We start from the raw sequence: 56,957 nt of genomic DNA, 5'->3' as shown, positions 1-56,957 counted from the left end.
GCGGACAGGAGTACGCCACGCTGCCCGCAGCCGTGCGCCAGGGCCTGATCACCGAAGCGGAGATCGACGACGCGGTGACACGCCTGTTCGCCGCACGGATGCGCCTGGGCATGTTCGATCCACCGGAGCGGGTGCGTTGGGCGCGGATTCCCGCCTCGGTCAACCAGGCGCCCGCGCACGACACCCTGGCGCTGAGGGCCGCCCAGGAATCGCTGGTCCTGCTGAAGAACGAGGGGGTACTGCCGTTGTCGCGTGACCTCAAGCGCATTGCCGTGGTCGGTCCCACGGCTGACGACACCATGGCGCTGCTCGGCAACTACTTCGGCACACCGGCCGCGCCGGTCACGATACTGCAGGGTATCCGCGATGCGGCGAAGGGTATCGACGTGCGCTACGCCCGTGGCGTGGACCTGGTCGAGGGGCGTGATGATCCCAGCGCGACGCCGCTGATCGAGCCGACCTTCCTGCGGCCGTCGGCGGCGTCGACCGAGCGTGGCCTGCGTGGCGAGTACTTCCGCACGGCCGACCTGTCGGGCACGCCGGCACTGGTCCGCACCGACGCGCAGATCGGCTTCCGCTGGGACCGCGGCTCGCCAACCGACAATCTGCTTGCCCGTGGCGAGGCGGCGCCGGGGCAGGGCATTCCGAGCGATGGTTTCAGCATCCGCTGGACCGGACAGCTGCTGCCGCCGGTATCCGGGCGCTATCGGCTGGAGGTGGCCGGCGACGACGGCTTCCGCCTGTATCTGGACGGCAAGCGCGTGCTGGACCACTGGGTGAACACGGATCGTCTGCACGCCGAAGGTATCGACGTCGATCTGCAGGCGGGCCGCGCCTATGAGCTGAAACTGGAGTACTACGACGACGAGCGCGATGCGGGCGTGCGGCTGGGCTGGCGCATGCCGGGCGCCAAGGCACCCTTCGACGAAGCCCTTGATGCGGCCCGCGACGCCGATGTCGTGGTGTTTGTCGGCGGCCTGACCGGCGACGTCGAGGGCGAGGAGATGACCGTCAACTATCCGGGCTTCGCGGGTGGGGACCGGACCGATCTGCGGCTGCCGGCACCCCAGCGCACCCTGCTGGAGGCACTGCATGCCACCGGCAAGCCGGTGGTGATGGTGCTGACCGGCGGATCGGCAATGGCCGTTGACTGGGCCCAGGACCATCTGCCGGCGATCCTGATGAGCTGGTACCCGGGGCAGCGCGGCGGCACTGCCGTGGGCCAGGCGCTGTTCGGCGACGTCAACCCCGCGGGTCGCCTGCCGGTGACCTTCTACAAGGCCGGTGAAGCGCTGCCGGCGTTCGACGACTACAGCATGGAGGGCCGTACCTACCGGTACTTCCGCGGCACCCCCCTGTATCCGTTTGGCCACGGGCTCTCGTACACCCGCTTCGATTACGCAGCACTGCGCATTGATGCGGACAGGATCAATGCCGATGGCCGGCTGGGTGTGCACGTGGACGTGACCAACACCGGCACACGCAGCGGTGACGAGGTCGTGCAGCTCTATGTGCGACGCCAGCAGGCCGGCAGCGACGAGGCCGTGCAGGAACTGCGTGGCTTCCAGCGTGTCCATCTCGCCGCCGGCGAACGGCGCACCGTGACGTTCTCGCTTGAGGCACCGCGGGACCTGCGCCGTTATGACCAAGCGGGCGGTGCCTATGCGGTGCCACCCGGGGCCTACGAGGTGCGGGTCGGCGCCTCGAGTGCCGATATCCGCGCGCGGGCCGGGTTCTCGGTGGAGGCCGTGCATGGCAAGCACTGAACACACCCTCACGGTGCGCGAGAAGCTGGGCTACAGCCTGGGCGATCTCGCGGCGAACCTGATCTTCCAGACCCTGATCACCTATCTGGCGTTCTTCTACACCGATGTCTACCGGCTGCCGCCGGCAACGGCGGCTACGATCATCTTCGTGGTCGGCATGCTCGGTGCGTTCGTTTTCACCCCGCTGATCGGCATCGCCGCAGACCGCACCTCGACGCGGTGGGGGCGGTTCCGTCCGTGGATCCTGTGGACGGCGATCCCGTTCGGCGTGCTGTCGCTGCTGGCGTTCAGCACGCCAGAACTGGGCGAGCGCGGCAAGGTCATCTATGCGCTGGGCACCTACGCTCTGCTGGTCTTCGTCTATGCAGCGAACAATCTGCCGTACTCCGCACTGAGTGGTGTGCTGACCGGCAGCATGGCACAGCGCAACAGCCTGTCGGCCTACCGTTTCGTGGCCGTGATGATCGCGCAGTTCATCATCCAGGTCCTACTGATGCCGCTGGTGCTGATCCTGGGTGACGGTGACCGCGTGCGGGGCTTCGAACAGGTGATGACCGTGTTCGCCATCGTCGGGACGGTGTTCTTCCTGATCACCTTCGCCACCACGCGCGAGCGCATCGTTCCCACCCGCGAGCAGACCGGAGGCGTGCTGCAGGATCTGTCTGACCTGCTGCACAACCGGCCGTGGCAGGTGATGCTGGCCCTGACCGTCCTGGTGTTCATCAACCTGGCGCTGAAGGGTGGCACGTACATCTACTACTTCCAGTACTACATGAGCGACGCTGCGCTGACCGGCTTCCTGGAAAACTCAGGATTCAACGGCCTGATCAGCGCGCTGAACGCAGGTCTGGGTAGTGCCGGATTCGCCGGCTTCAGCTGGCCCAGGGACGCGGCAACCTCGGCCTTCAGCCTCTTCAATGCCTGCGGAATCATCTGCATGATCCTGGGCATCGGCGTGTCGCGACGGCTGGCAGACCGCTTCGGCAAGCGTGACGTCTTCGGCGGCGCACTGTTCATCTCAACCCTGTTCCTGCTGGCCTTCTACCTGTTTCCGCCGACGGCGGTCGGCGTGGCCTTTGCTGCCTTCATGCTGCATGGATTCTGCTACGGCATCACCATCCCGCTGCTGTGGGCGATGATCGCCGACGTTGCCGACTACTCGGAATGGAAGAACCATCGCCGGGCCACCGCGATCATCTTCTCGGCGATGCTGTGCGGCCTGAAGATCGGCCTCAGCGTGGGAGGCGCCCTGGTCGCCGGCATTCTTGCCCACTACGGCTACCAGGCGGGTATGGCGACACAGCCCGAGGGCGTGGTCGAGGGCATCCGCCTGACCGTAAGCGTCTACTGCTCCCTTCCTTTCCTGCTCGCCGTGGCGCTGCTGTTCGCGTACGAAATCGACAAGCGCGCGGAAGCCCGCATCGAACAGGACCTCCAACTGCGTCGCCACTCGGCCGACGCATCCGCGTAACCCAACGATGACGACCATGATCGACCTCTCTCCAGGCGACGACGGCCGGGCCGACGACGCCCGCCTCGCGCAGCTCACCCGGCACGCCATCTCGCAGCCGCTGGTGACCCATATCTACACCGCCGATCCGTCGGCCCATGTCTTCGAGGGACGGCTCTACATCTATCCCTCGCACGACATCGACGGCGGCCAGCCGTTCGACGACGAGGGTGGGCACTTCGGCATGCAGGACTACCACGTACTGCGGATGGATGCGCCCGACGGCGACGCCATCGATTGCGGCCAAGCGCTGCACCTTGACGACGTGCCGTGGGCGCACAAGCAGATGTGGGCGCCCGACGCCGCCTGCCGCGACGGGCGCTACTACTTCTATTTCCCGGCCAAGGATGCGCAGGGCCTCTTCCGCATCGGTGTGGCGGTCGGCGAACGGCCGGAGGGACCATTCATTCCCCGGCCCGAACCGATGCGGGGCGCGTACTCGATCGACCCGGCCGTATTCGAGGACGAGGACGGCAGCCACTATCTGTACTTCGGTGGGATCTGGGGCGGACAGCTGCAGCACTACCGGGACAATCGGTACGATGCCGCGCACGAGGAGCCGACAGGCAGTGCGCCGGCGCTCGGGCCGAGGGTGGGCCGGCTCGATGCCGGCATGACCGAACTGGCCGAACCCACGCGCGAGGTGCAGATCCTGGACGAGCACGGCCAGCCGCTGCGCGCGGACGATCATGCGCGCCGCTTCTTTGAAGGGCCGTGGGTGCACAAGTATCAGGGCCGGTACTACCTGTCCTATTCCACGGGCAACACGCACCTGCTGTGCTACGCGATCGGCGACAGCCCCTATGGCCCGTTCACCTATGCCGGCGTACTGCTGACGCCCGTGGTGGGCTGGACCACGCACCACTCCATCTGCAGCTTCAAGGGACAGTGGTATCTGTTCTACCACGATGCGCTGATGTCCGGCGGCGTCACGCATCTGCGCTCGGCCAAGTGCACGCCGCTGCACATGGAGGCCGATGGCCGCATCCGGACCATCGACCCCTATGGTGCATGAGCGCAGGCTGCCGGTGGACGACGCGCTCGCCCCGCTGCCGGCCGGTGAGCTGCACTGGCTGCAGGCAGGCGATCTCGAAGTGGCGCTGGCGGCCGGGGCAGGGGGGCGCCTGGCACAGATGCGTTACCGGGGCGTGGACTGGCTGGTGGACGCAGCGGAGGGTGGAGCGGCGACGATCGCCTGGGGCTGCTATCCGATGGTGCCGTGGGCTGGGCGCATCCGGCGTGGACAGTTCAGCTTCGACGGTGCACCCCATGCATTGCCGGTCAACTTCGGCGGGCACGCCATTCACGGGGTCGGCTTCTCCAGGCCCTGGCAGATCGACAGCCTCGACGCGACGAGCGCCACGCTGACGCTTGATCTGCCGCGCGACAGGTACTGGCCCTTCGGTGGCGTCGCGCGACAGGTCATACGCCTGCAGGCACAGTGCCTGCAGCTGCAGCTCTCGGTCGAGGCTGCGCAGCAGGCCATGCCGGCAGTACTGGGCTGGCACCCGTGGTTCCGCAAGCCGGACCGGCTGCTGTTCAAGCCTCGCGCGATGTACCCGCGTGACGAGGAGGGTATTGCCGTTCTGCCGTGCGTGCCGCCCACGCCAGGTCCATGGGATGACTGTTTCATCACCGACCGTGATCGTGACATCGCGCTGGTGCGCGGCGGGCAGCGCCTGCGGCTGCGATCGGACGGCGACCACTGGGTTGTCTACGACGGTGCCCCCCACGCCACCTGCGTCGAACCGCAGAGCGGGCCACCTGATGGCTTCACGCTTGCGCCGCGCCGGCTGCAGCCCGGTCAGCAGCTGGCGCAGACGTTCGAGCTGGTCTGGGAGCAGGACGCCCCCTGAACTGCGGCGCGGTTCAGCGCAGGGTGGGAACTGCGACGGAACGGGCCATCACAGGCTCCAATCGATGCGCAGGCCCGCAATCAGCGCATCCGGCAGGTCACGCTGGCGCGCAGGTTCGTTGAACTGGTCGGGATGGACGATGTAGTGCAGGTTCGGCGCAATCCGCAGCTGTGGGGTGAGCTGGATGCCGTAGCTCAGCTCCATCATCACCTGGCTCCCATGCGGGGTGCCGCTGCCACCGGCTGCGGCACGCGCCAGGCGCAGGTTCTCCAGGGCGATGCCGCTGTACTTCTGCTGGGTCACAACGAAGGCGATGCTGTCCTGTGGACGGCGGGCGAAGGTGCCTTTCTGCACCAGGCCGGCCTGCAGAAAGTGATCCTCGATCAACTGGCCGGAGGTGCCCTTGAGCACGGCGCCGAAGACCGTCAGGCCGCGACCGCTGCCATCACCGGTCAGCTGCTGCTCGAAACGAGCAAATGCACCGGAGCGACCGTGGCGGTTCGCGTAGTCCTGGCCACTGAGCACGGCGGGCATTCCGTTGATGTCGCGCAACGGATCACGATAGGTCGAGTTGTCCTGCCAGCCACCCAGTTCATACCGGGCCCGCAATCGCGCCGAAGCCGGGCTGCGCCAGCCGATCGTGTACGGCACGATCCAGCCGGTGGCCTGGTGCGTGCTCCATTTCAGGCCATGCTGGCCGTCTTCGGCCTGACTCGGATCGACCTGGTAGGCGCCGACGCGCAGATAGACATCCGGCGTCAACCAGGTGGTGGCATCGGCCATCCAGCTCGACACCGGCCACCAGGTGAAGTTGCTGGTGCGGAACACGTAGGTCGGGTTGCCGCAGGCCGAATTGCCCTGGAAGTACTGGCACAGTTCGGAGCCGAGGAAGTGGATGTTGGCGACGCTGCGTCCGGCTTCGAGCACCAGGCGGTCGTCGAACAGTTTCTGTTCGAGGGTCAGATTGGCCAGACGCGTCCCCTGGCCGCCGTAGATTTCCTGCACCGAGGTGCTGTTGCCGGTGCTGCTGGCAGCCAGATTGGTGCCATGGCGGTTGATGCCGTAGGCCTTGATCGTTGCCCCCTGCCACCCGAACGCGGCCTCCAGGTTCACGTCCGCGCCGAACATCAGCTGGCCGGCGTAGGCGGTGCCGCTGTTCTTGCCGCCGTCGAGCGTGGCCGCGGCTTCGCCGGTGTAGGAAAGCTTGGGTGAAACGACCTCGCCCCGGTCGGCGGCCGCGGCCAGCGAGGGCAGCGTCAGCAGGAGTGCGGCCAGCAGCAGGCGGCGGGAGGAGCGGGGCATGGGCGGAAGTCCTGTAGATGGGCAACGACGCCGCCCCGGAGAGCCGGGACAGCCGAGTGATCGAGGCAGGGAGAACGGTCAGGCCGCGGCGGTGACCGGCTTCTTGAGGAGACGCAGCGCGAGCGCCGTCACGGTGACGCCGGCCAGCAGCGCCAGCAGGTAGACGCCCAGATGGGTGACCGCGTTCGGGATCGGCAGCACGAACACGCCGCCATGGGGGACCTTCAGTTCGACGCCCGCGGCCATCGAGATCGCGCCGGCCACGGCCGAGCCAAGGATCAGCGCCGGAATGGTGCGCAGCGGATCGCGCGCGGCGTAGGGGATCGCACCTTCAGTGACGAAACTGAGACCGAGCACGCCGGCGGCTCCGGCAGTGCCGCGTTCCTCGGCCGTGAAGCGGTTGCTGAACAACCACGTCGCCAATGCGATGCCCAATGGCGGCGTCATGCCGCCGATCATCGTCGCTGCCATCGGCGTGTAGACCTGGCTGGAGATCAATGCAGTGGAGAATGCATAGGAAGCCTTGTTGACCGGGCCGCCCATGTCCACCGCCATCATTCCGCCCAGCAGCAGACCGAGCAGGATCGCGCTGCTGCCCTGCATGCCCCGCAGCCATTCGGTCAGCCAGGCCAGCAGCCCTGCGACCGGCGTGCCGATCACGTACATCATCAACAGGCCCACCAACAGGGTGCCCAGCACTGGCAGGATCAATACCGGCTTGAGGCCCTCCAGGCTGCGCGGCAGGCGCAGCGCTCGGTTGATCCAGTGCACGCCATAGCCGGCAATGAAGCCGGCCAGGATGCCGCCGATGAAGCCCGCGTCCATGTTGACCGCGACCAGCCCGCCGATCATGCCGGGCGCGATGCCGGGGCGGTCGGCGATGGAATAGGCGATGTAGCCGGCAAGTGCCGGCACCATCAAAGTGAAGCCGGCCTTGGCGCCGATCTGGAACAGGGACCAGGCCAGCGTGCCCTTGTGTGCATCGTCGAAGGCATAGATGCCGCCGAGGGCGAATGCCAACGCGATCAGCAGGCCACCTGCGGTCACGAACGGCAGCATGAACGATACGCCGGTCATCAGGTGCTTGTAGGGGCCGGTGCCCTTGCTCTTCTCGGGTGCGCGGCCCGGGGCAGACGCGCCGGCGTGGACATTGGCCTCGGCCAGCGCCTTGCGGAGCAGGTTCTGGCCATCGTTGATCGCGGGCTTGGTGCCACTCTTGAACAGGCGCTTGCCGGCGAAGCGTGACAGATCCACTTCACGGTCTGCGGCGATCAGCACCAGGTCGGCGGCAGCGATTTCCTCGTCGCTCAACGCATCCTGCGCACCGACCGAGCCCTGCGTTTCGACCCGGATTGCGTGGCCAAGCGCCTTGCCGGCCTGCTGCAGGCCTTCGGCCGCCATGAACGTGTGGGCGATGCCGGTCGGGCAGGAGGTGACAGCGACGATGCGCTTGCGAGGGTCCGCCACATCGGCCTTGGGCACAGCAGTTTCCAGTGATGCCAATGCAGCGAGTGGATCGTCCAGCACTTCGCCGAGGCCGGCGCGCACCACCGTCGCAGTGTCGAAGCGGGTCAGATCGGCCTCGCCGTCGCCCACCAGCAGGAGCGTCGTCGCGGTGGCGTGTGCGGCATCAAGTGCGCCGGTCACGCCCTGTTCGCTGCGGATCTCGATTACCAGTTCGAGGCCACGCTGGCGGGCGGCACGGCGCAGCGCTTCGGCAGCGAGAACGGCCTCGATGCTGCGCGCGCCAGCGGCGATGATGACGGGGAAAGGGTGCATGGGAACTCCTGGAATTCTTCGGGTTCTGTTCTGCGTGAGGCGCTGGGGCGGGCCGTGGGGCCTGCAGCGCCGCCTGCAGGGTTTCAATCCAATCGTTCGATCAGTACATCGTCCGTCCACCCGCGGACCTGCGCCGGATCCAGCCGTCGCGCGTCGCCGCTGTGCAGGCGACTCATCGAAAAGGCCGTTGCCAGGCGCGCGCAGCTGGCCAGGTCGAAGGCCGGCTCAAGCAGTGCGGCGGCGATACCGGCCACCATGGCGTCGCCCGCACCGACCGTGCTGCCCTGCGACAGACGCGGGGGACGCGCGATCAGGGCGCCGTTGCGATCCATGAACAGCGCGCCGTCGACGCCCATCGAAATCACCACCAGCGCAACCCCGCGTTCAAGCAGGCGCAGGCCGGCAGCGCGCAGGGCGCTCCGATCCGGCAGCGGCGTTCCGGCCCACGACTCCAGTTCGTGGCGGTTGGGCTTGACCGCATAGGGCACTGACGCGTGTGCGCTGCTCAGGGCGGCGGCGAGCGCATCGCCGCTGGTGTCGAGCAGTACCCGCGCGCCCGCGCCGCCCGCCTGCGCCTGCAGTCGCGTCCATGAATCGGCCGGCAGGCCGGAGGGCAGGCTGCCGGACAACACCACCGGCAGCTGTGGCTGGAGCACGGCGGCGAGTCGTCGGCACACCGCATCCAGATCGGCGCCGTTCAAGGGCAGGCCGGGCAGGTTGATATCAGTGGTCTCGCCGTGGGTCTCATCCACAAGCTTGATGTTGGTGCGGGTCCGGCCCGGCACGCGCAGGCAGCCGTCGGTGATGCCGCGCGCCGAGAACAGCGCACTGAACACGCCTGGGTTGTCCTCGCCGATCACACCCAGTGCGGCTGTCGGCACGCCCCAGTCGGCCAGGCAGGCGGCAACATTGATGCCCTTGCCCCCTGCGTCGTCGCGGCTGCTGAAGGCACGATGCACATGCCCCGGCTGCAGGCCCGCCAGGCGCACGGTCTGGTCGATCGCCGGGTTCAGGGTAACGGTGACGGCGCGGGGGTTCATGCGCGCGCTCCCTCAAGGGCACGCACCTGTTCGGTGGTTTCGCAGTCCAGTGCCTTGCCGGCCAGCGCCTGCAGATCGGCCAACCGGGTACTGCGCAGGCGGGCCTTCACCGCCGGAATATCGTTCGGGGTCATCGACAGCTCGTCCACGCCGAGACCGGCCAGCAGCATGGCGCCGAACGGGTCGCCAGCCAGGCCACCGCAGACGCCGACCCAGCGCCCATGCGTGCGTGCGCCGTCGACCGTGGCGCGGATCGCGCGCAGCACGGCGGGATGCAGGCTGTCGGCCTCGACGGCAAGTTCCGGATTCTGGCGATCGATCGCCAGCACGTACTGGGTCAGGTCATTGGTGCCGATCGAGAAGAAATCGGCATGGCGCGCCAGCACATCGCTCTGGGCTGCGGCTGCGGGCACTTCGATCATGATGCCGATCGGCACTTCGGGCGCCTCCAGCCCGATGCGCAACCGTTCGCAGATGGCACGCAGCGCGATCAGTTCCGGTACGGACGTGATCATCGGGAACATGATCGACAGGCGCGCACCGTCCCTCGCCGCGCGATACAGCGCCCGCAGCTGCGGCTCCAGAAGATCGGGACGGCGCAGCAGCAGGCGCGCGCCGCGCACGCCGAGGAACGGGTTGTCCTCATGCGGCAGCTCCAGGTGCGCAACCTGCTTGTCGCCGCCGATGTCGAGCGCGCGCACGATCAGCGGGCGGCCATCCAGGGCGCTGGCCATCGCCCGATACGTGGCGTACTGCTCATCCTCGCTGGGCGTGCTGCCGCGCTCGAGGAACAGGAACTCGGTCCGCATCAGGCCAACGCCTTCGGCGCCCTGTTCCAGTGCCAACGGCACCTGTTCGGGCAGGTTGACGTTGGCACCGATGTCGATGCGGTGGCCGTCGGTCGTCTGCGCCGGCTGCGCGCGTTGCGCGGCCTCGCGTTCGCGGATGTGCTGCTGCTCGGCGATCCAGGCGCGGGCCGAAGCGAGATCGGCATCGGACGGAGACAGATAGAGCCGCCCGCTGCTGCCGTCGATGATGGCCTCCACACCCGCTTCAATCGTCAGCAGATCCGCGCCACCGGCAACCAGCGCCGGCAACCCGAGCGTGCGCGAGAGGATCGCGGTATGTGAGGTTGGCCCGCCCTGTGCGGTGGCCAGACCGAGCACGCGACGGGTGTCGAGGTTGGCGGTGTCTGACGGTGACAGGTCGGCCGCGAGCAGGATGCAGGGGTAGGCGGGCAGGTCGGCGAGACCACCGCCGGCCGCAGACGGATCAAGCTGTGCCAGCACACGCCGACCCACATCACGCAGGTCGGCTGCGCGCCCGGCGAGCACCGGATTGCCCAGCGCCGCCAGCCCGGAGGCAATCTGTTCGATGGCCTGGTGCCATGACCACGCGACGCCATGACCTTCCACCATCAGCTGACAGGTACGGGTGATCAGGTCTGTGTCGTCGAGCAGCGCGGCCTGGGCCCCGAAGATCGCCGCGTCGGATGCGCCGAGCCTGCGCTGGGTGTCGTCCTGCAGCGCCGCCAGCTGCTGGCGGGTGCGGCCGAGCGCGTCCTGCAGGCGTGCACCGCCTTCCCCGAGCGGGGCGGGGTGGTCGGCGACGTTGGTCTGCCTGCTGGCGAGCACATGGATCCGGCCGATCGCCAACCCGGGGCTGGCACCAATGCCGACGATCGCTGCCTGTGCCTCCGGTGGATTCCAGCCCGCGACCGGCGCCGCCTTGCGCTGTGCTGCGCGTTCGGCATCGGCCTTTTCCTGAGCCACCAACCCCTCCATGACCCTGCGCAGTGCGGCCAGCAGTGCGGGCGCATCCGCGCCTTCGGCAGACACACTCACCGGGTCGCCATGACGCAGACCCAGCTGCAGCAGCGCGACCAGGCTCTTGGCATCGGCCGCCTGGTCGCCTGCGCGCACCTGGGCACGGGCGCTGAAACTGCGGGCCGTCTCGGCCCAGCGCGTGGCAGGGCGCGCATGCAGGCCATTGGGGTAGGCGATGGTCCAGCCGAAATGCTCGGCCAGATCCTGCGCTGGAACATCGTTGGCCAAGGTGGTGACGTCGCCGGCCAGCGCCGTCACGATCTCGCTCGCTTCGGCGGTCGTGAACAGACGCTGCAGCGTGGCGTCATCCTGGATGAGCCGGGTGAGCCGGCGCAGCAGGGTGATGTGGGTATCGGACTGGGCGGCGATGCCGACCACCAGCCGCGTCACCTGGCCCGGATTCCATTCGACACCGTCCGGCAACTGCAGCACGGCAATGCCATCGCGGCGCACCAGATGGCGGTCCTCGCCGAGCCCATGCGGGATCGCCACACCGTGGCCGAGGAAGGTGTTCGCCAGCTGCTCACGGCGGCCCATGCTGGTTTCGTAGCCCGGCGCAACGCAGCCGGCGGCCAGCAGCATCTGTGCGGCCTGGGCGATGGCGTCTGCCTTGTCACGGGCCCGTGCGCCGAGGCGGATCAGTTCGTGGCTGACGGGAGCAGGGGCGGGGAGGGAAGACAAGGCGGGCTCCGGGAAGGGTGTGCTGGCGTATTGGGAACGTTCCCAGTCCGCATTTCAATGTGCACTGCACAAAAATCCAATAGTACTTTGGCGTTAGCATTGTCCTGAACGGCCGTCGAGCTGCGGCCAGCACAGTTGACCGGGAACGTTTCCAATCCAATGAGCATCAGCATCAACGACGTGGCGCGCGTGGCGGGCGTCTCCAAATCCACGGTGTCGCGCGTGCTGGGTGGCGGCCCGGTCAGTGGAGAGGTGCGCAGCCGGGTCGAGGCCGCCATCCGCCAGACCGGCTATCGCCCGAACCTGCAGGCCAGGCGCCTGCGCTCCCGGCATACCGGCATCATCGGGCTGGTCGTGGCGGATATCCGCAACCCCTTCTTTACCGCGCTGATCCGCGCGGTGGAGGAGGTCGCCTATCGCGAGGGCCTGCGCGTCACCCTGTGCAACACCGACGAGGACCCCGAGCGCGAGGCACTGTACCTGCAGTTGATGCACGAGGAGCGCATCAGCGGGCTGATCTTCGCGCCGACCCGAACCACGGTGGGGCGGCTGGAACGGCTCGCGCTGGACTATCCGACGGTACTGGTGGACCGCGCCGCGCCGGGCGGGGCGATCGACAGCGTGGTGCTGGACAATCCGGCGGCCATGGCCGGCCTGGTCGAGCATCTGGTTGAACGCGGCTATCGGCGCATCGGCGGCCTGTTCGGCAGTACCAGTACCACTGCGGCCGAACGTCGTGATGGCTATCTTGCGGCCATGCGCAGGCATGGGCTGGAACCGGACTACCGGGAAGTCGAACCCACGGCCGAGGCCGCCATCAGCACCGCCGGACAGTGGCTGGCTGGGCCTTCGAGGCCCGAGGCGCTGGTTACCAGCAACAGCCTGCTGCTGATGGGAGCACTGAAAGCGGCACGCAGCGCAGGACTGGCGATTCCAGGCGCGCTGGCGCTGGCGGGGTTCGACAACGAGCGCTGGACCGAGCTGGTTGAACCGGGCATCACCGTCGTCGAGCAACCGGTGGAAGAGATGGGGCGGGCCGCGATGTCGCTGCTGCTGGAGCGCCTGCGCGCCCCGGACATGCCGGTGCGCCGGCTGGTGATGACCGGTCGCTGCGTGGTCCGGGGATCAACCGCTTTGCGATAGTTTCCGGACGCCCGGGGCCTGCGGAACTGCCTTGTAGTCCGCTCCGCATTATCGTGACGCGTCACGCACGATGTGTAATGGGATGCCTTGCTGACGGACATGGAGGGCGAAATGGACATTCGATCAGGCCTGGTTGTGGCGCTTTTGCTGCTGGCAACGGCGTCGCACGCGCAGGCTATTCGCTCCGCGACGGGTCCGCAGCCGCTGCCCAGGCATACGCCGTCGCCGGCAAAGCCGAACAATCTCGGCGCTGAACCACTCAGATGCCAGCAGCACATCGATCCGCGCGTGCGCCGCTACTGCACGGACATTGAGCGGGCGTTGATCCAAGGTGAGGCGCGTCGCCAAGGCATACCAACACCGTCGAGCGAGATTGTGCGCATGCCGGCTTACGGCAGCGCGGAGGCAAAGCAGTTGGGCGCTGCCTGCATGGGTGGAACCGCAATGCGGCGATTGAGCAACGGCTGGGAGCAGCTGCGCAACGCCAAGGGCGAGTGGCTGCGCTGTCGTGAGTAGCAGATGCTGAACCTGCACGGACACATGCCAAGTCCTCAGGGAGCAGTTGACGACCCTCAGGCGTGACCAGTCGGCCGCCCTTGAACGAGAAGCCGGCCCAAGCATCGGGGAGATTCCGATCACGCATCAATCTGGCTCGATGTAAGAGTAGAAGCCGGGACGCGGTAAGAGGTGTGCTGGGACACCCTTGCTGGAGCGGAGTGAACATAATATACATTATGCGAAATGCCATGTCTGGGCTGATCCGGTTTGTGGGCTCCGCTTGGCAATGGCTCAGGCTCTGGCTTGGCTCTTCCCTGCCTGCTGGCTCCCCCGACAAGGACGAGCTTGCAGCATGATCGAGATGGATCCGCACGACAGAATTGACCTGACCGGCCCTTGGGCCGGTTTCGGTTTCCAAGGTGGGTACATGTTCACCCCAGAAGGTCACCAGCTTGAACCTTGCGACATGACCTGGTGGTCCCTGACCTGCAACATAGCGCGGGAATGGCGGCAAATGATGGCTGAGGCCCGAGCCCAGATGGCTACTTTATCGGTGCCAAGCCCAAATGCGCCTTCCACGACGAAATCCAGCGTGATCTGCCTTGCCGAGGCGCTCAGAATTCGCCGGGAACGGCGGTTGGGCGTGCGTGCCCCCGGCTCCGACGCCGAGACGTCCAATGTGGTCTACCTGAGCCGTGGGCCGAGACCCAGCCAGCGCGTGTGAGGCGCTTCCGTAGGGGGCGCCGCCCTACACCCCGACTACTTGCACGACTCGTACACAAGGTCATCCATTTGACGGCTGAGCGCAAAGGTGCGCCTGTGGCCTGCTGCTTCAAACGCCGCGGCCCGTTGGGCTTTCGCCCAGGCGCAGCGATCGGGATTCTTATACTGGGAAAACTGGATCGCAGTACCGCGCGAAGTATGCGCGGATACCGCTCGCTGGCTCTTAGCTGCGGATTCCTGCCGAATCTGATCGAGCCGGCGCTCATTAGCGACTACCTGCGGGGATCTTGCGGCTATCTCTGCGGACCAAGTCCTAGCGGCAACACCGTCAACGCATGGCCCGGATCGATACTCAACGCCGGTCTTAGTGACGCATTTGCTGACTTGTTGAGCCTGTCCAGGCCCGCTGTATGCCAGCACCAGAATGCCTGCTGAAATCCAGCGCTTCATTCTTTGCTGGCCTCCCGTTCCATGAGTCGCTGCTCCTTGTCAATTACAAGCTTCACTAACTGCTGAAGGTAGTGAAAAAGACTACTCTCGTCTGAGTTTAGGCGACTCTTCCCGCGATGAACAATCTTTGAGCGGATACGGTATATGTCGCGAAAAGCACCAACTATGTTGGCTCGTCCCTCTGGCGAGGTCGCGATAAGGTAGGCGCATCGATTGGCGATAAGGGTGCCCAAGCCGACATTTGCATCCGCATCCTCATCTCCGAGCAGGATCTCCAAGGCCACCGTTGCCTGCACGTAGCTGAGCAGCTTGTCACGGCCGCAGTAGCTGTCAAAAAGCCAGCGCGCAGAAAGCTTGATGTTCTTGCCCTCTTTTGATCGAAGAATCAGGCTGATGCGATCCAATTTTTCTCGGATGGCACTGGGCTGCCGACCAAGGTCCCCCACTAGGTCCAGGCTTTGGATGCCCTTCTGTTGATGATCTTCCGGAGCAAAGAAGCCCGATCCTGCTACATCTTCGGGAGACTGTCGATACACGATCAACTGAGTAGATTTAGGGGCCTCACCGAGGGTGTGCGCGGCGCTAGCCGAGAGGAGCCCAAGGGCAATTCCTAGGCCAAGAAAGGCAAATATGTCATCGCGTGCAGAAAGAATGGGCTCAGTCGCGGACAGCCTGAAATAGCCATCGACCTTAACGACGAGGTATACGGCGTCTCTATCCCAGAGCGACCTCTTATGTGTCCCGGAGAACGCGTTCAGCAGCGTTGGACTTGCCAGTGCCGAGAGAGAAAGGAGGTTGGTTGGTTTGGGGTACGGATCCTCAAGATCTGCCCCAAGTACCAGTCGATGGCGATCGGAGAGCGTGATCCCCCCGGGATGGGCCACCAAAAGGTGGTAAAGGCCATCTGGCAGGCGAAGGCAAACCTCATAGCTCCAGGGCAGTGAGCAAAATTGCCTAACAAGCTCCGTCGCCACTTGCCTCGTGTCTTTGGTCTCATCAAAGGAAGAAAGCGGTATCTCGCCGACATTAATATCAAAGGTGTCCCCTCTGAAAAGCCGGTGGATTTCGCCAGAAATGAATGTGGAAAATGGCTGATCGCCGATGTATAGGCTCAACTCTTCAGCCAAAGCGCCCTTGCTTGGCAAGCTTCGATCAATGCTGCCGAGGCCTGGCATTGATGAAGTCATGACAAGGACGTTGCCAAAGACAGTTGCTTGGTCCAGCTCAGTGGCTAAACGCTCTACAAGTCGCGCCGCTAGGCGCGGATCAATGGCAATTGGCATGGCCCCCTGCACAATCCATCCAGATGGCCGGAGTTTACCCCTCTCGCTGAAACTTCCGCTATCTGCTCGCGTTAGAGCTAGAAGCTTGGCGGATAGGGTTTGGATTCTGGGAGCGTGCCCATGGGGTGCTCACCTACGCGGACGATAGTGCCTCCACTACTTACCGCCTGGACAGTGACCGCGCCGCCGCTTCCACTCGCTTCCCGCGCAACTTTCGGACTGGGCCCGCCCTGATCAGGCGAAGGCACAAGTTCGACTGTGGACAGCTCTACGCACAAGCGAAACATCGCGGCAGCCGCGTTTACGCAGTTGATCGCCAAGCAGGATGCCCCTTCCGAAAAGGCAGCTTCAATGGCGGGCGCCCGCCGTTCTGCCGTTGCGTGCGCTGCTTCAAGGGCAGTTGCAGCCCGTGGACTATCTGGACCAGGTTCTGGCGGGCGTGCCGAAGCCTGTTCTGATGGACCGGGTGCTGCAGCTGCTGGCTGGTGAGATACCTGATGGGGTGCGATGTGGCATGCCGTAGCCGAGCATGGCTCGGCTCTACTGTGGCGCTGGTTGCGGGGGCTCGGGCTCGTGGGTGGAGCCCTCGAGCAGGGCGACGTAAGTATCCAGGCGGGTGCGGAGGCTGATCAGCATCCAGCCCAGGAGGTACAGCAGCACCATGGCGAAGATCAACAATGCGCCGACCAGGCTGACGTCGAACGCGCTCGCCCAGTCACCCCATTTCCATTCGCGGAATTGCAGATAGAGCGCGATCAGAAGTGGAAACGGCCCGAGCCGCTGCAGGCCGCCATACATCATGCCCATGCGCTCGATCATGTTGGTGCGCAGCGTGCTGACATAGCGAAGGCGTCGCTCACGCTCGATGCGGGGGAAGCTGCGAAGCTCGGTAACCACCGTTTGCCAGTGCGCGAAGTCGCCGTCCATCTCCTTGGCGTGCGAGAGCCGTGGCTGGCTGAACTGGTGAATTCCTCTACAGGCGGCCAGGGCAACTCCAACGATGAAGCCGCCGATCTCGATGGCCAGGCACGCAACAACCACTTGCAGCACCACACTCACAGGTAGCCACCGATCAGGCAGCTGGCCACAGAGAATGCCAACGATTGCGGCGGCCAAGCCAATGCGAAACGCCCACGTTTCCACCCTGCCCGCCTTCGGATAGATGCTGTGCTCAGCCAGCCCCTGGACCCGCTGGTAGAGCCAGTGGAAGGTCAGTTCCTGCGAATCGGTCTTTGCCGGCGAATCGAGTTCGCCCCCTGCCTGCATATCCATTGCGTCCCCTGCCACCGGCTACGATGCCGACCGTAGCATCGTAGCCGACGCGTAGCACCTTTCAGAAATAGAACCCGATATTGAGGTTCAGCCGCGAATGCCAGCGCGACGGGCCGCCATTGTTGATGCCGATGCCATCACCGCCGGCAAACCACATGTTGCGGCCGGCAATCCAGGCGACATGGGTGAGCATCCCGCCCCTTCTGCAGGCTGCAGCCGGTGACGTTCTGCCAGGAGTCGCGCACCCCGCCGCTGTGCCCCACCGGGCGGGTCATGCTGAGGTTGTTGTAGCAGGTCAGGTCGTCCAGCCAGGCGCGCGGGCCAAAGGAATAGGCAACGTTGGCACTGGGCACATTGGCCTCGGCCGCGATTTCAAACGGGGCCGAACCCACGTGCGACTCACTCAGTATCGATCCAGCCCGCATCGCGCGCACGCGCAAGATCCTCTGGCGTGTCGATATCGAGGCCCAGTTCCGGTGCTTGTAGGACACGCACCATATCGGCAGGAAGTTGCCGCAGGCGCGCTCCGAAGCCGCGGTCACCGACTGCACCCACAGGGCTGAACCAGGCGCGCGGTACTACCGCGGGAACGCCAAGCGCACTCCCGTGACGCGTGCCCGCGCACGCTGATGACGCGGTGCGGGCACCCGAAAGCAGTGCCTGCAGATGGGCGTGCTCGATTGCGGGCTGGTCGCATGCCACGACCATCACCGCGCTCACCGTCGGCAGCAGGTGTGCGCCGGCGACCTGCAGACTGCTCGCCAGGCCGCGTTCCCAGTGGTGGTTGGTTACCGGGGTGGCATCCAGCCCGGCAATGCTGGATGTCACTGCCTGTGCATTCGCGCCAACTACGACCAGCACCTGCACTGGCGCGAGCTCCAGCGCCAATCGGACCACGCGATGTACCAGGGTCTCGCCCTGCCGGGTTAGAAGCTGCTTGGGCTGGCCAAGTCGGGTGCTCCCGCCGGCAGCAAGCACGACGACCGCATGCGGGTCGGTCACCTGCCGTGCGCGCTTCGCCATTGCTGCAGCTGCGCGGCGATGCTGAGCGAAATCGCCTCTGGCCCTCGGCCGCCGATTTTCAGGCCAACCGGTGATCGAAGTCTCGGGGACAGGCGGTGGCGCTGATCCGGTGTCAGCAGTTTGAATAGGTCCTCGCGCCTTCGCTGCGGACCCAGCAGTCCAATGAACGCGACTTTGGTATCCGCCAGGGCCACCAGCGCCTCCCGGTCAAGTTCGAAATCGTGATGCATCACCAGTACCGCGTCGCACGGGTCGCCATGGAGGGCCTCGGCCGGGCTGGTCTGCAACTGTGCATCCGCGCCCTGCCCCGCTGAGGCCCAGCGCGCTCGCCGTTCGGCCACGCTGATCCGCCACCCCAGGCCACGCAGCAACGGAACCAGGAAGGGCGTTTCAGGACCGCCCCCCAGGATCAGGGCCCGCGGAAGCCGGGGCAGCGTCAAACACCACGCACCCTCACCAAAGGGCTGCATACCGTCCATTGGATGCAGCTGCCACGTCCGCTCGCGATGGCCCGCGCGGAAAACGATCTGCCCCGATGCGCGAAGCTCGCGCTGTAGTGGCACACCCTCGCGCAGCCATGCCTCGATGACAACGTCGATGCCGGTCATGGCACGCAATGGCAGAAGCGCAATCCGAAGCCGGCCGCGGCAGCCGAGCGCGGACCCACTCAGCAGGTCGTCGTCACTGCGGGTGTCGATCTCGATCCAGTCGACCTGCCCTGCCGCGCTCACCTGCTCCGCGCGTCGCGCGAGCTCGGGCTCCAGGCATCCGCCGCTGAGCCAGCCGACCTGGCTGCCGTTGCAGAACAGCACCATGTCGCCGGCACCGGCGTAGGTGGAGCCATCGGTTTCCAGCACCAGCGCGAGCACGGCGTGCTCCCCCGCGCGCACACGCGTCAAGGCCGTCTCGAGTACGCCGCGCGGGCTGCCTTCGGTGAGGAAACCCGGCGCTGCGGACAGGTCCTCGGCAAGATCGCCGGGCTCCCCTCCACCTGCCGCTGAAGCTTCCGGCGCGGGTGAGGCTACGGATCGGTCCATGCGCAACGTCAGCCTACGTCGGGCAAGCCGGGCAACAGCTTGTCCAGGGTGATGGGATAGCTGCGTACGCGCACACCGGTTGCGTTGTAGACCGCATTGGCGATCGCGGCGCCGACCCCACAGATGCCCAGTTCACCCACGCCCTTGGCCTTCATCGGCGAGATCACCGGGTCCAGCGTATCGAGGAAGACCACTTCCTGGTACGGAATATCGGCGTGCACGGGAACCTCGTAGCCGGCCAGGTCGTGGTTGATGAACAAGCCAAGCCGCTTGTCGACCACCAGTTCCTCCATGAGGGTCGCACCCGCGCCCATCACCATCCCGCCGATGACCTGGCTGCGTGCGGACAGCGGATTGAGGATCCGGCCGCCATCGCATACGGCAAGCATGCGGCGAATGCGCGTCTCTCCAGTGTAGGCATGCACGGCGACCTCGCAGAAATGCCCTGCGTAGGTGCCGACGTCGTAGCCTTGTTTGAAGTCGCCGAAGGCAATGCCGTCCTCCGCCGACAGTGTCCCCGCCTCCGCCAGCTTGATGGTCCGCCCACCCGCCTGGATGCTGCCATTGGCGAAGTTTGCGGTGTCGCCGTCGAAGCCCAGTTTCTCGCCCACCTTGCGGCGCAGGCTGACGCACGCCGCGTACACGCCTGCGGTGGAGCTTGCCGCGCCCCACTGGCCGCCGGAACCGGCGGAGGCGGGATGACGAGAGTCGCCGAGGGTCACCTGTACCCGGTCCAGCGGCACGCCCATGGTCTCGGCTGCCGTCTGCGCGATGATCGTGTAGGAGCCCGTGCCGATGTCGGTCATGTCGGTTTCCACGATCACGCCGCCTTGGCCGTCGAGCCGCACCCGCGCCGCCGACTTCATCGTCGGTGCGCCGCGATAGCCCGCGGACACGCCCATGCCGACCAGCCAGTGCCCTTCCCTCACCTGCGCCGGCCTGGCATTGCGCTTGTTCCAGTTGAAGCGCTTGGCGCCTTCGCGCAGGCAGCGCACCAGGTTGCGGTCGGAGAACTTCTTGGACGGGTCGCCGGGTACGACCTCCGGCTCGTTGAGGATGCGGAACGCGATCGGGTCGAGTCCCAGCTTCTCGGCCATTTCGTCCATCGCCACTTCCAGCGCCATGTGGCCTGGCGCTTCGCCCGGCGCGCGCATTGCATTGCCTTCGGGCATGTCGAGCGTGGCGATGTAGTTGGCCACCAGACGGTTGGCGCCCGCGTAGAGCTTGGGCGTCTGCAGGGTGCCGTTCTCGCCGTCCTCGCCGTTGATGTTGCCCGACCAGTTCTCATGGGCGATGGCGGAGATCCTGCCGTCTTCCGCGCAACCGATCCGGACGCGTTGAATGGTTGCGTGCCGGTGGGTGGTGTTGTTGGCCATCAAAGGCCGTTGCAGCGCGATCTTCACCGGTCGCCCGACCTGCTTGGCCGCCAACGCGGCCAGCACCGCGTCGGCACGGATGAACAGCTTGCCGCCGAAGCCGCCGCCGATATAGGGCGAGTCCACGCGCACCTTGGCAGGATCGATGCCGAGGATCGCCGCCATGCCCTGCTTGGCCCAGTCGATCATCTGGTTCGCCGTCCAGAGCGTGAGCGTGTCGCCCTCCCAGGCGGCGATGGTGGCGTGCGGCTCCATCATCGAATGACTTTCGTCGGAGGTGTGGTAGGTCTCGTCGAGTTTGACCGCGGCGCTCGCGTAGGCGGTGTCGAAATCGCCCAGCGCCTGCCGGTCGGGCTTGCCATCGCGCCCCTTTGCCAGCGGCGCGGACGGCGCCAGTGCGGGAAAATCAAAACGGCCCTTGCCGCGCTCATAGCGGGTGCGGATCAATGCCGCGGCGGCGCGGGCCTGCTCGAAGGTCTCTGCTACCACGCAGGCGATGGCCTGGTGGTAGTGGGCCACGTCGGGGCCGCCGAACAGCGGTGCATTGTTCCAGTTCGATTTGCCGACCGGCTTGGTCTCCGGTGCGGTGATGACCGCCAGCACGCCCGGGGCGGCGCGTGCGCGGGAGGCATCCATCGAAATGATGCGCCCCTTGCCGATGCCCGCGCCGACGATATAGCCGTAGGCCTGGTTCGGTGCCACGTCATGGCGCTCATACGCATAGGGGGCGGTGCCGGTGGTCTTGCGTGGGCCGTCGATGCGCGGCGTCGACTTGCCGACGACCTTAGCCTTGTCGAACAGGTTGTCACCGGCGGGGGCGTTGAATTCAAGGGGCATCAGTGCTCTCCTTCCACCAGCACGGCTGCGAGGGTGCGCTCGGCGAGAGCGATCTTGAACGCGTTCTCCCGCGTCGGACGGGCGCCGGCGAACACCTGCCGGGCCGCGGCCTTTACGCCGTCGCGCAGCAGGGGTTCGGCTGCCTCGATGCGCCACGGCTTCGGCGCAACTCCACCGAAGGCGAACCGCGCCGAGCCGTCTTGCTGCACGACCGCGGCGACCGACACCAGTGCGAACGCATAGGACGCGCGGTCACGTACCTTGTGGTAAACGTGCCGACCGCCCAAGGGTTCCGGCAGCGTGACGTGGGTGATCAGCTCACCGCGCTGCAGCACGTTGTCCTGCTGCGGCCTGTCGTCGGGGGAACGATGGAAATCGGCGATCGGGATGCTGCGAGTACTACCGTCACCCCTGACGGTCTGGATCGAGGCGTCCAGCACCCGCAGGGCCACCGCCATGTCGCCCGGATAGGTCGCGATGCAGCTATCCGAGGTGCCGATCACGCCCATCTGGCGGGAGAACCCTTCGAGCGCGCCGCAGCCTGATCCGGGCAGGCGCTTGTTGCAGGGCAGATGGGGGTCGTAGAAATACGGGCAGCGCGTGCGCTGCAGCAGATTTCCGCCGGTGGTGGCTTTGTTGCGCAGCTGCCCGGAGGCGCCTGCCACGATCGCGCGGGTCAACACCGCGTAGTCGCGGCGCACGCGCTCATGCGAGGCCAGTGCGGTATTGGTGACCAGCGTGCCGATGCGCAGGCCGCCCTCGTCGGTGGGTTCGATCCTGTCCAGGCCGATGTCCTGCACGTCGACCAGGTGCGTTGGCGTCTCGACCTCCAGCTTCATCAGGTCGAGCAGGTTGGTCCCTCCGGCCAGGAACTTCGCGCCCTCGGTACCGGCCACGGCTTTGGCGGCCTCGGCCGGGGATTTCGCGCGTTCGTAACTGAAGGCCCTCATGAGCGCCTCCCTGCAGAGGTCACGCCAGCGACCTCTTGCATTGCCTCGGCAATGTTGGAATAGGCGCCGCATCGGCAGAGGTTGCCACTCATGCGTTCGCGCATTTCCATGCTGGTGGCCCGCGGCAGTGCGCTGACGTCCGCCTGTACATGGCTGGGGACACCCCGCTTGATCTCGTCCAGTACCGCCACCGCCGAACAGATCTGCCCCGGCGTGCAATACCCGCACTGGTAACCGTCATGCTTGATGAAGGCGGCCTGCATCGGATGCAGGTCATCGGGGGTTCCGAGGCCTTCGATGGTGGTGATGGCATCGCCCTGGTGCTGCACCGCCAGGCTGAGGCAGGCATTGATGCGCTCACCGTTGACCAGCACGGTACAGGCACCGCATTGACCGTGGTCGCAGCCCTTTTTGGTCCCGGTCAGCTCCAGATGTTCGCGCAGGGCATCGAGCAGCGTGGTCCGCGTGTCGAGCTCAAGCTCCCGGCGCGCGCCGTTGACGGTCAAGGCCACCGTGCTGATGACCGGCGGCCTGGGCGGCGGGGATGCCGCCAGTTCGGCGGCGAGCGATGACGCCCCTGGTGCGGCGGACATCGCCATGGTCGTGGCGCCGCCGGCGATCACCTGGCGACGCGTCAACTTCATTCCTTCATCCCAACTTGGCACAGTGACCTCCTGGCGTTCGGGGAAACCCCGTGGCTGGATGGACGCGCTCACACTACTCAGAGGGCACTATGCCCGTCTGCGGGGTATAGATTTGTGAAACCGGTCGGAGGCATGCCGGCATCAACGGCCGAGCGTACTGGCCGGTCATCTTCAACGCCGTCTCTGGCAAGCGTGCGCCACAGACACTGATCTGCGCCACTGATCTGCCCCATCAGCGGATGCCACGAGGCGATACTGAATCGCAATTGGAGGTTCGTTCATGCCCGTCAACACCCGCCGCAGCTGGGTTGAGCTCAAACAAGGATTAAAACGTGGAGTCGCCTCGACGCTCGGATCTGATGCATCCGAGTCTTAACGCGCCAACCTGCTGTGGATAGTCGAGATGCGGAATGGACTGCATCGGCCATGCGTAGGGCGGAAGTTTCAGCATTCGTCCTTGCAGTGGAGGAAATGTCTGCGGCTGCCGGCTTGAACCGGGAAGGCTCTAGTTTGGCCATGATCGTGGCGCTGCGGTAGAGCTACGGTTCGATGAATCAGTGCCTCAGCTTTCCGCCAGATCTCTGCAACGAACACGATCACTCGGAAACTCCACCGTCAGGCCCAGTTCGGCAGACAGCTGCTCTATCGCATGCGCGGAAACTGACCTGCAGCGGCACTTCGCAGATGCGAAGCAAAAACTGGGTGGCACCGCCAGGGGCCAGCACCACATTGCTGCCGTGGGCTGGCAACGGCTTTGCCCCCAGGGGATGTGCCCCGTTCGGGCATCCTTCCTGGCTATCCACCTCGACCGCCAGCCGGAGACGATTGACGTGAAGGGGATCTCACATCAAAGAGCGGACACTGCAATCTCGCGGCTCTTCTCCGGTGCACAATCCTTTGCTCCCGTGTCCAGCCCCCCAAATGGCACGACCATGCACCCTCCCAACGCCTTCAGGGTCCATTCGATCCTGCCCCAGCTTGCGCTCAATGGCGCAATCATCCGACTGGATCAGGTGCGTTCAACCTGTAGAAGCTGTGGGCTGAGGTCGTCAATGACCAGGGGCGCAGGCTTTGAAACAGATCAGAAGGGAACCACCCTCACCTGCCCTGCATGCGGGGCCACAGGTCTGATGGACGAAATGGAGATCTGGCACCACTGGCTCGAGCAGTGCCGTCGTCAACAACTCCTGGCGCGCTCCAAGCAGATGATCCATTCGATATCGAGGACTAGAAGCGAGTGATGGACATGCCCGAAGGGCTGGATTGCCTCCGCCGCCGCGAAGGCTCCACTGAGGTCTGTCGCGGCTGCCTGAAAGTGATCGCGTGTAGGGCGCAAGGCTGTTGCTGCCGATCGCGCGCGGGCAGCTACCCGAGGCGTGGATTCAGCTGCTGCCTGATTTCGCAGGATGTTCCGTCATTGCGCATGACCACGTTTGGGCCCGGAGGCATCGACACCGCGCCGCGTGCAGCGTACGCAAAGTCTTTCGGCCGGCTGGGCTGGCCCTACGCCATGATCTCAGAGCGGCGGCGAGCCCACCGGGAGAGTGATCCTCCAGTCCCGGAAACGGCGCGCTTCAGCCGTCGGCTGGATGTCTCCCGGCCAAACTTCCCATCGTAAAGGCGAATCCCGCCTCTTCCAGAAGCGCCCTCATGCGCAGTTCCACGCGACGAGGTGAGCGCAGCCCATTGGGCGCATAAAGGGCATACACGTAGCCAGCACCGTCAATGATCTCGCGGCGTACTGCGCACTCAGTCGATTCACTGGCTTCGCACCAGACAGACATCAGCCTGGCGGGGCTGATCGACTGTCCGTTCCGAAGACGGAAGAACAACCAGCGCACGCCTGGCGGTTGGGCTCGATCTACTCTAGCCATTGCGAGCCCCGGATCCGCCTCGACAGATCGCTGAGAACTTCAGGATCCAGGCGAGGGCGGTCATCTCTCGATGAGCGTGGCAGATCTATGCGCTCACCACCTCTCACCAGAGCGGGGAGATCGGACTGAAGGTCAATCCACCACCCGGCAGGAAGGCGGAGCCCTGTACCCGTTCGGTCGTAGATGCATATCGGGAAGTTCATAGCGTTGCTCCTGGATTTATCGAGCATACGCTTGCGCAATGTCAGGTCCGAATGCGACTACTCCAAGGCTGACGCATCGACTCTCTTTGCACAGATGAACACGCGTGCCTCGTCTCGCTGAACTTTCAGGAACGACTCAAGCCAGCAAAGAGCAGCGCCTCGATTGGCAATCACTCTTCCCAACTCTTCAGTCAAACACCGCGCACACTCCATTCCACCAGGACTCTCGCCATGGCAAGCCCGGCACTGAGCCATCGTCGTCGTGCTGACCGGGCGCGATTGGCACATGATCTGAGACATCAAGGCCACAGCCTGATTGTGAGACGACATTCCAGCCTTCCTGTCGATGCCGAAGCAGCCGCGCTGGGCGCGGCCACCTCTGGGGCATCAACGCTGGCTGTCGCGATCAACACCCGCCTTTGGGTTCTGGCCAGGGCTTGGCTGTCCAGTCTCTGTTTCGCTTGGCTGCTGCTGTTGCTGCCCTTGCTGTCCGGCCAGATCCTCACCGCCGAGATCCTTGCCGTCCGCGTGGCCCTGCTGGCCGGGCTTCTTCTCGACACTCGAGTTGCGGCCATCATTCTGGTTCTGGGAAGTGTTGTTCATGTCTTGCTCCGATGCAGCCATCTGCTGCGACCCCACAGTGGGCTTCAGCGCGTTACGCAGCCGTGCCCGATTGGATCGAGTATGAACAAGCGCCATGAACAGGCCGCTGTCCTGAAGGGTGTACAGTGCATGTCCAACAGGAGCAAACCATGGAACGCACGAGGAGCAAGGATTTCGTTGACGTCGAGCGTGAGCTCACCCATTGGGGGTTGGCATTCAACTCTGGCGCCCTGCCTGCTGTCAGCTTTCGCCATGAAGTTGACCCCGTCATCCGGCTCGCGTGTGACATCTACATCAGAGATCCGCACGGAATGCGCGAGGCATGGCTGGGCGCCCTCCAAGTCAGGCTTGCGGCTCGATCCAGTCTCCGCGGGCACCCCGGCGCAGCGGAGATCGCGACCCTATGCTGGTCACGACTCTCCTGCCCTTAGCAACGCCCCTCCTGCCCAGCTGCATCATTCCCTTCCCGCATCAGCTGATCATTCAGCACGTGGACGATGGACATGACAGCATCTGCAAGCGCCCGAGAGTCGCTGATCGAACCGTAGAAGTAGATCTTCGAGCCTTCAACCCGGACTTGCGCAAGCGAAAGCTGAGTCGCCAGCGCCTCACACTTCATCAGGAACAGTTCAATCCAGCGAGCACCGGGGGCAAGGTCCAGCAATGCAATGATGGCCTCGTCGGTAGATGAGTCGACATGCTCCTGTAGCCGTGGCACGTCGAAACCTATGATTCTTGGAAGCATGGAGGCGCTCAACGATCTGTCCTCTCGCTCAGGGGCAATCTCAGTATTGCCCACGGTACACAGATCTACAATCAAGCGTTCGAGAAGGAACTTTCCGACCAACCCCAGCAAGGAGGCACGATCCACGCTGGATGCGCGAGAGCTTCCGTTGGCAGAGCATTGTCCGGCCAACGGGTGCCTGACGGTCTGCATTCGCCCTCGCGCAGCGCACGAAGTGCTACGACGTGAGCTACCACGGCTTGCTTGAGCGAAAGTCCACCGCGGCCTACCTCCTGGATAGTGCATGCCGCGTCGTCAAGCAGGGCCAGCCCCGGCGCTCAGGCAACATCCGCGCGTGGCATCCGGAACGTGAACACTGTTCCGGCACTTTCACTTGACACCACATCGAGTATCCCGCCATGAGACTTGGCAATCTCCGATGCGATGTAGATGCCCAGACCAAGACCTGGCCTGGGAAGCTCGCCCTTCTCACGCGAGAACGGGTTGAAAATGGTGCTGAGCCTGTCGGGCGCAATGCAACCTGCGTTGTGCACATCCAGCGTGAGGCGATTGGATGCAGCGTGCACCCTCAGCGTGACAGGAAGCGACCGCTCGCCATGCTGCACTGCGTTCGTCAGCAGGTTGGCCAGCAGCTGCGACAGTCTGCCGGGATCGCAGACCACGCTGCCCTCGATCCGCATCTGCACATCGATGTCCTCGCGACCGGTGGCGATCGCCACTTCCGCTGCAACTCGCTCAAGGTCAGCTTGCAGCGTATCGCTTTCCCGGAGCGAGATCGGGATGCCTCCACCCAATCGGCCCCTGGCAAAATCAAGTACATCGTTTATGAGCCCATCCATCCGGGTCACGCCAGATGCGATGTGCGCAAGCATCTGCTGCTGACGCGCGGACGTCGCCTCATCCTCAAGTGCATCTGCTGCTACGCTGATTGCCTGGAGGGGGCTGCGAAGATCATGGCCCAGTACCGCGATGAACTGATCGCGCAAGTCGGAATCCCGCTGCGCGTCCGAAAGCGCCGTCTCCGCTTCCTGTAGGCGGTCCTCCTTGTCCAGATAGTTGCCGACGAGCTCGGCAAGCAGCTCCATGGACCGTCGGACATGGGCTTCATCGAAGTTGCCCGGCGAAGAATCAATGGCGCACAGGGTGCCGAAGAAACTGCCGTCCGGCCGATGAATCGGAACCGACGCGTAACTCTCAAGCCCGTAGATCCGAGGCGTGTGGTGCTTGGAGTACAGCGGGTGGGTGCTGGCGCGTGCGAAAACCACGGAGTTTGATGACTGCCTGATCTCGTCACAGATGGTGGTTTCCAGGACCAGCTGCCCGCCTGGAACAAGCCCGAACCCGAGCGTGTCCAGGGTGGCGCAGGCCGTCCAGGTCGTCTCTGTAACCCTGGCAATCGCCGTGAATCTCGAGCCCGTGATATGGGCTACGGTTTCGAGGATGCGCGGCACTGCCTCGATACGACCGATCTCAGCGACGTCATTGAGAAGGTGGGGATCAGTCAGCGTATGCATATGTTGGCAGGCGGGCACAGTGATGCATCATCCCATGAAACCGCCATCGCAAGCCGGCTCCGTTCAGAAGGGGGCGTCCAAAGCGGGCAAACGGGCGATGAGCGCGCAGCCGCGAGGACGCGCCTGCTTCATTGACAAGTGAATGGCCGCAATCCCTAATCGGGCGGCAGATCGCCGTCCGCCTATCGACCCCTTCATCATGTCCAGAGTATCCACCACTGATTTCGCAGCGCACGCGAGCGTCGACAGCCTTCACCAGGCAGTTGTAGCCGTTACTGCCGCTTCGGTGGCGCGGGACTGGGAAAATGAGCGCCACCAGCACCGCAAGGCACAGCTGATCTATTCGGTTCGCGGCGTCTTGACCTGCGAGGTGGAAGATGGCGTCTGGATCGTTCCTCCGCAGTGCGCAGTCTGGATACCGGGCGACCTTCCCCACTCGGCAAGGGGAGCGGGACACACAGAATGCTACTGCCTGTTTGTCGAGCCGGAGGCCGCACCGGACCTCCCAACGTTCTGCTGTACCGTTGCGGTTTCGCCATTGCTGCGCGAACTGCTGTTGAAGGCGGCTGATTTTCCTGAGCAGTATGCAGCTGGAGGCAAGGAGGAGCGCCTCATTGCCACATTGCTCGACCAGCTGGCAGAGGCCCCGGTTGAAGATCTGCATCTGCCGATGCCGCGCGATGCAAGACTCCGTCGCCTGGCCGAGTGCCTGCTGGTCGACCCGACCGACAAGACCCCGAAGGGCGTATGGGCGAGCCGCGTCGGCATGAGCGAGCGCAGCATGAGCCGCCTCCTGCAGGACGAGATCGGCATGGGCTTTGGGCGTTGGCGCCGGCAGCTGCACGTCATCCTTGCGCTCCAACGTCTGGCCCAAGGTGAAAGCGTTCAAACGATCGCACTGGATCTGGGGTACGGCAGTGCAAGCGGCTTTGTAACCATGTTTCGCAAGGCGATGGGAAAGCCACCTGGGCGCTACCTTTCAGAACGCTCCATGCTGGCGCCGCAGATCGCGCCGCCCACAATCACCTTGCCCGGCCATCTGCCGGGCTGAACGGGCTGGCCAGCTCCCGCCCCCCCCTGGCCTGCTCCACCTCCGGCCCGGTTCGACCCCGCTCCTTCGTTGCAGCCGACTCTCGCCTGCCGCCTGCCGCCTGCCGACCTGGCCTGACTGAACAATAGTCTGGCCTGGGTTCGCCAGTGTTCCACTGGATTTCGTTGTTAAATGTGGCGCCCAAACGCGAATGACTATTATTTATGACTGGCCAGCAGAGCGCCGATGCTCCCCATTACCCGATCAACGTGCTTGCAGGTGCGGATGGGAATTCTGCTCTGGAGTACAGGCGCGGGCGCCCGAGGGACGCCCGATACGCTGGCCTGGCCGTGGCAGTTGCATGGGCCCTGCTGGGCGCGCCGACCGTATTTGCAGGCGAATCCGTTCCGTCGGATCGCGCGGACGAAAGGACAGCGCCGGAAGAGACCGCGTTACCCACGGTTACAGTGCTGGCTCACAAGGACAAGGCGGCCACAGAGGGCACAGGATCCTATACGACGCGGGAGTCCTCTGCCGCCACGCGCATGCCGCTGTCGCTCAAGCAGACGCCGCAGGCACTGACTGTACTGACGCGTCAGCGCATGGATGACCAGCACCTGGACTCGGTGCAGGCAGTACTGGAGAGCACTTCCGGAATCGCCACGTACCAGTCGGACAGTGAGCGTACCAGCTTCTATGCGCGAGGCTTCCTGATCAATAACATCCAGTACAACGGCATACCCACGGTGGTCGGCAGCACCGTCAATGGAAGTGGCATCGGCGCTGTTGATACAGCCTTCTACGACCGCGTGGAAGTCGTGCGTGGTGCATCGGGCCTGCTGACAGGTACCGGCAACCCTTCAGCCGCGATCAATCTTGTCCGCAAACGACCGACACGTGATTTCTCGGCGAGCGCTTCGCTGGGGGCCGGCAGCTGGGAGACCTATCGGGGCGTCGGCGACATCTCCACACCGCTGACCGCGGACGGTCGGATCCGGTCGCGACTGGTGGGGACATACCAGGACGGACATAGCTACCTTGATGGTTACAGGCCGCAGAGGAAGTCACTGTACGGCGTCATCGAGGCCGATCTGACCGCCGACACGACCTTCCGCCTGGGGTACGAATACCAGGACATCACGCCGAAGGGATCGACCTGGGGAGGCCTGCCACTTTGGTTCAGCGATGGTACGCAAGCGGAGTATCCGCGCTCCAGGAACTACGCGCAGGACTGGAGCTATTGGGACAACACCCTCAAGACGGCCTTCGCCGAAATCGAGCATCTCTTCGGAAACGGCTGGAAGTTCCAGGCCACCGCGAATCAATATCGGACCGAGCATGCCGCCGAGCTCCTTGGCCTGATCGGCCGACCTGATCGTGCCACAGGCCTGGGCGTGTTCCCCAACGGGGCCTATCCGGTAGCGCTGGCGTCCGAGGGGCGCAGTCGCCAGAACACGTTCGACGTCATGGCCGGCGGCCCCTTCCAGCTGTTTGGCCGACAGCACGACCTGGTCGTCGGCGCCACCCGCTCGCGGCGCAACGCATATCAGGTGGATGTCGCCCCCTTCTATGCAGGCATCTGGCCGGTGAACGTGTATGAGTTGAGCCCCTCATTCCGCAGGCCTGACTTCGATGCGATGTCCACAACGCCGACGCGAACCCGAATCAAGCAAGGTGGCGTCTACAGCGCGGCACGACTCTCGCTGGCTGGACCACTGAAGCTGATCGTCGGGGGGCGCCTCAGTACCTATGAAATCGACGATGCGGCCGGTGGAGCACCGGTGCACTACAGAAAAAGTGGCGAGTTCACCCCGTACGCCGGCCTGATCTACGACATCAACGCGACGTACTCGGTCTACGCCAGCCACACAGGAGTGTTCAACCCACAGACCGAATATCGGGACAGCAACGGTAACGTGCTGACCCCTTCAAAAGGCAGAACAAGCGAAATCGGGCTGAAGGCAGGGCTTCTTGACGGGCGCTTGACTGCATCGATTGCCCTCTTCCACACCGAACTGGACAACGCCGCGCAATCGGTCGCCGGCACCTCCACACCCAGCGGAGCGCAGGCTTACCGCGGCGCCGACGGGACCAGGTCTCGCGGTATCGAGCTGGATCTTCAGGGAGAGCTGTCCCGTGGATGGAACGTCTACGCGGGTGTCGCGCACTTCACTGCGAAGGACGGTGCCCACGAGCGCTTGAACACGCAGTTGCCCCGCACCACAGCGCAGCTTTTCACGACCTATCGGTTGCCGGGCCAATGGGACCGCTTGACGCTGGGCGGCGGCTTCAAATGGCAAAGCCGCTTCTACAACGCGCCCAACACAGGAACCAGTTCCATGGGTGGAGAACAGGGATCCTATGCACTTCTCTCGGTAATGGGTCGCTACTCCATCACGGACAAATCCAGTGTGGCTATCAACGTCAACAACGTCCTGGACAGGAAGTACGCGCTTCAGAAGGGAGATTTCGACACCGTCGGCTATGGCGCGCCGCGCAATGTGATGGTGACGCTGGACTACAGATACTGATTCATCACTGTACCCGACAAGATCCATAGAGGCTCATCAGAGAACAATCCGCCATGCCCACTCAGCCCTCCTCGCCCACCACCCCACCCCGGCCCGGAAGTGTTCCAGACAGAGTTGCATTGCTGTGGCTGACAACTGCCGCTGGCGCCATTCTCTTTGTCACCTTCCAGCTGTTCTTCTACGTCAACGACTTCGCCAGGGCCAAAGGAGCGGCACCGGCGATCACGTTTGATAACGATGCGCTCTGGGCGTTTCCCGCCTATTACGGGTGCTGAATAGTGACAGTGCTTCTCGCACTGTCAAATACCCGAAGATCCTGTTGGATTGCGCTGATACTGGGGAGCGCACTTGTGCTGCTGAATACGCTCGGCGGCGTCTTCGACGGCTTCAGGGACGGTTGGCACGTCACCTTTTCCGCAATCTTCTTCATCACGCTGCCGGGCCTGTTCGCTGCAGCGACCACCTGGCGACACATCAAACTCAAGGAAGCCGCCCATGTCGATGAACAGCAGTGATTTTCCCCTGGTCTGGATGGACCTCGCGCAAGGCCCCGAACACGAACATCAGGATGACTTCGACGCGTTCGAGGAAAATCTGCGCCGGGGGGAGCCCTTCGTACTTCTCACTGATACGGCGCCATCGGAGGAGCATGACCACTCGCCAGCGGAAAAGAAGCGCATGGGGCTGTGGATGAAGCAGCACAAGGCCGAGCTTCGCAGGCTGGTTCTGGCGATGGTCCTGGTCGAGCCCAATCCGGCCAAGCGCGTCGCCTACAAGACGTTCTCGGTACCCTTTTCCAAGTTCTGGGGCTACCCTCTCCACATTGTCACCTCACGCGAGAAGGCAATAGAAGTGGCGAGGAATCTGCTGTCTCAATCAAACGAGACGCCCTGAGCCGCCTTCGTTGGGCGCTGTACCTGCGGCGCCTCAGCGCTCCTGACAGCATGCCTCCGAGTTCTTCAATGGAAGGTCCTGCTGAGCGCGCGAGGCCGATCAGAAGTAGAAACCGAGGTTCAGATTCAACCGAGAATGCCAGCGCGAAGGGCCTCCCTCGCTGATGCCGATGCCGTCGCCGCCGGCAAACCACATGTTGCGGCCGGCGATCCAATCGACATAGGTGAGCATGACGCCCTTCTGCAGGCTGCAACCGGTCACGTTCTGCCACGAGTTGCGTAGGCCCGCGCGGTGCCCGACCGGGCGGGTCATGCTGAGGTTGTTATAGCAGGTGATGTCATCCAGCCAGCCCTTCTGGCCGAACGAATAGGCGATGTTGGCGCTTGGCACATCCGCCTGCGCTGCAACCTGGAAGGGGGATTGGAACGCCGAAATTGCGATGCGATCTCCGGGCACGTCATACCGGTACCGCGCCCACTGCAACTGCGCGGTCCAGCCATCGCGCGTCCACTGTGCATGCAGAGCTGCACCCTGGTGACCGTAATGGCGTCGTGTCTGTGTGTTCTGCACTTTGCCGGCGAACGCGGATGCGCCCAGCAACAGGTCCCCGCCAGCCCAGTCGCGCGCACTCTCCACGCGTGCATGCAGCCGTTGCCGCTCGCGATACGGCAACGCCTCGGTCTGCGCGACATCGAAGGAGTAGCGATCGTAGCGAGCGCCGGATCCGTATTCGTCTCCGGAGAACCAGCCCAGATGCCAGGTTGTGCTGCCGCTGCGGTGAATCACTACAAGGCCCGGATCGTAATCATCCTCGATGCCCAGGTAGTAGCCGGAGCCGAACCAGAAGCTCTGCGAAGCGGTGGGAAGCAGCCCGAACGGCACCTGCTGCACGCCCGCTTTCAGCTGCGTATCGTCTGAGAACTGCCAGCCCGCGTAGGCGTGATGCACAGCGTTGAAACCATCGTACCAGCGGTACTGGGCAGAGAAGGAAAACGGCCCGGTCCCAGCGTCGAGGTCTGCACGCAGCAGTTCAAGCTGGAGGCGGCTGGTCGCGCCGTAGTCGAGCCAGCCGTAATTGAACCTTGCCGCGCCGCCCGGCTCGAAGTAAGCGCCGCCGTTTCGATCGCGTTCCGATGCCTCCGCTGTCAGCGAAGCGCTGACGAGCACGGCAGCGGCAATAGAGGAAATGGCTCTCACGATGGGGCTACTTGCCTCCCTGTTCCGCATGTGAAAGCGCGCAAGTGTAATGTCGCGGGCAGTGAAGAAGGCGTTGGTCGATGGTCGGCGCGGTGCAGGCCCGCGCCTTCAGGAAATGACAGAGCCCCCGGCCAGCGGCGCCACGCCATCATCAGGCAGCGGCAACGATCCTCACGTCAACGATTGACGTTGACCACGACGCGTCCGCGGATGCGTCCTGCCATCAGGGCTTCGGCAGTGGCTACAACCTCTCCCAGGCCGATGTGCTGGGAGATGGCGTCGAGCTTGGCCATATCCAGGTCCTTGGCAAGCCGTTCCCACGCCACGAGCCGCTCTGCGGTGGGCCGCGTGACGCTGTTGATTCCCAGCAGGCTCACGCCGCGCAGGATGAAGGGCGCCACCGTGGCAGGAAAGTCCATGCCCTGAGCCAGCCCGCACGCGGCCACGGCGCCATCTTCCTTGATGGCGGCACACACATTTGCAAGTGTGTGGCTGCCCACCGAGTCAATGGCGGCACTCCACCGCTCCCGCTGAAGTGGCTTGCCTGGCTGGGACAGCACATTGCGATCAATAACCTCGCTGGCACCCAGGGACTTCAGGTAGTCGGTCTCGTCCAGCCGTCCGGTGGACGCCACGACGTTGTAGCCACGATCGGCCAGCAATGTCACAGCGAAGCTGCCTACGCCTCCGCTCGCTCCGGTAACCAGCACTTCACCGGCATCCGGAGAAAGGCCATGGCGCTCCAGCGCGATCAGACTCAGCATGGCGGTATAGCCGGCCGTTCCGATAGCCATGGCCTGCTCGGGTTGCATGCCCTTTGGAAGCGGGATCAGCCAGTCGGCGTTGACGCGTGCCAGCTGCGAAAGCCCTCCCCAGTGCCGCTCACCCACGCCCCAGCCATTGAGAACCACCTGGTCGCCCGGTTGATAGCGCCGGTCCGCCGACTCGAGCACAGTGCCGGCCAGGTCGATGCCGGGCACCATCGGAAAGGACCGCACCACCGCACCGCCCTGGCCGGTGATTGCCATCGCGTCCTTGTAGTTCAGTGTGCTGTGCGAAACCTGGACGGTGACGTCGCCCTCCGGCAGGGCCGATTCAGGCACCTGCCTGACGTCGACCTGCAATTCGTTTCCCGTCTTGTCTATGTATACGGCGTTGAACATGGCCTTCCTCCTGAGGCAGCGGCAAGGTTGCTGCGTGATTTAGACTGATCGGCTACAAGCCGGCAAAGGAACATGGACTCAGCGGGGCAAGCCCGCCAGGAACGCATTGGCGAAGATCGTGAGCGGCGCAGCGCTGCGCTCAAGCCGTGCTCGTTGGACAGCTCCCTCCCATCCGATCCAGAAGGCGGTGGCGATCTCGGAGCAGCGCGCATCGGACGAGAGCTCAGCGCGCCCCCGGGCCAGTTCAAGGCACGCGGCCAGCCGGGATTCCCATCCGTTGAACACCTCGATCAATCGGGCACGGTAGGCCTGCGGCAATGTCGAGATCTCCTGGCCAAGGTTGCCGACCAGGCAGCCTCGCCGGAAGTCGAATCGTTCCAGGCCATTGCACGCGTCGGCGACGAATCCCAGGATCCGCTCAAGCGGATCGCGTTCTTCGTCCAGCAGATGCCGGTCGAGCTTGCGGCAGAAATACTCGTCGTAGGCCTCGAGCACAGCCAAGCCGTAGGCCTCTTTGCTGTCGAAGTAGTGGTAGAACGAGCCCTTGGGGACGCCCAGCTGCCTGACGATTGCGTCGATGCCCGTTGCAGAGAAGCTTCGCTCCGTCAACAACGCGATCCCAGTGCGCACCAGCTCGCGCCGGGTGTCATCAAAGCCGCGATCCGCCCTCGGCGGGCGCCCCCGGCGGCGTGTAGTCGTAGTGACAGCAGGAGTCATGCCGCACACTTTAGACCGACCGTCTTCTAAATTCAAACGGGCAGGTCTGAACCCTCCAGAGTTGCCAGGCTTCGCCATTCTCAGAGCTGGAACCAGCACCCCGCCGATCATGATTGGGATCATGCGCTCGGCATGTCGGCCGGAGCGAGCACGAGCAACAGTGCTGATGCGAACAGCAGCGCGCCCATCACCCTGTCAATCCAGTTGCGTGCCGCGGTTGTGTCCAGATGGCGCATCATTGAAACGCCCATCGCGCACCAGAGTGCGAGACAAAGTGCGGAGATCACCGTAAACGCTGCCGCCAGCACAAGGGAGGTCCGCAGGGGCTCGGCGCCATTGCCGACGACGGCAGTCACCGTCAGCACCAGCACCCAGCTTTTGGGATTGACGAACTGAAAGCAGAACAGCGCCACCACGCTGCCGTGCCGGACACTGGTCGGCGTGGGCACGTGCTTCTCAGGTGGCCGGAGTGTTTCCAGGACCAGGCGGGCGCCCATCCAGCACAGGTACGCCCCGCCAGCAAGGGTCATCAGGGCGTACAGGTGCGGCACGGTTTGGAATGCGGTGCTTGCTCCGGCCGCCACCAGCGCCCACATGCCCAATCCTCCGGCAACGATGGCGGCGATCGCTGGCAGCGCGCTTACGAATCCGGTTCGCGCGGCGATGCGCATGACCAGCAGGTTGTTGGGACCTGGCGTGATGGTGGCAACGGCGATGACACCTGCGCCGATCAGGAGAGCGCTCATCGCACCGCCTCTCCGCACTGAAGCGTCATGGGATCGACCTCAATCGCCTGCCCGGAGGCAAGCGTCACCCGCGCCGGTCCGAAGCGCTCGCGACCGTGCGCAGCCGACCAGTCCGCATCGGGTGCGGCGGCAATGATGCCGAACGGGTTGACGCTTCGATCGTGCCAGTAATACCCGTTGCGGATCACATCGAGATCGACCGTAGCGGCGACACCGCGCCAGGAGTACAGGTCTCGCGCGTAGGCCCACAAGTGCGGGTAGTCGATCAGTCGCCGACGTGAACATTTGAAGTGGCCGTGATAGACGGCGTCGAACCGGACCAAAGTCGGGAACAGGCGCCAGTCCGTCTCGGTGATGATCAGGCCAAACAGATAGCGTGCATTCGCAAGACGCCGCTCCAACTGATCCAGCATGGCGAACACACTCTCGACAGCTTCTTCGTAGGCGTCCTGCCGTTGCGCGAAACCGGCGCGATAGACGGCATTGAACAGCCCGGCCTGAAGCGCGGCGTTGAGGGCATCGATCCGGCCGCGGAAGGCGGGCGGGACGAGCGTGAACGCCCCCGCGACGTTCGCATCGGCCGCATCGAACGCGCGCATGATGTGCGACGACTCATTGCTGACGATCCTGCAGGCCTGACTGTCCCACAGCACCGGCACTGTTGCCCGGCCGGTGTAACGGGGTGCCGACAGGCGGTAAATCTCGTGCAGGTGCCGGACCCGCGAGCCGCATCCCGGGACGACCCAGGAGGCACCGCCGGCCACCGCGTAGCCCTGCATTCGCTCACCACCCGCGATCTGCACCGGCACTGCATGCTCCAGGCGCTTGAGGGCACGCAGCAGCAGGGTGCGATGCGACCACGGACAACTGGACGACGCAATGAGCCAGTAGCGACCCGGTTGTGCACGCAGTCGGCCCGCAATGCCATCCAGACCCTGCCGGAACATGCTTTCCGGTCTCACAAAGCGACCATCGATCATTGTCGAATCGGCATCGACCCAGCGGCCATCGACCAGCATTCCCATGTTCATCCTCTCCGATCTGGACTCGATGCAACATCGTGTGATGGCAAGCTGGTCCAAGGAACGCCGCTTCTGGTCTATTATTGAGTCCACCATGAAGATGCCCCTCAACGGACTTCGGGCGTTCGCCACCGTGTATGCCCACGGCGGGATTCGCTCGGCCGCGCGCGAGCTCGGCATCGTCCACTCGTCGGTGAGCCGCCATCTCGCGGAGCTGGAGCTCTGGCTGGGTGTACGGCTGGTCGGCGACGCTGCAGGCCGGCGAGGAATCACATTTACACCGCAAGGCGAGGCATTGGGCCGAGCCACGCTGTCGAGCTTCCGCGATATCGAGCGCGCAATCACCGCAGTGCAGGAAGCACGCTCCGGGCGATCGGTGACCGTATCGACCACACCTTCATTTGCGGCACGCTGGCTGCTTCCGCGCCTTCCGCGGCTCGAGCAGGCGCATCCTCATCTTGAGGTGTCGGTGGTTGTAGACCAGAAGATCGACAACCTGCAGACCGGCGACATCGACCTGGCCATACGCATGGGCCGTGGGCCCTGGCCCGATGCCAGGTGCGAGCCGCTGATGGACGAAGTCCTGTATCCGGTCATGAGCCCGGCGCTGTTCGAAGCTTCCGGCCAACCGGCGCAGCCGGCCGACCTGCTCGGGACGCGGCTGGTGCATGATCGTGATCCACATGCATCGTGGGAGGCATGGCGGCAGCTGTACGGTCCGGCCTCGATGGATGTGACTGCCGGCCCGCGCTTCTCATCGTCAGACCTCGTGCTTCGGGCTGCTGTGCAGGGCCAGGGCGTCGCGCTGGCGCGCCATCGCTTTGCATTCGATGACATCGCCTCGGGCGCGCTGGTAAGGCCATTCAAAGATGCCGCTGTAGCGCTCGGCCCGGCCTACTGGATTGCGCTTCCACTGCACCGCGATGTGCGCAGCGGCGCATCGACGGTGATCGCATGGCTGAAAGAACAGGCGGCGTTTAGCGATACGGTGATCTGAGTGCCCAGCACCTTCAGATCCCTTCTGCCGCGTGTCGTGATTGCCCTGAATTCCAGGCTCCGGGACTCGAGCCATCACCACCACGACAGCCCACGCCTGAAATCAGGCCAAACCCTTGCACGATGGGCGCCTCCCTGCCCCGGCCAGCTATGCAACAATGCCGAAAGCGTCGAGGGCGTTGTCGGCATCAGCCCCAAGCCCTTGGCTTCCCGCATGACCGGGAGTAATTCTTGGCGCGCCACCGAAAACGGGTGGCCGGGCTTCGAAACCCCGGTTCTACGCTGAAGTACAGGCTTGCCAGCCGGCATCACCCATCAGGTGGAGCCGGCTGGCAATCCGTCGGCCGGCTATGGCGGGCGGTGCGCGGAGGCCTTGTGCCTGCCGGTTTAGCGTAGACCGGGTTTCGAACCTCGCACCGTCCGCCACCTTCATCGGTGGCGGCTTCCGTTTATCTGTTCGGAGCCCTGCCATGACCAACGCCTACCCCCCTTCTCCGCACCCGATCCGCCTGCATCCCGCCAACGAGCCCACACCGGATCCCAACGCCTTTGTTTCACTGCTGCACAGCATGGGCGCAGGTGCCGCGTCCAACGGCCGGCCCTGGCCGGAAGGCCATCTTCCGCCAGGGCGACGCATGGCACTGTCCGACGCCGACTGTTCTCTCAATGGCCTGCGCGTGGTGATGGAAATTCTGCTTGCCGCAGAGCGCGCCCGCAAGAATGGAGAGCCTGACCAGTACGTCGGCGACCGTGTGCTGGAAGGGCTGGTCATGGCCGGCCTTGGGCTGACCGCACACGCCAGTGAACGCCTGTTGCCGGAAGGCTGATGCCTCGTCCCGCGGGCGCTGGCGCTCGCGGGACACACAGCCACTCCCGTTGACCGCAGCGTCCGTAGATGTGGGCCCGCCCTGACCGGCGGGCGGCACTTACTAACGTGACGCGTCACACCCAACCACGCACCGTTAACAGCCGCGCACTATCCTCGAAGCCCCTGAACCTTCACGAGCCGAGTCCATGACCAAGCTCCACACCGTGCTGATTACCGGCTGCCTGCTGGCCCTGAGCCCGCTGGCCTCGGCCGAAACCGTGAACCTGACCAACAGCGCCGACGGCGCCAACCGCGATGCCGGCATTGCTGCGGTCAAGAAAAAGCTGCAGGACGCCTGTACCGATCGCAAGGGCTCGCCGGATGCCGACTCGTTCGAGGTGGTCTTCGAGAAGACCAGCGACAACCCCAACGTACCCAAGCCGTACTACGTGGACGGCAAGATGAAGTGCGAGCTGCCGGGTTGAAACCAGCGACCGCTATCGACCCGCGTCGTCCCCGGACATGACGCGGTCGATCCAGCCGGCGTAGCGTGAGATGCGCACGTTGAACACCACCTGGCCATAGAAGCCGGCCTCAAGGGCGTGCTCGGGAACGGCGGTGATCCAGGAGCCCAGGCCGACCAGCTGCCAGCGGCCCTGCGCATTGATGACCAGTGGGCCGCCGCTGTCGCCGTTGCCCAGCACGCCTTCCAGCGGCAGGGCGCTCGGCGGCGGATCGAACCGGTACCAGAGATAGCGGTCGTTGCCGCCAGTGATGGCGTTGCACGCCCGCCGCAGGGCGGCGCGATGCGACCCTCCGGGGATCAACCCCTCGGCGCCATTCCCGGTGGCGCCCTTCCCTATCAAGGTGGCCACCTGCGCAACCTCGCCCGCGCCCCGATAAAGCGCGACGGGCTCGACAGCGGCGACGGGCGTTGCCAACCGGATCAGCGCGATGTCATCCGATGCCGCCAGGAACGCGTGGATCTTCCCTGCACTGCCTGTTGCCAGGGCCTCTTCGCCCAGCGCGGCCGGCATCGGCCTGAAGCCGGGGTGCAGATACACACGCTCGACGGCGTAGTTGCGCCCACCGACGGTGACTTCGGCACCCATGCCGTCCATCGGTGCCGCGTGCGCGGCGGTGACCACCCAGCGCGGAGCGATCAGTACGCCGTGCCCCTCTCCCGGCAGGTCGGCCAGGGCCGGGAAGGCAGATCCATCGACGCGGTAACGGGCATCGTCCACGTCGTCACGGATGACGATGGCCCCGGCAGCAAACGGGACCGTTACAAGCATCAGGAAGAGCCAACGTTTCATGTATTTCTGCATCCCCGTGTTCAAGTGCCCACGCTAGCCCAAATGCACCTGCCTGGTGAGCGGCATGCGACCAGAGCCCGCGCCGGCCGACGAAGGCCGGCAAAGCGGGCGCGGAATCAGGGCTGCGCTGGCCTGCCAAGGGATTCGATCTGCGCCCCGCCCAGCTCCACCACCCGATCGGCGTCGGTGACGACACTGCGCCGATGGGTGATGGCCAGCACGGTCACCTCGCTGGCCAGCGCCCGGATATGACCCATGATCTCGCGTTCGGTGGCCTCATCCAGGGCCGAGCTCGCTTCGTCCAGCAACAGGATCGCGGGCTCACCATAGAGCGCGCGTGCGATTGCGATGCGCTGCCGCTCGCCGCCGGAGAGCTTCAGGCCACGCTCCCCGACCGTGGTCTCGAAGCGCTCGGGCAGTGCCTCGATCAAGGTGAGGATGGCAGCCTTGCGTGCGGCATGCCGCAGCCGCCCATCATCGCGCGGGCGCCCCAGCAGGATGTTATCGGCCACGCTTTCGTTGAGCAGCATCACGTCCTGCGGCACGACGGCGACGGCCGCGTGCCACGTCGCGCGATCGATCCGTGCCAGGTCGGTACCGTCCACCCGTATCCGGCCGTGCTGGGGCTCGATGGATTTCAGCGCCAGCTTGAACAGTGTCGACTTGCCGGTACCGGTCTCTCCCATCAGGAAGGTGATGCCGCCGCGTCCGGCGTGGAAGGTCGCATCGGTGACGCCGCGACCATTGTCATAGCGATGGCTCACTGCGTCGAACTGGAGCAGGCCGCTGCGGGCGGAGAACCGTTCGGCATGGGCCACCTGCGGTTCCTCGGGCGCGGCCCACAGGGCAGAGAGCGGCGCCAGCATGCTCCACGAACGGCCGACGTCATCGATGGAGCGCGCGATCATCTCCAGCGGCAGATTGAGCTGGAGCAGCAGCAGATTGGACAGGACGATGTCGCCCACGCTCAGCTGTCCGCTCTGGTAGCGCGGCAGCAGCAGGGTGAAGGTGACGATGAACTCGACGGCCAGGCCGATGCCCAGCAGGGCGATGAAGCCTACGCGCTGCAGCACGTAGGCACGCCAGCTGTCACGCACGCTCTGCGCCTTCTGCTCGAAGCGCTGCACCATCCAGCCGCTGCCGCCGAACTGCCTGAGCGTTTCCATGGCATTCATGGCATTGCCGACGAAGCGGGCGTTCTGCTGACCAGCCTCGACGGCCGCTTCGCGGTGGATGCGTGCACGTCGGGTAGCGCGAGCAGATAGCGCTACGGCCACCGTGCCGTAGCCCAGCACGATGGCCACGATCTGCATGTTGATCAGCGCGCCCAGGGTGACCAGGGTCAACACGATCTGCAGGGCACTGGGAATGAAGGCCACCAGGCCCAGCTGCACGACGATCTTGAGCGCCCCCCGCCCCTTTTCGCCGGCCACCTGCAGTTCCGCTGCGTTGTATTCCACGAAGAAGCTGCTGGTCTTCTTCAGCAGGCGCGCGAAGTAGCGGGTACTGGTGATGAAGCCCAGATTCTCGCCGCTGAGGAATGACAGATACTGCACCGTGTTCTGCAGCACGCTGCCCACCCCGAGCAGCACGGCGTAGAGAACGAACCACCCGGCCAGGACGGCTGCGCCCTGCCCGGGGAGGCGGTCGATCAACCGCGAGAACAGATAGGGCGCCGCAACGGTGGCCAGGCCGGAGAGCAGCACGGTGCCGGCGATGAGCACCAGCAGCGTGCGATCGGCTTTCCAGTAGGCCGTCAGTATTTCGCTGACAGGCGCGGGCACAGCGAACGGCTTCATCACTCTCGGTCCCCGGCGTCTCGGCGGTCCACAGGGCAAGGCAGTCCCTGTATAGTTGAATGATATGATATAACATCGCCCTCAAATGCACGTGACAGTGCTGCAGGCCGATATCGGATGAGAGTGATGGACCGGGGAATGGAACAGGTATTCAAGGGCGGTAGGCGCGCGTTGCTGGCCGCGAGCATCGCTGCCGCGCTGCAGATCGGAGCACCAGCCCAGGCACAGAACGCGGGCACCGACGACGATGCACCCACGGCCACCCTGGACAAGGTGCTGGTCATTGGCAGCAACATCCGCGATGCCGTCGGCGGTGGTGCGTCGCCGGTCATCGTGATCGACCGGGAGGCCATCGACCGCACTGGCGTGGCCTCCCTGCAGCAGCTGTTCGAGAAGCTGCCGCAGAACTTCGGTGGCGGCGCCAATGGTGCCAATGTGGCCAATCTCGGTGTTGACCGTGATACCGGCAACAACTTCGGCCAGGGCACCGCGATCAACCTGCGTGGCCTGGGTACGGGCACTACGCTGACCCTGGTCAACGGCCATCGCGTGACCTCATCGAACCGCTACCAGTATGTCGATGTATCGCTGATTCCACTCAGTGCGGTCGAACGCGTGGAGATCCTCACCGATGGTGCCTCTGCCATCTACGGCACCGATGCCGTCGGTGGCGTCGTCAACATCATCCTGCGCCAGGACTTCACCGGCTATGAGTCGTCGCTGCGGTACGGCACGGTCACCACCGGCAACATGGACGAGTACCAGGTGTCGCAGTCCGCGGGGTGGGCGTGGGACCGCGGCCGTGTGCTGGCAAGTTACGAGTTCCTGAAGCAGGGCAACCTGCCCGCCACCGACAAGGATTTCTCCCGGAACGTCACGGTCAGGCCCTACGATCTCTATCCCGGATCGAAGCGGCACAGCCTGTATGTCGATGGCGTGCAGGAGCTCAGCGATGTGCTGACGCTGAATCTCACCGGCTCGTTCGCCAAGCGCGAGATGGACACCACCATCTCCGGCACGGCCGACGAAACCCGGTTGTTCCCGCACACGCAGCAGTTCGATGTGTTCGCAGGCCTGACCCTGGAGCTCCCGCGCCAGTGGCAGGCGCGCCTGGACGCTGGATTCGGCAGGAACGAGGTGTCCTACGAGCGCACGACCATTACCGGCAGCACCGTCAGCACGGCGCCACCGACGGATACGAACTCTGAATCGCGCTATCTGGACGTGGTGGCCGACGGTGAGGTCTTCAGCCTGCCCGCCGGCCCGGTACGCGCAGCGGTCGGCGTCGGTTACCGCCGCGATGGCTATGAGCTGCTCGATCACCGTGGGCTGGAAAAGCCGCTCGATCTGCAGCGCACGATCAGGTCCGCCTTTGCCGAGCTCAACATCCCGCTGCTCAAGGAGATGCCCGGCGTTCGCAGCCTGTCGCTGACCGCGGCGGCGCGCTACGACGACTACAGCGACTTCGGCTCCACCTTGAATCCCAAGCTGGGGCTGCTGTGGGAAGCCACCGAGGGACTCTCCTTCCGTACCAGCTACGGCCGCTCTTACCGCGCGCCGGTCTACCAGGACATGCAGCTGAACAACACCGTGGTCGTGGCGAACGTGCCGAACCCGAACGCGGCCAACGGCAGCACCGTCCTGATGATGCTCTCCAACGGCAATCCCGATCTCGGCCCCGAGCGTGCGAAAACCTGGACCGGCGGGTTCTCGTTCGCGCCGCCCTCCGTTCCCGGCCTCACGGTTGATGCCAACTACTATCACATCGACTATGCGGACCGGATCGGCAGCGGCTTCGGCGGCAGCTTCCCGTCCCTGTTCCTGCAGTCCACGGCCCCCTACGCGGACATCCTGACCGTCGATCCATCGCAGCAGCAGATCCAGCAGGCGCGCCAACTGGGCGTGTCGGGCCTGGGGCTGTTCGTCTCACGTGTGGGGCCGTATGCACTCCCAGCCGGCCTGGACGAGACCAGCAGCCAGGTGATCCTGGACAACCGCTTCCGCAACAACGCCTTCACCTCGCAGCGCGGCGTCGATCTCAACGCGTCCTATCGCGTCGATGTGGGCCAGACGCGGATCGCGATGAACCTGGCCGGACAGTACATCCTCGAATCGACGCGGCGCGTGACCAGCACATCGCCCGAGCTGGACGCGGTCAACGCGGTCTACTACCCGGTCGACCTCAAGCTGCGCGGCGGCCTGACCCTGGACCGGGGCCAGGCCGCAGGCGGCGTCTTCGTGAACTACGTGGACAGCTACCGCGATCCGGCCAACATCGCCCACCCACACGTCAGCTCCTGGACGACCGTCGACCTGAACCTCAAGTACCACTTCGGCGCCCCGGCCGGCGACCACGAAGGCACGTCGCTCGCCCTCAACGTGCAGAATCTGCTCGACCGGGATCCGCCCTTCATCATCAACAGCATCAACACCGGCTACGACCCCACCAATGCGACCGCGCTGGGGCGCTTCCTGTCGGTGACCCTCACGCATCGCTGGTAAGCCGGATGAGCCCGCCCTCCCCCGCCCGCTTCCGGCCTGCGTCGACGCTTCGGCAAGCTGCCGGTGTCGCGGCAACTCAGCTGACCTTGATGTGGCGTGAGCGGCGCCTGCCGTGGCTCGCCCTGGTCCTGCTGCTGCTTGCGGGCGCATCCGTTTCCACGGGTGCCGCGCGCCTGTCCCTGCAGGCGCAGGAGCGCCAGGCCGTAGCAGCGGAGGAAGCGCGGCTGTGGGACGGCCAAGGCGTGATCGATCCCCATGCCGCGGCGCATGTGGGACGCGCCATTCCCGCACCGGTGCGACCCCTGGCCGCGCTCGATCCGGGACTGACCGATGTACTGGGCACCTCGGTGTTCATCGAAGGTCACGCACAGAACCCGGCCAGGCATCGCGCGATGGACGCGGGCACCGCCCTCAGCCGGTTCGACGGTTTCTCTGCCGCCTGGGCGCTGCAGGTAGTAGCGCCGCTGCTCATCATCCTTGCCGGCTTCGCCACGCTGTCCGGTGACGTCGCCCGCGAAACCCTTCGCCAGGAACTCGGCACCGGGGCGTCGCCTGCGGTGCTGATCATCGGCCGATTGATTGCTCTGGCAAGTGCTTCCCTGCTGCTGGTGCTTGCCATGCTGGCGGCGACGGTTCCCGCTGTGGCGGGACAGAACGCCGGCTGGATGGACATCGCCGCGCTGCTGGCCATGTGCGCGGCCTACGGACTCTATCTGCTGGTGTTCTGTGCCCTCACGGTCGGTGTCTCGGCGTTGTCCAGCTCGGCGCGGACCTCGCTGGTGGTGCTGCTGGGATTCTGGGTGGTAGCCACCGTGCTGGTGCCACGAATGGCGCCAGCGGTGGCCGAATCGCTGGATCCCACGCCCACCGCGCCGGCATTCAGGGCCGCCGTGACGGAAGAGGCGGAGAACGGAGTGGATGGCCATGACCCTGCGGACAAGCGGCTGGACGCCCTGCGACACGCGCTGATGGCGCGCTACCAAGTCGACACGGTGGAAGAGCTTCCCGTCAACTTCCGGGGCGTGGCCCTGGAGTTCGCAGAGAGAAACTCGACGGACACCTACAACCGCCACTTCGAGCGGATCCATGCGACCTATCGGCAGCAGCAAGCAACACAGCGCGCATTCGCCTTCGTTTCTCCGGCCATCGCGCTGCAGTCATGGTCACGCGCATTCGCCCGCACCGATTTCGCGGCGCACCTGGCCTTCCTGCAGAGCGTGGAAGACTACCGCTACCGCCTGATCCAGGCACTCAATGCGGAAGTGAAGCAGCACAAGGCGCCGCAGGGGGAGAAGCATCGTGCCGACATCGCGACCCTCACCCGGTCCGTGGCCTACAGGCCGGGGCAACAGTGCCTGGCCGGCATTGCCGCGGCACAGGCGGCGAACCTGGCCATTCTGCTGGGCTGGGTGCTGCTGGCGCTTGGACTGGTGTTCTTCTCGGCCCGGCGCCTGGGGACGACCCCATGAGCAGTCTTTCCGTTGCCGGCCATGAGGTGCGCAGGCTGCTGCGCGATCGGGCGCTGCCCACCCTGCTGATGCTGCTGCTGGCGCTGGCCGCCTACGCCGCGTGGAATGGCGGGGCGTGGGTCGAACAGCGTAACGCCGCCATCGGCGTGATCCAGCTCGAAGAGCAGCACACCCATGACCGCAGCCGGGTGTTCGTCGGCAAGGCGCCCTCGGTGTTGCCGCGCGTCCAACCCGTGCTGCCGCCGGCTGCGATGGCGTCAGTATCGATCGGGCAGGCGGAGGCCTATCCCTATACGGCCGATGTGGTGGCGCTGGGCGATCGCACCCAGCTTTTCAGGAACGTGTGGGCCGACATCGGCAATCCGGCAGCGCGGGCCGCAGGCCGGTTCGATCTGGCGTTCGTCATCGTCTTTCTGCTGCCCTTGGTCATCCTGGCAGCCAGTTATGACCTCTGGGCCCGCGAGCGCGAGCGTGGCATCGCTGCGCTGGTACTGTCGCAGCCGGTCGCGGCGGGACGGCTGATTGCGGTAAAGGCGCTGGCCCGGGGCGCAGTGGTGCTGCTGCCTGCGGGAGTGATCCTGGTCGGCGCGGCGGCGTGGTCCGGTGCGGAGAGCCTTGCCGGCCTCGGCCTGCTCTCGCTGGTCATCCTTGCCTATGGCGGCTTCTGGCTGGCGGTGGCGGTGCTGATCGGCTGTTTCGCCCGACGCACCACGGAGGCGGCCATTGCGGCCGGCGGAGTGTGGTTGCTGATCGTGGTGATGGCCCCGTCGTTGACCCTCGCCGCAGTGAATCTGGCCGTTCCGCCGCCATCACAGATGCAGCTCGCGACCGACGTGAAGGCGCGGCTGGCCGCAACGGCCAGGCAACAGACACTCCATCGCCGCAGTGCTTCAACGGCTGTACGTTCTTCGACACCGGTGATTCCGGACCACGTGCGCGAGGCCTATGCCGACCTGCTGGCAACCGATCTCGACCTTGCGCCGCTGATCGAATCGCATGAGCGGGCGCAGGATGCACGCCGCCGGGTGCTGGACAACGTGCGGTTGCTGATGCCCGCGGTCGCAGTACAGGACGCGCTGGACCGCATCGCCGGCTCGGACGCGGATCGCGCGCTCGCCTTCCAGGACCAGGTCCATGCGTTCTGGCAGGCCCGTCGGTTGCTGCACAAGGCGTACCTGGATCGCGACGCGCCGCAGACACTTGCCGAATATGAAGCCCTGCCCCGCTTCCGGTTCGTGGAGCCGGCCGGCGTGGGCCGGCGTGGAGTGCGTGCCGATCTCGCGGCGCTGCTCGCCGCCACCCTGATTCTGCTGATCGCCGCCGGATCGATGCGTCGCCGGTTGGCGGCCCCTTGAGGAGCCCACATGCTTTCTGCAAAGAACCTGGTCAAGGAACACGGCACCCACCGGGCACTCGACGACGTCAGCTTCGAGGTGGGACCGGGCGAGATCTTCTGCCTGCTCGGAGCCAACGGTGCGGGAAAATCGACCACGATCAAGCTCTTTCTGGGCTTCCTCACCCCCACCTCCGGATCCGCGGAAGTCGATGGACTCAGCGCGCACCGGCACCCGCAGGAGGTGCGACGCAGGCTGCTGTACATCCCCGAGACCGTGGCGCTGTACGACGAGCTGTCCGGTCTTGAGAACCTGGACTACTTCGCGCGTCTGGCCGGCGTGGACGACCGCTCACCCGCCCGGCTGCGGGATGCACTGAGTACAGCGGGCCTGGCGCCGGATGTCTTCGGACGACGCGTGGGCCTCTACTCCAAGGGCATGCGGCAGAAGGTCGGCATTGCCCTGGCCATCGTCAAGGACGCCAAGGCACTGCTGCTTGACGAGCCAACCTCCGGCCTCGACCCCACCGCGTCGGCCGAGTTCCATGACCTGATCGTGCGGCAGCGTGATCGTGGCACCGCCATCCTGATGGCCACGCACGATCTGTTCCGCGCGCGCGAGGTGGCCACCACGATCGGCCTCATGCAGGCCGGGCGGCTGCGCAGGACATTGGATGCCACCACCATCACCGCCAACGATCTTGAGAGCCTGTACCTCGAGGAGATGAGCCGGAGCGCCTAGGCGACTCCGGCTCCCTGCCCTGCGGGCCGCTCTGCCCAGCGCCTGAGCCAGGCTTCGATGTTGACCTGCGGGCCGAAGATGCCGAGCACCTGCGACGAATGATCCGGGCCGACCCGGCGGATGCCAGCGTCGGCCGAGGCGCTGTCGATGTACCCACGCCGGGCCAGCAGCCCATCGACAAGCAGGCTGCGGATGAACGCCTGATGGCCCTGGGTGACCGCGACCGAATGATCGTCGAGGTAGGACTTCACCTTCCGCGACAGCAGAGCGTCCGGCAGCAGCCCCTGCAAGGCACGCCGTGCGATCGTCCGGTCCTCCGCGTCCGCCATGAGCAGGCGCAGCGGCATGCGCGCGAACAGTTCGACCAGCGGTTGTGCGCTGATCGGAGAGACACCGTGCCAGCGACCCGCGCCCTCGAACGGATCAAGGACGCTGGTCGGAAACACCATCCGGCTGATGTGCGCAAGCTTGTACGGTGACACCTCATGGCCTTCGTTGCGCGCATGGCGCAGCCAGGCCGGTGGCGTGACGTCCTGCTCGGTCGCGTCGACCTTCACCCATTCGCAGGGGTTGCCCCAGCGACCGTTGATGCTGGCCGGCCGCCTGAGCAGCCCATGGATCACCGCATCCTTGAGGACGCCATAAAGCGAATCGCCCGACTGTGCGGTTTCAAAGGCGACCCGGAACAAGTGGCGGTCGATGCCGCGCCGCCAGGCATGGTCGATCGCCGCAGCGTTGCCCTTGAAGCGCAGGAAGACCGCGTCGCCGCCGACGCCGGTGAACTGCACGGTATCTGCGTCAAAGGCGACATCACGGCGATGCAGAAGGTAGCCCGAGCAATGTGCCGGCCGCGCCGTCCGCGGGAAGGTCATGATCTCTTCCAGCGCGCAGTGGGGTTGCCGCCGGTACTCGACGAACCCGCAGCGCCGGCCCGACGACTCACTGGCACCGGCCACCGCCATGCGGGCGAACATCCGCTCATCGGCACCGATGCCGTCGTCATAGTGGTGGACACAGTCCACTTCCGGCATGGAAGGTGCGTGCAGCAGGCCGGCGAGGATGATGGAGGAATCCAGCCCACCCGACAGCTGCAGCTGGATACGCCGGTGCCGGCTGGCCAGGGCACCGATGCAGCCCAGCAGCGTGGAGCGCGCGAGCTGCACCGCCTCCTGCAGGTCTTCGATCGGTTCGTCGCGGGCCAGGCGCACGATGTCCCACTGGCACTGCCGGCTGACCGGCTCGCCATCGCGGATTGAAACGGCCTCCCCGGCCTCGATGGCGGTGACCTCCCTGAAGCCGGTCTGCAACCCGTCACGGAACGGAAACAGCAGCGAGTAGGACAGGAAGAGCCAGTCGATGCTGAAATCGCGCAGGCCCAGTGCAAGGCAGTCTTCCATGCTGGAGAAGACCACCGTCAGCTGATCCGCCGTCGTCATGTAACAGGGAATTTCAGCGGTGGGATCACGCAGGACGAACCAGCTCGATGACTGCGGCTGGTAGCCGAACGCTACATAGCGGCCCCAGTAGTGCTGCACCAGGGTTTTTCCCTGCGTGCGGCAGGCCGCATCGGCGGCGGCCGCATCCAGTGGCACGCGCGCGGGCACGGTATCCCGGCCGAAAGTCCTGTCGAACAGCGCGCCGAGCACGACCAGCGAGCCGCAGCGGCTGCAGTCAAGGTAGCCCGGGTTGTCACTCTGGACATAAATCGCGGCGCCGTGGTCGTTCATCACGCAGGTGATGCCGGCGTGCATGGCCTCGATGCGCTGCATCGCCTGCTGCGCCCGGGCGGTTGCGGAGTCGCAGGAGGTGTTCCAGAGCACGGCGATGTATCGATACATGCGTGAGGCGCCTCTACAGCACCAGGATGGGAACCATCCGGCGCAGGTTGAAGGGGATATCGGTCAGAACCTGATCGCCGTGCTGCAGCCAGCAGTGCGCCGCGAAGGGCTGGGTCCTGACCGCGAACACCCAGTCCGCGACGATTCCATGCCTGGACAGGAATTCGCGCATCGCCAGGCAGTAGAGAAAGCACTCGTCCGTCTTCCTGAAGGCCAACGGCCGCAGCCAGTCGAACACCCGGACGCGCAGGGCCAGCTCCTGCACGCCTACGTCCGTGCGCTGTGATCCCTGCGCACGCCTGCGCGCCGAGGACACTGTGTGGCTGAAAGGAAGGAACGTCCTGCTGCATCCGGCACGCATGCACGCAGCCATGAATCTGCGGACGTCACGTGCGGTGATGCGCGGACAACCGCGAGGTTCACCGTCGCGTATCCAGTGGCGCGGCAGCGCGATCGAAGCACTGGTCGCGGCTTTGCCTTGCTGCGGATCGTCGGTGATCAGCCCGCGTTGCAGCAGCGACTGCAACAGATCCGGCATCCGCCGGCCGTCTGCCGGCAACGGCCAACCCAGCACCAGCCCGCCCAGGCTGGCAGCACGATGGCGGTCGAGCGACAGGTATTTTCCCGTCGCCTGGTCCAGGATCACCATCGCATCACCGGTGACACAGACATGGGCCTGCTTCGACAGGAAATAGCGCGCCGCAGGCTGTTCCATTACGTGATCTCTTCAGTCCAGGCGGAGAAGCGGTGCATGCGCAGGGCATGCACCGCAGGTCATGCATGCCGCAGTGGATCAGGGCGAGGTGGTCGGGAACACGCCATCCCACAAGGTGCCGTGGTTGTGTGCCTTGGTTTCCGAAACCACCGAGCCCAGCTCGATCAGATCACCGCCCACACCCTGGTCTTCAGGGTTCTGCTGTCCTGCCACTACACCCAGCTCAATCAGATCGTTCATGAACATCTCCTCTTGTCAGTGGATGTATCCGGGCGTCGTGCCACGGATACGGAGCAGCCAAGCCACCATCGCTGCGCGTGTTGCTAAGCGATTGCCGTCAAGGCAAGTAAATGTTACGATATAACATATTATTTCAGTGTGACGACTGTCGCTGTCCGGCAACGTCGACACGCCTTCTCGAAGGGGAAATGGATGAGCGACCCGACCAGTGACGATGGCCTTGAGCCCACCCTTCTGCTCAAAGGACCGTTCCCGCTGCCGAGGTTCATCCGCTTCATCAGGGAGCGATGCCCGCCCGGATGCTTCGATGAGGCGATGCTGGTGGAGGAATGGAAGAACGCCCGCGCCGACGCGCTGCGCCAGCTGAAGGAAGAGGCCAACGACGCCGACGCGGTCGAGGTGCATGCACTTCCTGCGGAGATGGCGGCGCTGGCCGACCACGCGCCACGCCAACCGTCGATGCACCGCATGACGAACAACGTGCCGCGCGCATGGCAGATGGTCGAGATCGACCGGCTGGTGGTCTTCCAGGAGTGCATCAACCTGCGCCATATCGGCGAGCTTGCCGCCGCCTTCCCCGCCTCCCCCACGGCACAGGACATCATGGAGCTGGTTGCACGCAACGGGCGGCACGCTCACCCGCCGGTCCGCGCGTCCCGGTCCGAAGGCAGCTACACCTTTGCGTCCAGCTCCAACGACCTGCGCTTTCTGGACGTGGCGACGATCGACCCGTCCGCCATCGCCGGCTACGAACCCTTCGGTGCAGCCAGCCACGCGCTGGTCATCTATCTGGGCTTCAGCGACAACCTCGTCAGTGCCACCCGGATCGGCAACCGCCTGATCCTGACCAATGGCTCCCATCGCCTGTACCTGCTGCGCCAGCTTGGGCTCCGCCATGTACCGTGCCTGGTGACTGACGCCTCCGACAGCGACTTCAGTGACGTGCTGTTGCCGGCAGCAGTCAAGCAGGACCGTGCGTTCTATCTGGGCTCGGCACGGCCACCGTTGTTCAGGGACTACTTCGATCCAGGCCTGACCCGCATCGTGCCGGTGATCCGCAAGAACTATGCGCTGCGGGCCACGCTGGACCTGCAGAGGATCACGGTGCCGGCGGTGTAGCGCAAAGCATCGGAACAATCCGGCACCTCCCACCTCCAGCCCTGCGGCGGCGTTTCATCACAGCCGCGCGGCCGCCCTGGCGCCAGACAAGGCTGCTGGAGAAGCGTGAGAGCATTCGACCGCCGACGCAATCACTTCACCCCGACTCCGCGCCCGTACGGCGCATCCAGCAGCGGCATGCCGTCCTGGCTCCAATGCACCGGCTGGATGCGCGGCGAGCGCTTGGCGGTGCAGCCCATGTCCGGCCCCGGGTTGGCGTGGTAGATGATCCACGGCGCGCCGTCGGCCATCTGGAAGAAACCGTTGTGCCCCGGCGCGTACACGTTGCCAGCAGGATGCTTGGCAAGGATCGGCTGCTTCGCCTTGTGCCACGCGCTCGCATCCAGCGGATCGGCGCCCGCCTTGGCGTGCAGCAGTCCAATCGCGTAGTCATCCGACCAGCACGCACTGCCCGAATAGGTCAGGAACAGGTCGCCGCGTGGGCCCTGCAGGAACTCCGGGCCCTCCAGGATCTGCCGCCCGCCCTGTCGCTCCCACGCCTGGTCCGGCCGCGCGATGATGGTTTCGCTGCCCCGCAGGGTCCAGGGGTTGGCCATGGCCACGATGGCCAGCACGCTGTCCGGTCCCACGTAGGGTGAATACACGAAGTAGCGCTTGCCGCCGGTCACGAAGGTGGTGCCGTCGATGCCGGGGTGTGCCGTGGCCAGCCGTCCGCGATCGGTCCATGTACCCCGGGTCGGATCGGCATTGCTGTTCTCCAGCACGAACACCCCCCGATGGGCGTCTTCCTGGCCTTCGGGTGCATCGCCCGCTGCCGCCGTGTAGTAGATGTACCAGCGCCCATCAATGCGATGCAGTTCCGGCGCCCAGATCGACTTGGCATTCGCCCCCGTTGCCGGCGGACGCCACACCGTGACTTCGCGCGCGTCAGCCAGGCGCGCAAGGTCGCGGGTGGCGCGGATGGCGAGGCGATCACCGTGCGTGCCCATGTAATAGAACACGTCCCCATCGCGGGTGATCCACGGGTCCGGCCCGGAGTCCAGCAGCGGATTGTCCACCGCCGGCGTTGCGGCGGACGCGTTCGTCGATACCTGAAGCAGCGCTGCAAGCGCCATGGAAAGCGTGCCGTTCATTGCGTTCCCCTCCCGACTGGAACTGCGCCGGCAGGCTTGCCAGCGAGCGGCCACCAAACCATATAATCAGACAATAGGCAACACCATCGTCCCGAGGAACCACCATGCAGCAGGACCACCCCGACAGCATCATCGGCATCAACTGGGGCAGCAGCAATCTGCGCGCCTATCTGATCGGACCCAACGGTGAGCGGCTTGATGCCCATGAAATGCCTGCGGGCGTGGCCACGCTGGACCGTGACGACATGGTGGTGGCCGCCAACACGATCCGCGCACGCTGGCCGGCTGCACGCCACGCCTATGCGGCCGGCATGATCGGGTCGAATGTCGGCTGGATCGATGCCGGCTACGTGGAGTGCCCTGCAGGTGTTGCCTCGATCGCGCAGCAGCTGGTGCCGACCCGGATCGGCGAGCTCTCCGTGAGCATCGTGCCCGGCATGGCCTGCGTGCGCCCCGTGGATGGCATGCCGGACGTGCTCCGCGGCGAGGAGACCGAGCTGCTGGGGCTGCTGCGCGGCGGCGATGTCGGCCCCGATGCCATCGTGGCGCTGCCGGGTACGCATACCAAGTGGATCCAGCTGATCGACGGCCAGGTGCAGAGCTTCATGACCTCGATGTCCGGCGAACTGTTCGATCGACTGGTCAGTGGCGGCCTGCTTGCCTCGGTGCTGGACGGACCGGGTGAGCCAGGACCGGCCTTCGCCGAGGGTGTGCATGCGGGCGCCGACCGCCGACTGGGCCTGGGTGCGCTGCTCTTCGGTGTGCGGGCACGGATGATCCGCGGCACCCTGCCGCGCACGGCGACCAGCGCTTACCTGCGCGGACTGCTGGCCGGTGCGGAGATTGCAGACGCATTGGCGCTGTTCCCCGGGCTGAGGTCGGCGTCGGTGCCACTGGTGGGCTCCGGACCGGTCACCCGGCTGTACCAGGCGGCGCTGTCGGAAATCGGCATCGCCACGCACGCGGTGGCGTCCGCCGACGCCGTGGTGCGCGGCTTCTCCGCACTGCACGCGATGACCGCGACTGCGCGTTGACCCCAGCCGAACGCGGCGGTCCGATCACGTGCTGCGTCGCAACGTGCGTATTGTCTGATTATATGTTTTTGTACGCATCACGACATCGAGAGGGGTCTTGAGCAATGCGTGCTGGCAAGGGGAAGACGGCAGGGCTGATCGGCGTACTGGCACTGTCTGCAGTGGGCGCAGGTCAGGCACAGGAACGCGCTGTGGTAGGCCGGACGGCCGATGGCACCGTGGTTGAGTCGATCCTGCTGCGTGACGGCACCGGCATGCAGGCCACGGTACTGACGCTGGGCGCTGCACTGCATTCACTGGAAGTGCCGGACCGTGATGGCGCATACGCCGATGTACTGCTTGGCGACGCGACGCTCAAGGCGACGCTCGACAATCCGCAGTACTTCGGCACGATCGTCGGCCGCTTCGCCAACCGCATCGCCAAGGGTCGCTTCACCCTGGATGGCAGGACCTATCAGGTACCGGTCAACAATGGGCCGAACAGCCTGCACGGCGGCACCCGCGGCTTCGACAAGGTGGTGTGGAAGATCGTCGACGCCGCCGCCGATCACGCCACCCTGCAGCATGTCAGCCCTGACGGCGACCAGGGTTATCCGGGCACGCTCACGGTCACGGCAACCTACGCATTGAAGGGCAATGGCCGGCTGGAGGTGGAGTACCGCGCCACGACCGATGCACCGACCATCGTCAACCTCAGCAACCACGCATACTGGAATCTGTCCGGCGAGGGTTCCGGCTCGGCGATGGATCACGAATTGACCATTCCGGCCAGCGCCTATACGCCGGTGGATGCGAGCCTGATTCCCACGGGCGTGCTGCAGCCGGTGCAAGGCACCGCCTTCGACTTCCGCACGGCCAAGCCGATCGGGCGCGACCTGCGCCAGGGCAATGAGCCGCAGCTGCTGCATGGCCGCGGCTACGACCACAACTGGGTCATCAGCAGATCGCCCACGCGCGAGCCGCGCGAAGTCGCCCGTGTGCACGACCCGCGCTCGGGCCGGGTCATGACCGTGCTGTCCACGCAGCCTGGCCTGCAGTTCTATTCGGGCAACTTCCTCGACGGCAGCACCGTGGGCAAGAGTGGCCGTGTCTATCGCCAGGGCGATGCCATCGCGCTGGAACCGCAGCTGTTCCCGGACACACCGAACCAGCCGTCGTTCGGCTCGGCGCGGCTGGCCCCGGGCGAGACCTATGTGAACCGCATCGTCTACGACTTCTCGACCGACCGCACACCGCCCGCCCGCTGATCCCGCGCAGCTGGCACGCCGGTCGCCCACGTCACCGGCAATCCGACGCAGTACGCACCGCCCGCCTCCTGGCTCACGCCAGGACGGGCAGCTCATGAACCAAGGAGATGCATCTCATGCGAAAGTGGCTTACCCCTTTGCTGGCAACGCTGCTCGCCGTCGCACCGATGGCGCATGCGACCGACGCCGCACGCTGGACCCCGGCCGAAGCCGACGCGTGGTATTCCAGACAGCAGTGGCTGGTGGGCGCGAACTACACCACCTCCAACGCCATCAACCAGCTGGAGATGTTCCAGGCCGAGACCTTCGATCCGGCAGCCATCGACCGCGAACTCCGCTGGGCGCACGAGCAGTTCGGCATGAACACCATGCGCGTCTACCTGCATGACCTGCTGTGGCAGCAGGACCCGCAGGGCCTGCTGAAGCGCATCGACACCTTCCTGTCCATCGCCGAGAAGAACGGCATCCGCCCGATGCTCGTGCTGTTCGACAGCTGCTGGGACCCGGATCCGGTGCTCGGCCCGCAGCGCCGTCCGATTCCCGGCGTGCACAACTCCGGCTGGGTGCAGAGCCCGAGCCGCCACATGCTGGTGGACCGCGCCAATGACGCGCACTTCCAGGCCTATGTGGAGGGCGTGATCGGTCACTTCGCCAATGACACGCGCGTGCTGGCCTGGGACCTGTGGAACGAGCCGGACAACCCCGGGGGTGGCAACTACATGGACAAGCAGCTGCCGGGCGAGCAGGAACGCATCGCCGAACTGCTGCCGAAGATCTTCGACTGGGCACGCGCGAAGAAGCCGGTGCAGCCGCTCACCAGCGGCGTGTGGATCGGCGATGACTGGTCGCCGGGCGCCGCATCGCTCACCGCGATCCAGCGCACGCAGCTGGAGCAGTCGGATGTGATCACCTTCCACAACTACGAGCAGCCGGAGGCATTCGTTGCCCGCATTGCACAGCTGCGCAGGTACGGCCGCCCGCTGATCTGCACCGAATGGCTGGCACGCGGCGCAGGCTCGAACGTGGACACGATCCTTCCGATCGCCCGCCGCGAGAACATCGGCATGATCAACTGGGGTTTCGTGGACGGCGCGATCCAGACCCGCTTCCCCTGGGACAGCTGGCAGCGCCCCTACACGATGGAAGCCCCCACCGTGTGGTTCCACGATCTGCTGAAGGCCGACGGCACGCCCTACCGGGCACGCGAAGCCGAGCTGTTCCGCAGGCTGGCCAAGACCCCGCGCACCTCCGTTCCCGCTTTCTGACCCTACTGGCGCGCGGCGGGGGCGGCGGGGGGGGCCCCCCCCCCCCCCGGCGGGGGGCGGGGGCGGGTTGGGCCCGGGCCCTTAACCGCCTGGGGGGGGGGTCCCCCCCCCCCCCCCGCCGCGCAGTGCAGTTACCTGACCCCGTGCATCATCCGCTTCAGCAGCG

General features: G+C 65.2%; 49 protein-coding genes and 2 pseudogenes (1 of these 51 running past the window's edge). 23 read left to right on the top strand and 28 right to left on the bottom strand.

What is annotated here, in order from left to right:
* The 4 genes in view from ACVOMM_RS06915 to ACVOMM_RS06900 are tightly spaced (at most 16 nt apart) and all read left to right on the top strand, a layout consistent with a single transcriptional unit that may run on beyond the window.
* Positions 1–1,766, top strand: the 3' portion of a protein-coding gene (locus tag ACVOMM_RS06915; RefSeq protein WP_481526046.1) for a glycoside hydrolase family 3 protein. It extends 940 nt beyond the left edge of the window; the window shows 1,766 of its 2,706 coding nt (coding positions 941–2,706); its start codon lies off the left edge, out of view; the stop codon is at positions 1,764–1,766.
* Entirely contained in the window at positions 1,753–3,237 is a 1,485-nt protein-coding gene (locus ACVOMM_RS06910) for an MFS transporter (RefSeq protein ID WP_263178300.1), read from the top strand. The genes ACVOMM_RS06915 and ACVOMM_RS06910 overlap by 14 nt, the downstream gene beginning before the upstream one ends.
* Before the next feature lie 16 nt (positions 3,238–3,253).
* Positions 3,254–4,291 carry a glycoside hydrolase family 43 protein gene (locus ACVOMM_RS06905; RefSeq protein ID WP_065175670.1) on the top strand — a complete coding sequence of 346 codons (1,038 nt, stop codon included), beginning with the start codon at positions 3,254–3,256 and terminating at the stop codon, positions 4,289–4,291.
* Positions 4,281–5,132 carry an aldose epimerase family protein gene (locus ACVOMM_RS06900; RefSeq protein ID WP_481526045.1) on the top strand — a complete coding sequence of 284 codons (852 nt, stop codon included), beginning with the start codon at positions 4,281–4,283 and terminating at the stop codon, positions 5,130–5,132. Before ACVOMM_RS06905 ends, ACVOMM_RS06900 begins: the two co-directional genes overlap by 11 nt.
* Positions 5,133–5,180: 48 nt before the next feature.
* Here the strand turns inward: ACVOMM_RS06900 and ACVOMM_RS06895 are convergent, their stop codons facing one another.
* The 4 genes from ACVOMM_RS06895 to ptsP form a co-directional block, all read right to left on the bottom strand.
* Positions 5,181–6,434: a carbohydrate porin gene (locus ACVOMM_RS06895; RefSeq protein WP_481526044.1), complete on the bottom strand. Its 1,254-nt coding sequence runs from the start codon at positions 6,432–6,434 to the stop codon at positions 5,181–5,183.
* A gap of 78 nt (positions 6,435–6,512) precedes the next feature.
* Positions 6,513–8,213 carry a PTS fructose transporter subunit IIC gene (locus ACVOMM_RS06890; protein ID WP_414487505.1) on the bottom strand — a complete coding sequence of 567 codons (1,701 nt, stop codon included), beginning with the start codon at positions 8,211–8,213 and terminating at the stop codon, positions 6,513–6,515.
* Between the two features lie 83 nt (positions 8,214–8,296).
* Positions 8,297–9,253, bottom strand: coding sequence for a 1-phosphofructokinase family hexose kinase (locus ACVOMM_RS06885; RefSeq protein ID WP_262218107.1), 957 nt, complete (start codon positions 9,251–9,253; stop codon positions 8,297–8,299).
* Positions 9,250–11,760, bottom strand: a complete 2,511-nt coding sequence (gene ptsP / locus ACVOMM_RS06880; RefSeq protein ID WP_481526043.1) for a phosphoenolpyruvate--protein phosphotransferase — start codon at positions 11,758–11,760, stop codon at positions 9,250–9,252. The genes ACVOMM_RS06885 and ptsP overlap by 4 nt, the downstream gene beginning before the upstream one ends.
* 159 nt (positions 11,761–11,919) lie before the next feature.
* Between ptsP and ACVOMM_RS06875 the strand changes: the two genes are divergently transcribed.
* Both ACVOMM_RS06875 and ACVOMM_RS06870 read left to right on the top strand, forming a co-directional pair.
* Complete coding sequence (locus ACVOMM_RS06875; protein ID WP_481526042.1) at positions 11,920–12,903, top strand: LacI family DNA-binding transcriptional regulator; 984 nt, start codon at positions 11,920–11,922, stop codon at positions 12,901–12,903.
* 111 nt (positions 12,904–13,014) lie between these two features.
* Positions 13,015–13,419: a hypothetical protein gene (locus ACVOMM_RS06870; protein ID WP_263178308.1), complete on the top strand. Its 405-nt coding sequence runs from the start codon at positions 13,015–13,017 to the stop codon at positions 13,417–13,419.
* Between the two features lie 34 nt (positions 13,420–13,453).
* Here the strand turns inward: ACVOMM_RS06870 and ACVOMM_RS06865 are convergent.
* Positions 13,454–13,546 (bottom strand): annotated as a pseudogene (locus ACVOMM_RS06865) (DUF3653 domain-containing protein); the annotation flags it as partial.
* 207 nt (positions 13,547–13,753) lie between these two features.
* Between ACVOMM_RS06865 and ACVOMM_RS06860 the strand changes: the two are divergent.
* Positions 13,754–14,125 carry a DUF3653 domain-containing protein gene (locus ACVOMM_RS06860; RefSeq protein ID WP_481526041.1) on the top strand — a complete coding sequence of 124 codons (372 nt, stop codon included), beginning with the start codon at positions 13,754–13,756 and terminating at the stop codon, positions 14,123–14,125.
* Between the two features lie 445 nt (positions 14,126–14,570).
* Here ACVOMM_RS06860 and ACVOMM_RS06855 read toward each other — a convergent pair whose 3' ends face one another.
* The 12 genes and pseudogenes from ACVOMM_RS06855 to ACVOMM_RS06800 all read right to left on the bottom strand — a co-directional run bounded on the left by ACVOMM_RS06855 (position 14,571) and on the right by ACVOMM_RS06800 (position 27,935).
* On the bottom strand, positions 14,571–15,857 hold the full coding sequence (locus ACVOMM_RS06855; RefSeq protein WP_481526040.1) for a hypothetical protein: 1,287 nt from the start codon (positions 15,855–15,857) through the stop codon (positions 14,571–14,573).
* Positions 15,858–16,397: 540 nt separating this feature from the next.
* Complete coding sequence (locus tag ACVOMM_RS06850; RefSeq protein ID WP_481526039.1) at positions 16,398–17,129, bottom strand: hypothetical protein; 732 nt, start codon at positions 17,127–17,129, stop codon at positions 16,398–16,400.
* Positions 17,130–17,190: 61 nt separating this feature from the next.
* Positions 17,191–17,512, bottom strand: a pseudogene (locus tag ACVOMM_RS06845) (hypothetical protein); the annotation flags it as partial.
* A 16-nt stretch (positions 17,513–17,528) separates the two neighbouring features.
* Positions 17,529–18,152 (bottom strand): nucleotidyltransferase family protein, encoded by a 624-nt coding sequence (locus ACVOMM_RS06840; protein ID WP_481526038.1) that lies wholly within the window; start codon positions 18,150–18,152, stop codon positions 17,529–17,531.
* Complete coding sequence (locus ACVOMM_RS06835; RefSeq protein WP_253118480.1) at positions 18,128–19,189, bottom strand: XdhC family protein; 1,062 nt, start codon at positions 19,187–19,189, stop codon at positions 18,128–18,130. The genes ACVOMM_RS06840 and ACVOMM_RS06835 overlap by 25 nt, the downstream gene beginning before the upstream one ends.
* 8 nt (positions 19,190–19,197) lie before the next feature.
* Positions 19,198–21,402, bottom strand: coding sequence for an aldehyde oxidoreductase molybdenum-binding subunit PaoC (gene paoC, locus ACVOMM_RS06830; protein ID WP_460255716.1), 2,205 nt, complete (start codon positions 21,400–21,402; stop codon positions 19,198–19,200).
* On the bottom strand, positions 21,402–22,352 hold the full coding sequence (locus ACVOMM_RS06825) for an FAD binding domain-containing protein (protein WP_065182254.1): 951 nt from the start codon (positions 22,350–22,352) through the stop codon (positions 21,402–21,404). The genes paoC and ACVOMM_RS06825 overlap by 1 nt, the downstream gene beginning before the upstream one ends.
* Positions 22,349–22,996, bottom strand: a complete 648-nt coding sequence (paoA, locus tag ACVOMM_RS06820; RefSeq protein ID WP_481526037.1) for an aldehyde dehydrogenase iron-sulfur subunit PaoA — start codon at positions 22,994–22,996, stop codon at positions 22,349–22,351. Before paoA ends, ACVOMM_RS06825 begins: the two co-directional genes overlap by 4 nt.
* A gap of 1,574 nt (positions 22,997–24,570) precedes the next feature.
* Complete coding sequence (locus ACVOMM_RS06815; RefSeq protein ID WP_227255271.1) at positions 24,571–24,870, bottom strand: hypothetical protein; 300 nt, start codon at positions 24,868–24,870, stop codon at positions 24,571–24,573.
* 590 nt (positions 24,871–25,460) lie between these two features.
* The gene (locus tag ACVOMM_RS06810) at positions 25,461–25,676 is read right to left on the bottom strand and encodes a hypothetical protein (RefSeq protein ID WP_193395781.1); all 216 of its coding nucleotides are present in this window, start codon (positions 25,674–25,676) and stop codon (positions 25,461–25,463) included.
* Between the two features lie 427 nt (positions 25,677–26,103).
* Positions 26,104–26,433 carry a hypothetical protein gene (locus ACVOMM_RS06805; protein WP_253118483.1) on the bottom strand — a complete coding sequence of 110 codons (330 nt, stop codon included), beginning with the start codon at positions 26,431–26,433 and terminating at the stop codon, positions 26,104–26,106.
* 305 nt (positions 26,434–26,738) lie between these two features.
* Positions 26,739–27,935 carry a GAF domain-containing sensor histidine kinase gene (locus tag ACVOMM_RS06800; RefSeq protein ID WP_481526036.1) on the bottom strand — a complete coding sequence of 399 codons (1,197 nt, stop codon included), beginning with the start codon at positions 27,933–27,935 and terminating at the stop codon, positions 26,739–26,741.
* A 199-nt stretch (positions 27,936–28,134) separates the two neighbouring features.
* Here ACVOMM_RS06800 and ACVOMM_RS06795 point away from each other — a divergent pair, with 199 nt between their 5' ends.
* The 5 genes from ACVOMM_RS06795 to ACVOMM_RS06775 all read left to right on the top strand — a co-directional run bounded on the left by ACVOMM_RS06795 (position 28,135) and on the right by ACVOMM_RS06775 (position 32,390).
* Positions 28,135–28,986, top strand: a complete 852-nt coding sequence (locus ACVOMM_RS06795) for an AraC family transcriptional regulator (protein ID WP_111187015.1) — start codon at positions 28,135–28,137, stop codon at positions 28,984–28,986.
* 203 nt (positions 28,987–29,189) lie between these two features.
* Entirely contained in the window at positions 29,190–31,496 is a 2,307-nt protein-coding gene (locus ACVOMM_RS06790) for a TonB-dependent siderophore receptor (protein ID WP_481526035.1), read from the top strand.
* Between the two features lie 119 nt (positions 31,497–31,615).
* Positions 31,616–31,771, top strand: coding sequence for a hypothetical protein (locus tag ACVOMM_RS06785; RefSeq protein WP_481526034.1), 156 nt, complete (start codon positions 31,616–31,618; stop codon positions 31,769–31,771).
* A gap of 75 nt (positions 31,772–31,846) precedes the next feature.
* Positions 31,847–32,011 (top strand): hypothetical protein, encoded by a 165-nt coding sequence (locus tag ACVOMM_RS06780; RefSeq protein ID WP_481526033.1) that lies wholly within the window; start codon positions 31,847–31,849, stop codon positions 32,009–32,011.
* Positions 31,992–32,390, top strand: coding sequence for a hypothetical protein (locus tag ACVOMM_RS06775; protein ID WP_481526032.1), 399 nt, complete (start codon positions 31,992–31,994; stop codon positions 32,388–32,390). The genes ACVOMM_RS06780 and ACVOMM_RS06775 overlap by 20 nt, the downstream gene beginning before the upstream one ends.
* Positions 32,391–32,489: 99 nt before the next feature.
* Here ACVOMM_RS06775 and ACVOMM_RS06770 read toward each other — a convergent pair whose 3' ends face one another.
* From ACVOMM_RS06770 to ACVOMM_RS06750, 5 genes are all read right to left on the bottom strand, one after another.
* Positions 32,490–33,587 (bottom strand): hypothetical protein, encoded by a 1,098-nt coding sequence (locus ACVOMM_RS06770; protein ID WP_481526031.1) that lies wholly within the window; start codon positions 33,585–33,587, stop codon positions 32,490–32,492.
* 176 nt (positions 33,588–33,763) lie between these two features.
* Positions 33,764–34,750, bottom strand: a complete 987-nt coding sequence (acuI, locus tag ACVOMM_RS06765) for an acrylyl-CoA reductase (NADPH) (RefSeq protein ID WP_065175658.1) — start codon at positions 34,748–34,750, stop codon at positions 33,764–33,766.
* Between the two features lie 78 nt (positions 34,751–34,828).
* A complete protein-coding gene (acuR, locus tag ACVOMM_RS06760; protein WP_065182260.1) occupies positions 34,829–35,467 on the bottom strand; it encodes an acrylate utilization transcriptional regulator AcuR in 639 nt (212 codons plus the stop codon).
* Between the two features lie 119 nt (positions 35,468–35,586).
* Complete coding sequence (locus tag ACVOMM_RS06755) at positions 35,587–36,213, bottom strand: LysE family translocator (RefSeq protein ID WP_065182261.1); 627 nt, start codon at positions 36,211–36,213, stop codon at positions 35,587–35,589.
* Positions 36,210–37,238, bottom strand: coding sequence for a glutathione S-transferase family protein (locus ACVOMM_RS06750; RefSeq protein WP_481526030.1), 1,029 nt, complete (start codon positions 37,236–37,238; stop codon positions 36,210–36,212). The genes ACVOMM_RS06755 and ACVOMM_RS06750 overlap by 4 nt, the downstream gene beginning before the upstream one ends.
* Between ACVOMM_RS06750 and ACVOMM_RS06745 the strand changes: the two genes are divergently transcribed.
* The 3 genes from ACVOMM_RS06745 to ACVOMM_RS06735 all read left to right on the top strand — a co-directional run bounded on the left by ACVOMM_RS06745 (position 37,237) and on the right by ACVOMM_RS06735 (position 39,524).
* On the top strand, positions 37,237–38,232 hold the full coding sequence (locus ACVOMM_RS06745; protein WP_231107777.1) for a LysR substrate-binding domain-containing protein: 996 nt from the start codon (positions 37,237–37,239) through the stop codon (positions 38,230–38,232). The genes ACVOMM_RS06750 and ACVOMM_RS06745 overlap by 2 nt on opposite strands.
* Before the next feature lie 469 nt (positions 38,233–38,701).
* Complete coding sequence (locus ACVOMM_RS06740) at positions 38,702–39,058, top strand: hypothetical protein (protein WP_481526029.1); 357 nt, start codon at positions 38,702–38,704, stop codon at positions 39,056–39,058.
* Positions 39,059–39,245: 187 nt separating this feature from the next.
* Entirely contained in the window at positions 39,246–39,524 is a 279-nt protein-coding gene (locus ACVOMM_RS06735) for a hypothetical protein (RefSeq protein ID WP_312550984.1), read from the top strand.
* A 12-nt stretch (positions 39,525–39,536) separates the two neighbouring features.
* Here ACVOMM_RS06735 and ACVOMM_RS06730 read toward each other — a convergent pair whose 3' ends face one another.
* Positions 39,537–40,355, bottom strand: coding sequence for a S1 family peptidase (locus ACVOMM_RS06730; protein ID WP_481526028.1), 819 nt, complete (start codon positions 40,353–40,355; stop codon positions 39,537–39,539).
* 116 nt (positions 40,356–40,471) lie between these two features.
* Positions 40,472–42,154, bottom strand: a complete 1,683-nt coding sequence (locus ACVOMM_RS06725) for an ABC transporter ATP-binding protein (RefSeq protein ID WP_481526027.1) — start codon at positions 42,152–42,154, stop codon at positions 40,472–40,474.
* A 138-nt stretch (positions 42,155–42,292) separates the two neighbouring features.
* On the opposite strand from ACVOMM_RS06725, the gene ACVOMM_RS06720 reads away from it, so the two are divergent.
* The 4 genes from ACVOMM_RS06720 to ACVOMM_RS06705 are packed head-to-tail and all read left to right on the top strand — an operon-like array spanning position 42,293 to position 48,200.
* Positions 42,293–44,656: a TonB-dependent receptor plug domain-containing protein gene (locus ACVOMM_RS06720; protein ID WP_481526026.1), complete on the top strand. Its 2,364-nt coding sequence runs from the start codon at positions 42,293–42,295 to the stop codon at positions 44,654–44,656.
* A 5-nt stretch (positions 44,657–44,661) separates the two neighbouring features.
* Entirely contained in the window at positions 44,662–46,125 is a 1,464-nt protein-coding gene (locus tag ACVOMM_RS06715) for a DUF3526 domain-containing protein (RefSeq protein WP_481526025.1), read from the top strand.
* On the top strand, positions 46,122–47,480 hold the full coding sequence (locus ACVOMM_RS06710; protein ID WP_459062017.1) for an ABC transporter permease subunit: 1,359 nt from the start codon (positions 46,122–46,124) through the stop codon (positions 47,478–47,480). The genes ACVOMM_RS06715 and ACVOMM_RS06710 overlap by 4 nt, the downstream gene beginning before the upstream one ends.
* Before the next feature lie 9 nt (positions 47,481–47,489).
* Positions 47,490–48,200, top strand: coding sequence for an ABC transporter ATP-binding protein (locus ACVOMM_RS06705; protein WP_053515807.1), 711 nt, complete (start codon positions 47,490–47,492; stop codon positions 48,198–48,200).
* Here the strand turns inward: ACVOMM_RS06705 and ACVOMM_RS06700 are convergent.
* The 3 genes from ACVOMM_RS06700 to ACVOMM_RS06690 all read right to left on the bottom strand — a co-directional run bounded on the left by ACVOMM_RS06700 (position 48,197) and on the right by ACVOMM_RS06690 (position 50,993).
* The gene (locus tag ACVOMM_RS06700; RefSeq protein ID WP_459062018.1) at positions 48,197–50,038 is read right to left on the bottom strand and encodes an asparagine synthase-related protein; all 1,842 of its coding nucleotides are present in this window, start codon (positions 50,036–50,038) and stop codon (positions 48,197–48,199) included. The genes ACVOMM_RS06705 and ACVOMM_RS06700 overlap by 4 nt on opposite strands.
* A gap of 13 nt (positions 50,039–50,051) precedes the next feature.
* The gene (locus ACVOMM_RS06695) at positions 50,052–50,753 is read right to left on the bottom strand and encodes a lasso peptide biosynthesis B2 protein (protein WP_481526024.1); all 702 of its coding nucleotides are present in this window, start codon (positions 50,751–50,753) and stop codon (positions 50,052–50,054) included.
* A gap of 78 nt (positions 50,754–50,831) precedes the next feature.
* Positions 50,832–50,993: a hypothetical protein gene (locus ACVOMM_RS06690; protein WP_481526023.1), complete on the bottom strand. Its 162-nt coding sequence runs from the start codon at positions 50,991–50,993 to the stop codon at positions 50,832–50,834.
* A 192-nt stretch (positions 50,994–51,185) separates the two neighbouring features.
* Between ACVOMM_RS06690 and ACVOMM_RS06685 the strand changes: the two genes are divergently transcribed.
* Positions 51,186–52,112, top strand: coding sequence for a ParB N-terminal domain-containing protein (locus ACVOMM_RS06685; protein WP_481526022.1), 927 nt, complete (start codon positions 51,186–51,188; stop codon positions 52,110–52,112).
* A 131-nt stretch (positions 52,113–52,243) separates the two neighbouring features.
* On the opposite strand, the gene ACVOMM_RS06680 is transcribed toward ACVOMM_RS06685, so the two are convergent.
* Positions 52,244–53,245, bottom strand: a complete 1,002-nt coding sequence (locus ACVOMM_RS06680) for a glycoside hydrolase family 43 protein (protein WP_481526021.1) — start codon at positions 53,243–53,245, stop codon at positions 52,244–52,246.
* Between the two features lie 104 nt (positions 53,246–53,349).
* Here ACVOMM_RS06680 and ACVOMM_RS06675 point away from each other — a divergent pair, with 104 nt between their 5' ends.
* The 3 genes from ACVOMM_RS06675 (at position 53,350) to ACVOMM_RS06665 (ending at position 56,791) form a co-directional block, all read left to right on the top strand.
* The gene (locus tag ACVOMM_RS06675; RefSeq protein WP_481526020.1) at positions 53,350–54,279 is read left to right on the top strand and encodes a 2-dehydro-3-deoxygalactonokinase; all 930 of its coding nucleotides are present in this window, start codon (positions 53,350–53,352) and stop codon (positions 54,277–54,279) included.
* Between the two features lie 104 nt (positions 54,280–54,383).
* On the top strand, positions 54,384–55,526 hold the full coding sequence (locus ACVOMM_RS06670) for an aldose epimerase family protein (RefSeq protein ID WP_065182275.1): 1,143 nt from the start codon (positions 54,384–54,386) through the stop codon (positions 55,524–55,526).
* Between the two features lie 116 nt (positions 55,527–55,642).
* Complete coding sequence (locus ACVOMM_RS06665; RefSeq protein ID WP_111187013.1) at positions 55,643–56,791, top strand: cellulase family glycosylhydrolase; 1,149 nt, start codon at positions 55,643–55,645, stop codon at positions 56,789–56,791.
* The last annotated feature ends 166 nt before the right edge of the window (positions 56,792–56,957 follow it).

Source organism: Stenotrophomonas sp. STEN009 (assembly GCF_056760395.1).
This window is presented reverse-complemented; position numbering and strand designations above follow the sequence as displayed.

Excerpts from the sequence above, each read along its gene's own strand:
- ACVOMM_RS06910 (WP_263178300.1), top strand. The coding sequence starts at position 1,753 with ATGGCAAGCACTGAACACACCCTCACGGTGCGCGAGAAGCTGGGCTAC.
- ACVOMM_RS06905 (WP_065175670.1), top strand. The coding sequence starts at position 3,254 with ATGATCGACCTCTCTCCAGGCGACGACGGCCGGGCCGACGACGCCCGC.
- ACVOMM_RS06900 (WP_481526045.1), top strand. The coding sequence starts at position 4,281 with ATGGTGCATGAGCGCAGGCTGCCGGTGGACGACGCGCTCGCCCCGCTG.
- ACVOMM_RS06895 (WP_481526044.1), bottom strand. The coding sequence starts at position 6,434 with ATGCCCCGCTCCTCCCGCCGCCTGCTGCTGGCCGCACTCCTGCTGACG.
- ACVOMM_RS06890 (WP_414487505.1), bottom strand. The coding sequence starts at position 8,213 with ATGCACCCTTTCCCCGTCATCATCGCCGCTGGCGCGCGCAGCATCGAG.
- ACVOMM_RS06885 (WP_262218107.1), bottom strand. The coding sequence starts at position 9,253 with ATGAACCCCCGCGCCGTCACCGTTACCCTGAACCCGGCGATCGACCAG.
- ACVOMM_RS06875 (WP_481526042.1), top strand. The coding sequence starts at position 11,920 with ATGAGCATCAGCATCAACGACGTGGCGCGCGTGGCGGGCGTCTCCAAA.
- ACVOMM_RS06870 (WP_263178308.1), top strand. The coding sequence starts at position 13,015 with ATGGACATTCGATCAGGCCTGGTTGTGGCGCTTTTGCTGCTGGCAACG.
- ACVOMM_RS06860 (WP_481526041.1), top strand. The coding sequence starts at position 13,754 with ATGATCGAGATGGATCCGCACGACAGAATTGACCTGACCGGCCCTTGG.
- ACVOMM_RS06855 (WP_481526040.1), bottom strand. The coding sequence starts at position 15,857 with ATGCCAATTGCCATTGATCCGCGCCTAGCGGCGCGACTTGTAGAGCGT.
- ACVOMM_RS06850 (WP_481526039.1), bottom strand. The coding sequence starts at position 17,129 with ATGGATATGCAGGCAGGGGGCGAACTCGATTCGCCGGCAAAGACCGAT.
- ACVOMM_RS06840 (WP_481526038.1), bottom strand. The coding sequence starts at position 18,152 with ATGGCGAAGCGCGCACGGCAGGTGACCGACCCGCATGCGGTCGTCGTG.
- ACVOMM_RS06835 (WP_253118480.1), bottom strand. The coding sequence starts at position 19,189 with ATGGACCGATCCGTAGCCTCACCCGCGCCGGAAGCTTCAGCGGCAGGT.
- paoC (WP_460255716.1), bottom strand. The coding sequence starts at position 21,402 with ATGCCCCTTGAATTCAACGCCCCCGCCGGTGACAACCTGTTCGACAAG.
- ACVOMM_RS06825 (WP_065182254.1), bottom strand. The coding sequence starts at position 22,352 with ATGAGGGCCTTCAGTTACGAACGCGCGAAATCCCCGGCCGAGGCCGCC.
- paoA (WP_481526037.1), bottom strand. The coding sequence starts at position 22,996 with ATGAAGTTGACGCGTCGCCAGGTGATCGCCGGCGGCGCCACGACCATG.
- ACVOMM_RS06815 (WP_227255271.1), bottom strand. The coding sequence starts at position 24,870 with ATGGCTAGAGTAGATCGAGCCCAACCGCCAGGCGTGCGCTGGTTGTTC.
- ACVOMM_RS06810 (WP_193395781.1), bottom strand. The coding sequence starts at position 25,676 with ATGAACAACACTTCCCAGAACCAGAATGATGGCCGCAACTCGAGTGTC.
- ACVOMM_RS06800 (WP_481526036.1), bottom strand. The coding sequence starts at position 27,935 with ATGCATACGCTGACTGATCCCCACCTTCTCAATGACGTCGCTGAGATC.
- ACVOMM_RS06795 (WP_111187015.1), top strand. The coding sequence starts at position 28,135 with ATGTCCAGAGTATCCACCACTGATTTCGCAGCGCACGCGAGCGTCGAC.
- ACVOMM_RS06790 (WP_481526035.1), top strand. The coding sequence starts at position 29,190 with ATGACTGGCCAGCAGAGCGCCGATGCTCCCCATTACCCGATCAACGTG.
- ACVOMM_RS06775 (WP_481526032.1), top strand. The coding sequence starts at position 31,992 with ATGTCGATGAACAGCAGTGATTTTCCCCTGGTCTGGATGGACCTCGCG.
- acuI (WP_065175658.1), bottom strand. The coding sequence starts at position 34,750 with ATGTTCAACGCCGTATACATAGACAAGACGGGAAACGAATTGCAGGTC.
- acuR (WP_065182260.1), bottom strand. The coding sequence starts at position 35,467 with ATGACTCCTGCTGTCACTACGACTACACGCCGCCGGGGGCGCCCGCCG.
- ACVOMM_RS06755 (WP_065182261.1), bottom strand. The coding sequence starts at position 36,213 with ATGAGCGCTCTCCTGATCGGCGCAGGTGTCATCGCCGTTGCCACCATC.
- ACVOMM_RS06745 (WP_231107777.1), top strand. The coding sequence starts at position 37,237 with ATGTTCATCCTCTCCGATCTGGACTCGATGCAACATCGTGTGATGGCA.
- ACVOMM_RS06750 (WP_481526030.1), bottom strand. The coding sequence starts at position 37,238 with ATGGGAATGCTGGTCGATGGCCGCTGGGTCGATGCCGATTCGACAATG.
- ACVOMM_RS06740 (WP_481526029.1), top strand. The coding sequence starts at position 38,702 with ATGACCAACGCCTACCCCCCTTCTCCGCACCCGATCCGCCTGCATCCC.
- ACVOMM_RS06735 (WP_312550984.1), top strand. The coding sequence starts at position 39,246 with ATGACCAAGCTCCACACCGTGCTGATTACCGGCTGCCTGCTGGCCCTG.
- ACVOMM_RS06730 (WP_481526028.1), bottom strand. The coding sequence starts at position 40,355 with ATGAAACGTTGGCTCTTCCTGATGCTTGTAACGGTCCCGTTTGCTGCC.
- ACVOMM_RS06725 (WP_481526027.1), bottom strand. The coding sequence starts at position 42,154 with ATGAAGCCGTTCGCTGTGCCCGCGCCTGTCAGCGAAATACTGACGGCC.
- ACVOMM_RS06720 (WP_481526026.1), top strand. The coding sequence starts at position 42,293 with ATGGAACAGGTATTCAAGGGCGGTAGGCGCGCGTTGCTGGCCGCGAGC.
- ACVOMM_RS06715 (WP_481526025.1), top strand. The coding sequence starts at position 44,662 with ATGAGCCCGCCCTCCCCCGCCCGCTTCCGGCCTGCGTCGACGCTTCGG.
- ACVOMM_RS06710 (WP_459062017.1), top strand. The coding sequence starts at position 46,122 with ATGAGCAGTCTTTCCGTTGCCGGCCATGAGGTGCGCAGGCTGCTGCGC.
- ACVOMM_RS06705 (WP_053515807.1), top strand. The coding sequence starts at position 47,490 with ATGCTTTCTGCAAAGAACCTGGTCAAGGAACACGGCACCCACCGGGCA.
- ACVOMM_RS06700 (WP_459062018.1), bottom strand. The coding sequence starts at position 50,038 with ATGTATCGATACATCGCCGTGCTCTGGAACACCTCCTGCGACTCCGCA.
- ACVOMM_RS06695 (WP_481526024.1), bottom strand. The coding sequence starts at position 50,753 with ATGGAACAGCCTGCGGCGCGCTATTTCCTGTCGAAGCAGGCCCATGTC.
- ACVOMM_RS06690 (WP_481526023.1), bottom strand. The coding sequence starts at position 50,993 with ATGAACGATCTGATTGAGCTGGGTGTAGTGGCAGGACAGCAGAACCCT.
- ACVOMM_RS06685 (WP_481526022.1), top strand. The coding sequence starts at position 51,186 with ATGAGCGACCCGACCAGTGACGATGGCCTTGAGCCCACCCTTCTGCTC.
- ACVOMM_RS06680 (WP_481526021.1), bottom strand. The coding sequence starts at position 53,245 with ATGAACGGCACGCTTTCCATGGCGCTTGCAGCGCTGCTTCAGGTATCG.
- ACVOMM_RS06675 (WP_481526020.1), top strand. The coding sequence starts at position 53,350 with ATGCAGCAGGACCACCCCGACAGCATCATCGGCATCAACTGGGGCAGC.
- ACVOMM_RS06670 (WP_065182275.1), top strand. The coding sequence starts at position 54,384 with ATGCGTGCTGGCAAGGGGAAGACGGCAGGGCTGATCGGCGTACTGGCA.
- ACVOMM_RS06665 (WP_111187013.1), top strand. The coding sequence starts at position 55,643 with ATGCGAAAGTGGCTTACCCCTTTGCTGGCAACGCTGCTCGCCGTCGCA.